This window comes from Pseudomonas sp. RIT-PI-q (assembly GCF_001297125.1).
In the GTDB taxonomy this organism is placed as follows: domain Bacteria; phylum Pseudomonadota; class Gammaproteobacteria; order Pseudomonadales; family Pseudomonadaceae; genus Aquipseudomonas.
This window is the reverse complement of the sequence record NZ_LHPC01000028.1, coordinates 454,035-511,705: the sequence shown is the minus strand read 5'-3', so window position 1 is coordinate 511,705 and position 57,671 is coordinate 454,035. Positions and strand designations below refer to the sequence as shown.

Annotated in this window: 43 protein-coding genes and 1 other RNA gene (2 of these 44 cut by a window edge); 16 read left to right on the top strand and 28 right to left on the bottom strand. The window is 60.3% G+C overall.

Translation table 11 applies throughout. From position 1 onward, the window contains the following. Positions 1 to 1,256, bottom strand: the 5' portion of a protein-coding gene (xdhA, locus tag AEQ67_RS14880) for a xanthine dehydrogenase small subunit (protein ID WP_059404583.1). Its footprint begins 199 nt before the window's first position; 1,256 of the gene's 1,455 nt are visible here — the first part of the coding sequence; its start codon is at positions 1,254 to 1,256; its stop codon lies beyond the left edge, outside the window. A gap of 266 nt (positions 1,257 to 1,522) precedes the next feature. On the opposite strand from xdhA, the gene AEQ67_RS14875 reads away from it, so the two are divergent. The 7 genes from AEQ67_RS14875 to AEQ67_RS14845 all read left to right on the top strand — a co-directional run bounded on the left by AEQ67_RS14875 (position 1,523) and on the right by AEQ67_RS14845 (position 12,927). Further along, positions 1,523 to 2,182, top strand: a complete 660-nt coding sequence (locus tag AEQ67_RS14875) for a GntR family transcriptional regulator (RefSeq protein ID WP_059404582.1) — start codon at positions 1,523 to 1,525, stop codon at positions 2,180 to 2,182. A gap of 2 nt (positions 2,183 to 2,184) precedes the next feature. Next, positions 2,185 to 5,673: a chromosome segregation protein SMC gene (gene smc / locus AEQ67_RS14870; RefSeq protein ID WP_059404581.1), complete on the top strand. Its 3,489-nt coding sequence runs from the start codon at positions 2,185 to 2,187 to the stop codon at positions 5,671 to 5,673. A 266-nt stretch (positions 5,674 to 5,939) separates the two neighbouring features. Continuing rightward, positions 5,940 to 6,794: a cell division protein ZipA gene (zipA, locus tag AEQ67_RS14865; RefSeq protein WP_059404580.1), complete on the top strand. Its 855-nt coding sequence runs from the start codon at positions 5,940 to 5,942 to the stop codon at positions 6,792 to 6,794. A gap of 174 nt (positions 6,795 to 6,968) precedes the next feature. After that, positions 6,969 to 9,326: an NAD-dependent DNA ligase LigA gene (gene ligA / locus AEQ67_RS14860; RefSeq protein ID WP_059404579.1), complete on the top strand. Its 2,358-nt coding sequence runs from the start codon at positions 6,969 to 6,971 to the stop codon at positions 9,324 to 9,326. Positions 9,327 to 9,480: 154 nt separating this feature from the next. Continuing rightward, on the top strand, positions 9,481 to 10,647 hold the full coding sequence (locus AEQ67_RS14855) for a zinc-binding metallopeptidase family protein (protein WP_059404578.1): 1,167 nt from the start codon (positions 9,481 to 9,483) through the stop codon (positions 10,645 to 10,647). Positions 10,648 to 10,876: 229 nt separating this feature from the next. Continuing rightward, positions 10,877 to 10,973, top strand: an RNA gene (ffs, locus tag AEQ67_RS14850) — signal recognition particle sRNA small type. A gap of 253 nt (positions 10,974 to 11,226) precedes the next feature. Further along, positions 11,227 to 12,927, top strand: a complete 1,701-nt coding sequence (locus AEQ67_RS14845) for a putative bifunctional diguanylate cyclase/phosphodiesterase (protein WP_059404577.1) — start codon at positions 11,227 to 11,229, stop codon at positions 12,925 to 12,927. A 137-nt stretch (positions 12,928 to 13,064) separates the two neighbouring features. Here AEQ67_RS14845 and AEQ67_RS14840 read toward each other — a convergent pair whose 3' ends face one another. Further along, positions 13,065 to 13,811: a substrate-binding periplasmic protein gene (locus tag AEQ67_RS14840; RefSeq protein ID WP_059404576.1), complete on the bottom strand. Its 747-nt coding sequence runs from the start codon at positions 13,809 to 13,811 to the stop codon at positions 13,065 to 13,067. Between the two features lie 144 nt (positions 13,812 to 13,955). On the opposite strand from AEQ67_RS14840, the gene dnaX reads away from it, so the two are divergent. The 5 genes from dnaX (at position 13,956) to AEQ67_RS14815 (ending at position 19,751) form a co-directional block, all read left to right on the top strand. Beyond that, positions 13,956 to 16,028, top strand: a complete 2,073-nt coding sequence (gene dnaX, locus AEQ67_RS14835; protein ID WP_059404575.1) for a DNA polymerase III subunit gamma/tau — start codon at positions 13,956 to 13,958, stop codon at positions 16,026 to 16,028. 67 nt (positions 16,029 to 16,095) lie between these two features. Continuing rightward, positions 16,096 to 16,434 carry a YbaB/EbfC family nucleoid-associated protein gene (locus AEQ67_RS14830; RefSeq protein WP_008028561.1) on the top strand — a complete coding sequence of 113 codons (339 nt, stop codon included), beginning with the start codon at positions 16,096 to 16,098 and terminating at the stop codon, positions 16,432 to 16,434. 263 nt (positions 16,435 to 16,697) lie between these two features. After that, positions 16,698 to 17,732: an NADP-dependent oxidoreductase gene (locus AEQ67_RS14825; RefSeq protein ID WP_059404574.1), complete on the top strand. Its 1,035-nt coding sequence runs from the start codon at positions 16,698 to 16,700 to the stop codon at positions 17,730 to 17,732. A 78-nt stretch (positions 17,733 to 17,810) separates the two neighbouring features. Further along, the gene (gene recR, locus AEQ67_RS14820) at positions 17,811 to 18,413 is read left to right on the top strand and encodes a recombination mediator RecR (RefSeq protein WP_033055661.1); all 603 of its coding nucleotides are present in this window, start codon (positions 17,811 to 17,813) and stop codon (positions 18,411 to 18,413) included. 189 nt (positions 18,414 to 18,602) lie between these two features. Then, positions 18,603 to 19,751: an acyl-CoA dehydrogenase family protein gene (locus AEQ67_RS14815; protein ID WP_059404573.1), complete on the top strand. Its 1,149-nt coding sequence runs from the start codon at positions 18,603 to 18,605 to the stop codon at positions 19,749 to 19,751. Between the two features lie 113 nt (positions 19,752 to 19,864). Here AEQ67_RS14815 and AEQ67_RS14810 read toward each other — a convergent pair whose 3' ends face one another. The 10 genes from AEQ67_RS14810 to AEQ67_RS14765 form a co-directional block, all read right to left on the bottom strand. Continuing rightward, a complete protein-coding gene (locus tag AEQ67_RS14810; protein ID WP_059404572.1) occupies positions 19,865 to 20,413 on the bottom strand; it encodes an adenine phosphoribosyltransferase in 549 nt (182 codons plus the stop codon). Between the two features lie 79 nt (positions 20,414 to 20,492). After that, on the bottom strand, positions 20,493 to 21,227 hold the full coding sequence (gene fnr, locus AEQ67_RS14805) for a fumarate/nitrate reduction transcriptional regulator Fnr (protein ID WP_059404571.1): 735 nt from the start codon (positions 21,225 to 21,227) through the stop codon (positions 20,493 to 20,495). Positions 21,228 to 21,356: 129 nt separating this feature from the next. Then, on the bottom strand, positions 21,357 to 22,739 hold the full coding sequence (gene hemN, locus AEQ67_RS14800; RefSeq protein WP_059404730.1) for an oxygen-independent coproporphyrinogen III oxidase: 1,383 nt from the start codon (positions 22,737 to 22,739) through the stop codon (positions 21,357 to 21,359). Between the two features lie 219 nt (positions 22,740 to 22,958). Next, positions 22,959 to 23,642 carry a sulfite exporter TauE/SafE family protein gene (locus tag AEQ67_RS14795; RefSeq protein WP_059404570.1) on the bottom strand — a complete coding sequence of 228 codons (684 nt, stop codon included), beginning with the start codon at positions 23,640 to 23,642 and terminating at the stop codon, positions 22,959 to 22,961. Then, the gene (gene ccoS, locus AEQ67_RS14790) at positions 23,635 to 23,853 is read right to left on the bottom strand and encodes a cbb3-type cytochrome oxidase assembly protein CcoS (RefSeq protein WP_059404569.1); all 219 of its coding nucleotides are present in this window, start codon (positions 23,851 to 23,853) and stop codon (positions 23,635 to 23,637) included. Before ccoS ends, AEQ67_RS14795 begins: the two co-directional genes overlap by 8 nt. Positions 23,854 to 23,875: 22 nt before the next feature. Next, entirely contained in the window at positions 23,876 to 26,326 is a 2,451-nt protein-coding gene (locus tag AEQ67_RS14785; RefSeq protein ID WP_059404568.1) for a heavy metal translocating P-type ATPase, read from the bottom strand. Between the two features lie 146 nt (positions 26,327 to 26,472). Beyond that, the gene (locus tag AEQ67_RS14780; RefSeq protein WP_059404567.1) at positions 26,473 to 27,012 is read right to left on the bottom strand and encodes a FixH family protein; all 540 of its coding nucleotides are present in this window, start codon (positions 27,010 to 27,012) and stop codon (positions 26,473 to 26,475) included. A gap of 11 nt (positions 27,013 to 27,023) precedes the next feature. Then, positions 27,024 to 28,439 (bottom strand): cytochrome c oxidase accessory protein CcoG, encoded by a 1,416-nt coding sequence (ccoG, locus tag AEQ67_RS14775; RefSeq protein WP_059404566.1) that lies wholly within the window; start codon positions 28,437 to 28,439, stop codon positions 27,024 to 27,026. Between the two features lie 206 nt (positions 28,440 to 28,645). Further along, positions 28,646 to 29,056 (bottom strand): type II toxin-antitoxin system VapC family toxin, encoded by a 411-nt coding sequence (locus AEQ67_RS14770; RefSeq protein ID WP_059404565.1) that lies wholly within the window; start codon positions 29,054 to 29,056, stop codon positions 28,646 to 28,648. Next, a complete protein-coding gene (locus AEQ67_RS14765) occupies positions 29,057 to 29,311 on the bottom strand; it encodes a type II toxin-antitoxin system Phd/YefM family antitoxin (RefSeq protein WP_059404729.1) in 255 nt (84 codons plus the stop codon). It abuts the gene before it with no gap. A 236-nt stretch (positions 29,312 to 29,547) separates the two neighbouring features. On the opposite strand from AEQ67_RS14765, the gene AEQ67_RS14760 reads away from it, so the two are divergent. Continuing rightward, entirely contained in the window at positions 29,548 to 30,570 is a 1,023-nt protein-coding gene (locus tag AEQ67_RS14760) for a metallophosphoesterase family protein (RefSeq protein WP_059404564.1), read from the top strand. 70 nt (positions 30,571 to 30,640) lie between these two features. Here AEQ67_RS14760 and ccoP (AEQ67_RS14755) read toward each other — a convergent pair whose 3' ends face one another. The 8 genes from ccoP (AEQ67_RS14755) to ccoN (AEQ67_RS14720) all read right to left on the bottom strand — a co-directional run bounded on the left by ccoP (AEQ67_RS14755) (position 30,641) and on the right by ccoN (AEQ67_RS14720) (position 37,548). Next, on the bottom strand, positions 30,641 to 31,624 hold the full coding sequence (gene ccoP / locus AEQ67_RS14755; protein WP_059404563.1) for a cytochrome-c oxidase, cbb3-type subunit III: 984 nt from the start codon (positions 31,622 to 31,624) through the stop codon (positions 30,641 to 30,643). Continuing rightward, positions 31,621 to 31,806 (bottom strand): CcoQ/FixQ family Cbb3-type cytochrome c oxidase assembly chaperone, encoded by a 186-nt coding sequence (locus AEQ67_RS14750; RefSeq protein ID WP_003175465.1) that lies wholly within the window; start codon positions 31,804 to 31,806, stop codon positions 31,621 to 31,623. Before AEQ67_RS14750 ends, ccoP (AEQ67_RS14755) begins: the two co-directional genes overlap by 4 nt. Positions 31,807 to 31,811: 5 nt before the next feature. After that, positions 31,812 to 32,420, bottom strand: a complete 609-nt coding sequence (gene ccoO, locus AEQ67_RS14745) for a cytochrome-c oxidase, cbb3-type subunit II (RefSeq protein WP_059404562.1) — start codon at positions 32,418 to 32,420, stop codon at positions 31,812 to 31,814. Then, entirely contained in the window at positions 32,420 to 33,862 is a 1,443-nt protein-coding gene (gene ccoN, locus AEQ67_RS14740; protein ID WP_059404561.1) for a cytochrome-c oxidase, cbb3-type subunit I, read from the bottom strand. The genes ccoO (AEQ67_RS14745) and ccoN (AEQ67_RS14740) overlap by 1 nt, the downstream gene beginning before the upstream one ends. Before the next feature lie 482 nt (positions 33,863 to 34,344). Next, positions 34,345 to 35,298: a cytochrome-c oxidase, cbb3-type subunit III gene (gene ccoP, locus AEQ67_RS14735; protein WP_059404560.1), complete on the bottom strand. Its 954-nt coding sequence runs from the start codon at positions 35,296 to 35,298 to the stop codon at positions 34,345 to 34,347. Further along, positions 35,295 to 35,501 carry a cbb3-type cytochrome oxidase subunit 3 gene (locus AEQ67_RS14730; protein ID WP_059404559.1) on the bottom strand — a complete coding sequence of 69 codons (207 nt, stop codon included), beginning with the start codon at positions 35,499 to 35,501 and terminating at the stop codon, positions 35,295 to 35,297. The genes ccoP (AEQ67_RS14735) and AEQ67_RS14730 overlap by 4 nt, the downstream gene beginning before the upstream one ends. Before the next feature lie 3 nt (positions 35,502 to 35,504). Next, positions 35,505 to 36,113: a cytochrome-c oxidase, cbb3-type subunit II gene (gene ccoO / locus AEQ67_RS14725; protein ID WP_059404558.1), complete on the bottom strand. Its 609-nt coding sequence runs from the start codon at positions 36,111 to 36,113 to the stop codon at positions 35,505 to 35,507. A 10-nt stretch (positions 36,114 to 36,123) separates the two neighbouring features. Next, positions 36,124 to 37,548 carry a cytochrome-c oxidase, cbb3-type subunit I gene (gene ccoN / locus AEQ67_RS14720; protein ID WP_059404557.1) on the bottom strand — a complete coding sequence of 475 codons (1,425 nt, stop codon included), beginning with the start codon at positions 37,546 to 37,548 and terminating at the stop codon, positions 36,124 to 36,126. A 111-nt stretch (positions 37,549 to 37,659) separates the two neighbouring features. On the opposite strand from ccoN (AEQ67_RS14720), the gene AEQ67_RS14715 reads away from it, so the two are divergent. Beyond that, on the top strand, positions 37,660 to 38,337 hold the full coding sequence (locus tag AEQ67_RS14715; protein WP_059404556.1) for an alpha/beta family hydrolase: 678 nt from the start codon (positions 37,660 to 37,662) through the stop codon (positions 38,335 to 38,337). Between the two features lie 243 nt (positions 38,338 to 38,580). On the opposite strand, the gene AEQ67_RS14710 is transcribed toward AEQ67_RS14715, so the two are convergent. Next, positions 38,581 to 40,146 carry a methyl-accepting chemotaxis protein gene (locus tag AEQ67_RS14710; protein ID WP_059404555.1) on the bottom strand — a complete coding sequence of 522 codons (1,566 nt, stop codon included), beginning with the start codon at positions 40,144 to 40,146 and terminating at the stop codon, positions 38,581 to 38,583. Positions 40,147 to 40,472: 326 nt separating this feature from the next. Here AEQ67_RS14710 and AEQ67_RS14705 point away from each other — a divergent pair, with 326 nt between their 5' ends. Further along, on the top strand, positions 40,473 to 48,026 hold the full coding sequence (locus AEQ67_RS14705; protein ID WP_059404554.1) for a type I polyketide synthase: 7,554 nt from the start codon (positions 40,473 to 40,475) through the stop codon (positions 48,024 to 48,026). A gap of 8 nt (positions 48,027 to 48,034) precedes the next feature. Next, a complete protein-coding gene (locus AEQ67_RS14700) occupies positions 48,035 to 49,384 on the top strand; it encodes an aminotransferase class I/II-fold pyridoxal phosphate-dependent enzyme (RefSeq protein ID WP_059404553.1) in 1,350 nt (449 codons plus the stop codon). 518 nt (positions 49,385 to 49,902) lie between these two features. On the opposite strand, the gene AEQ67_RS14695 is transcribed toward AEQ67_RS14700, so the two are convergent. The 7 genes from AEQ67_RS14695 to AEQ67_RS14665 all read right to left on the bottom strand — a co-directional run. Further along, on the bottom strand, positions 49,903 to 50,361 hold the full coding sequence (locus AEQ67_RS14695; RefSeq protein ID WP_059404552.1) for an REP-associated tyrosine transposase: 459 nt from the start codon (positions 50,359 to 50,361) through the stop codon (positions 49,903 to 49,905). Positions 50,362 to 51,016: 655 nt separating this feature from the next. Then, positions 51,017 to 52,477 (bottom strand): capsular polysaccharide export protein, LipB/KpsS family, encoded by a 1,461-nt coding sequence (locus tag AEQ67_RS14690; RefSeq protein ID WP_059404551.1) that lies wholly within the window; start codon positions 52,475 to 52,477, stop codon positions 51,017 to 51,019. Beyond that, positions 52,474 to 53,085, bottom strand: a complete 612-nt coding sequence (locus tag AEQ67_RS14685) for a GNAT family N-acetyltransferase (protein ID WP_059404550.1) — start codon at positions 53,083 to 53,085, stop codon at positions 52,474 to 52,476. The genes AEQ67_RS14690 and AEQ67_RS14685 overlap by 4 nt, the downstream gene beginning before the upstream one ends. Next, positions 53,078 to 54,628, bottom strand: coding sequence for an LTA synthase family protein (locus AEQ67_RS14680; protein WP_082377858.1), 1,551 nt, complete (start codon positions 54,626 to 54,628; stop codon positions 53,078 to 53,080). The genes AEQ67_RS14685 and AEQ67_RS14680 overlap by 8 nt, the downstream gene beginning before the upstream one ends. A gap of 4 nt (positions 54,629 to 54,632) precedes the next feature. Continuing rightward, positions 54,633 to 55,409: an SDR family NAD(P)-dependent oxidoreductase gene (locus AEQ67_RS14675; protein WP_059404549.1), complete on the bottom strand. Its 777-nt coding sequence runs from the start codon at positions 55,407 to 55,409 to the stop codon at positions 54,633 to 54,635. After that, a complete protein-coding gene (locus tag AEQ67_RS14670) occupies positions 55,406 to 56,728 on the bottom strand; it encodes a capsule biosynthesis protein (protein ID WP_082377851.1) in 1,323 nt (440 codons plus the stop codon). The genes AEQ67_RS14675 and AEQ67_RS14670 overlap by 4 nt, the downstream gene beginning before the upstream one ends. After that, positions 56,665 to 57,671: the end of a capsular polysaccharide biosynthesis protein gene (locus AEQ67_RS14665; protein WP_059404547.1), read on the bottom strand. It continues 1,021 nt past the right edge of the window; the window shows 1,007 of its 2,028 coding nt (coding positions 1,022-2,028); its start codon lies off the right edge, out of view; it ends in the stop codon at positions 56,665 to 56,667. Before AEQ67_RS14665 ends, AEQ67_RS14670 begins: the two co-directional genes overlap by 64 nt.

The window sequence follows — 57,671 nt, the reverse complement described above, 5'->3', positions numbered from 1 at the left end:
TCGCAGCTCTTGGCGCGTTTCGGGATGGCCGCCATGCCACCGAAGGCGACCCGGGCGTCTGCGATCACGCCGTTGTCGATGCGCAGATTGAACGCGGCGCAGACAGCGGAAATGTCATCGTCCAGGCGTTTGGAAACTTTGTAGGCACGGAACAGTTGTTCGGCGCTGGCACGCGGCACGATGATCTTTTCGATGAACTCGCTTTCCTGACGCGCGGTGACCCGGTAATCGATGAAGTAATCTTCCAGGGCCATCGTGCGGCGGGTCTCGCCCTTGCACAGGACGATCTGCGCGCCCAAGGCAATCAGCAGCGGTGGCGAGTCACCAATCGGCGAGGCGTTGCCGATGTTGCCGCCGAGGGTGCCCTGGTTGCGTATTTGCAGGGACGCGAAGCGTTGCAGCAGTTCGCCGAAGTCCGGGTATTCGGTTTTCAGCGCGTCGTAGCAATCGGAGAGGGCGGTGGCGGCGCCGATTTCCAGACGATCGTCGAAACGCTCGATACGCTTCATTTCAGCGACGTTGCCGACGTAGATCATCACCGGCAGGGTGCGGTGGAACTGCGTGACTTCCAGCGCCAGATCCGTACCGCCAGCCAGCAGCCGAGCCTGTGGATAAGCGTCATAGAGGTCGGCCAGATCGGCGACAGTCAGCGGCACCAGGCAGCGCTTGTCGCCACTGTTGAGTTCACCGATGTCAGTAGGCGCGATGGCTTTCAGGCGGGCGATGGTGCCGGCTTCACGGGCATCGAACTGGTCCGGTTGCTTGCCGCAGCAAGACTGCTCGGCAGCTTCCAGGATCGGACGATAGCCGGTGCAACGGCAGAGGTTGCCGGCCAGTGCTTCGTGGGCTTTGTGTGAGTCCGGTTGATCGCTGTTCTTTTGCAGCGCAAACAGCGACATCACGAAACCGGGGGTGCAAAAGCCGCACTGCGAACCGTGGCACTCGACCATGGCTTTCTGCACGCTGTGCAGTTGGCCCTGATGCTTGAGATCTTCGACGCTGATCAATTGTTTGCCGTGCAGCGACGAAACGAACGTCAGGCACGAGTTGAGGCTGCGATAGCGAATGTGTTCGCGGCCATCGTCATCCGTTTGCAGCTCGCCGACCACCACGGTGCAGGCGCCGCAGTCACCGCTGGCGCAGCCTTCTTTGGTGCCGGGTTTGCCCACATGGTCGCGCAGATAATTGAGCACGGTCAGGTTTGGGTCCAGGGCGTGCTCGCTACGGAGTTCCTGGTTAAGTAAAAACTGGATCACGGAAGGCCTCGCAGACTCATTATTGTTGTTAACCGACTTGAACCGAATTTATCAGGTCTGACTTTCCGGTCAATGATTTTCTGACTTAAAGGTCAGGAAATAGCGTTTTGTCGATAAACAACTCGTTCCTTCATTATTGACCCTCTCGGGATAGCCTGCTTTTTGCTTGAATCGTGCCAAAAACCGCCGAGTGGGCACTCCGCCATGGCGTATCAATTGCGCTACACTGCGCCGCTTGTGCAGATCGAAGAGTTTGAAGGACAACCATGACGTTCAAGGCGCCGGACAGCCTCGCCGAGCAAATCGCTCACCACCTCGCCGAACGTATCATTCGCGGCGAAATGAAGCCGGGAGAGCGCATCCAGGAACAGAAGGTCACGCTGGCCCTCAATGTCAGCCGCGGTTCGGTCCGTGAAGCCTTGCTGATTCTCGAGCGTCGGCACCTGATCGCGATCTTGCCGCGACGGGGCGCCCATGTGACCGAGCTCACCGCGCACAAAGTGCAGAGCCTGTGCACGCTGATGAGCGAGCTCTACATTTTGCTCGGCAACGCGGTGGCCAACGGCTGGCAAGTCCAGGCGGACCTGGCGCCGTTCGTGCAGATTCAGCAGCGCCTGACTGCCAGCTATGAGCGCCAGGACATCCGCACGTTCGTTGACGACAGCTTCAGCGTGATGCGCGCGGCGTACCCGTTCGCCAACAACCCGTACTTGCAGGAAACCGTCGAGAACCTGCAACCGGCCATGAGCCGTGCGTACTTCCTCGCCCTGGAACAGCGCAAGGCCTCGATGAGCGAGTTCCTGGAGTTGTTCGAACGCCTGCTCGCGGCCGTGATCGCCCGTGACTTTCCGCAGATCCGCGTGGTGCTGACGGCGTATGCCCAGCGCAGTTGCGATCTGGTGGTTTCCGCCCTGACGGACGCTTAAGCGTGCGGCTCAAGTGCATCAAGCTGGCGGGGTTCAAATCCTTCGTCGACCCGACCACGGTGAACTTCCCCAGTAACATGGCGGCCGTGGTCGGGCCCAACGGCTGCGGCAAGTCGAACATCATCGACGCCGTACGTTGGGTGATGGGCGAGAGTTCGGCGAAGAACTTGCGCGGCGAGTCGATGACCGACGTCATCTTCAACGGCTCGACCAGCCGTAAACCGGTGAGCCAGGCGAGCATCGAGCTGGTGTTCGATAACTCCGATGGCACGTTGGTCGGCGAATACGCGGCCTATGCGGAAATTTCCATTCGTCGCAAAGTAACCCGCGACAGCCAGAACAGTTACTTCCTCAACGGCACCAAATGCCGCCGTCGCGACATCACCGACATCTTCCTTGGCACCGGCCTCGGCCCGCGCAGCTACTCGATCATCGAGCAGGGGATGATCTCCAAGCTGATCGAAGCCAAGCCCGAAGACCTGCGCAACTTCATCGAAGAAGCGGCGGGCATCTCCAAGTACAAGGAGCGCCGGCGCGAGACCGAAAACCGCATCCGCCGCACCCACGAAAACCTCGCCCGCCTGACCGACCTGCGCGAAGAGCTGGAGCGTCAGCTCGAACGCTTGCACCGCCAGGCCGAGGCCGCGAAAAAGTATCAGGAATACAAGGGCGAAGAACGCCAGCTCAAGGCCCAACTGTCGGCCCTGCGCTGGCAGGCGTTGAACGAGCAGGTCGGCCAGCGCGAGGCGATCATCGGCAACCAGGAAATCACCTTTGAAGCGCTGGTGGCCGAGCAACGCAATGCCGATGCGAGCATCGAACGCTTTCGTGACGGGCACCACGACCTGTCCGAGCGCTTCAATCTGGTGCAGGCGCGCTTCTATTCGGTCGGCGGCGACATTGCCCGGGTCGAGCAGAGCATCCAGCACGGTCAGCAGCGCCTGCGTCAGTTGCAAGATGATTTGAAGGAAGCCGAGCGCGCGCGCCTGGAAACCGAGTCGCACTTGGGCCACGACCGCACGTTGCTGCTGACCCTCGGCGAAGAGCTGGACATGCTCACCCCTGAACAGGAAGTCACCAGTGCCGCCGCAGAAGAAGCGGCCGCCGCGCTGGAAGAATCCGAAACCACCATGCACGGCTGGCAGGAGCAGTGGGACACGTTCAACCTGCCCGCCGCCGAGCCGCGTCGCCAATCCGAAGTCCAGCAGGCGCGGATCCAGCAGCTGGAAACCAGCATGGAGCGTTTGGCTGATCGGCAGAAGCGTCTTGGCGAGGAACGCGCGCTGCTGTCGGCGGACCCGGAAGACGCGGCGATCATGGAGCTCAACGAGCAACTGGCCGCGTCCGAAGCAACGCTTGAAGATTTGCAGGCCAGCGAAGAAGCGCAGGTCGAACGTCTTGAGCAACTGCGTCAGGAATTGCAGCAAGCGCTGCAAAACCAGCAGCAGGCGCAGGGCGATTTGCAGCGGCTCAACGGTCGGCTGGCCTCGTTGGAAGCCTTGCAGCAAGCGGCGCTCGATCCCGGCACCGGCACCGCCGAATGGCTGCGTGAGCAAAACCTGGCCGACCGTCCGCGTCTGGCCGAAGGCCTGAAGGTCGAAGCTGGTTGGGAACTGGCGGTGGAAACCGTGCTCGGCGCCGACCTGCAAGCGGTGCTGGTGGAGGACTTCGGCGAGTTCGATCTGGCCGGGTTTGCCCAGGGCGATCTGCGCTTGCTCAGCCCGGCCAGCGATGGCGTGCGCATGCCCGGTAGCTTGCTCGACAAGGTCGAGGCGCAGATTGATCTGTCGCCGTGGCTGGGCCAGGTCAAACCGGTGGAGAGTCTCGAGCAGGCCTTGGCGCTACGCGGTCAGTTGAGCGTCGGCCAGAGCTTGATCAGCCGCGACGGCTACTGGGTCGGTCGACACTTTCTACGCGTGCGCCGGGCCAGCGAAGCGGAAAGCGGTGTGCTTGCCCGTGGTCAGGAAATCCAGCGTCTGGGCCTGGAACGCGAAGAGCGCGAGGCCACCGTCGAAACCCTGGAAACCAAACTTCAGACGCTCAGGGCGCAGCAGCGTCAGCAGGAAAACGGTCGCGAACATTTGCGCCGTCTGCTGCAAGACGAAGCGCGTCAGCAAGGTGAACTGAAAGCTCAATTGTCCGCCGGCAAAGCCAAGGCTGAGCAACTGACCTTGCGGCGTACCCGGCTGGACGAAGAACTCACCGAGTTGGCTGAACAGCGCGCGCTGGAGCACGAAAACATCGGCGAGGCACGCCTGCAATTGCAGGAAGCCCTCGACAGCATGGCGCTCGACACCGAGCAGCGCGAGTTGCTGCTGGCCCAGCGCGACAGCCTGCGCGAGCGTCTGGATCGCGTGCGTCAGGAAGCCCGGCAGCACAAGGATCACGCTCATCAGTTGGCGGTTCGCCTGGGCTCGCTCAAGGCGCAACATGACTCGACGCGTCAGGCACTGGAGCGTCTGGAAATGCAGTCCGAGCGCCTGACCGAGAAGCGCGAACAGCTCAGCCTCAATCTGGAGGAGGGCGAGGCACCGCTGGAAGAATTGCGCCTGAAGCTCGAAGAACTGCTCGACAAGCGCATGACCGTCGACGAGGAACTCAAGACGGCGCAGATCGCCCTGGAAGACGCTGACCGCGAATTGCGCGAAGCCGAAAAACGTCGCAATCAGGCCGAGCAGCAATCGCAGTTGATTCGCGGCCAGCTCGAAACCCAGCGCATGGAATGGCAAGCCCTGAACGTGCGCCGCAAGACCTTGCAGGATCAGTTGCTCGAGGACGGCTACGACCTCCACGGCGTACTGGCGACCCTGACCACCGAGGCCAACGAGAAAGAGGCCGAGGAAGAACTCGAACGCATCGCGGCGCGTATCCAGCGTCTCGGTGCGATCAACCTGGCGGCCATCGACGAATACCAGCAACAATCCGAGCGTAAACGTTATCTGGATGCGCAGAACGACGATCTGGTGGAAGCGCTGGATACCCTCGAGAACGTGATTCGCAAGATCGACAAGGAAACCCGAAACCGCTTCAAAGATACCTTTGATCAGATCAATGCCGGAATTCAGGCACTTTTCCCAAAAGTTTTCGGTGGAGGCAGCGCGTATTTGGAACTGACGGGCGAAGATCTACTCGATACAGGGGTGACGATCATGGCGCGGCCGCCAGGAAAGAAGAACAGCACCATCCATTTGCTCTCCGGTGGCGAGAAAGCCCTGACTGCCTTGGCCCTGGTTTTTGCCATCTTCAAGTTGAATCCGGCGCCGTTCTGCATGCTCGATGAAGTTGACGCGCCATTGGATGACGCTAACGTTGGACGCTACGCACGGCTGGTCAAAGAGATGTCGCAGACGGTGCAGTTCATCTACATCACCCACAACAAGATCGCCATGGAAATGGCCGATCAACTGATGGGGGTGACGATGCACGAACCGGGCTGCTCGCGACTTGTAGCAGTGGATGTCGAGGAGGCGATGGCGATGGTGGACGCCTGAGTCCTGGCCTTGTAGGACAATGTGCGAGAGGTAGGTGAGAAGTAAGGCGAATTATCGGCCGCTACTTGCTGGCCAATCGACATATTCGCTCAAGCCATTGTGACAGACGGTGTAAAGTTACCTTTGGTCGTGCTAGTTTAATGTCAATTTTTCGTATACGTGGGCAAAACGCCTGTCAGAACATAGAGTTGGCGCCACGTTTTAAAGCGGTTTACGAGTTGTAAACCCCTTATTTTTCAGCATTTTTTATAGAGGCACGGGATTACATGGAAATCGGTCTGCGCGAGTGGCTGATCGTCATCGGCATTATTGTCATTGCCGGTATTCTTTTCGATGGCTGGCGTCGCATGCGCGGCGGCAAGGGAAAACTGAAATTCCGTCTTGACCGAAGTTTGTCCAATCTGCCGGACGAGGACACCAGCGCCGAGCTGTTGGGCCCGCCCCGTGTCCTGGATACCCATAAAGAACCGCAGCTGGACGAGCATGATCTGCCGTCGGTGAGCATGCCTGCCCGTGAACCGCGTGAGTCGGGTTCCAAGCGCGGCAAGCGTGGCCATGGCGAGCCTTCCCAGGGCGACATGAACCTCAGCCTGGACCTTGACGGCGGCCCGAGCTTCAGCAGCCGTGACGACGATTTCCCGGATGACACCAAGTCCTCGCCTTCGGTCAGCGACAAGGAACAGCCGCAAGCCGAAGAAGTGCTGGTGATCAGCGTGATCTGCCGTGACGCTGCCGGCTTCAAAGGCCCGGCGCTGTTGCAGAATATTCTGGAAAGCGGTCTGCGCTTTGGCGAGATGGACATCTTCCACCGTCACGAAAGCATGGCTGGTAACGGTGGAGTCCTGTTCTCCATGGCCAATGCGGTCAAGCCGGGCGTCTTCGATCTGGACGACATCGACCACTTCAGCACGCCGGCAGTGAGCTTCTTCCTCGGCCTGCCAGGCCCGCGTCATCCCAAGCAAGCTTTCGACGTGATGGTGGCTGCGGCGCGCAAACTGTCCCAGGAGCTCAACGGCGAACTGAAAGACGACCAGCGCAGCGTGCTGACCGCCCAGACCATTGAGCACTACCGTCAGCGCATCGTCGAATTCGAACGTCGCGCCCTGACCCAGAAACGTTGACATTGAAACCGTGTGGAGGATCGTGCCGCGACGTCCACACCTTGTAGGAGCCAGGCTTGCCGGCGAAGACGATCTCACATACGCCTTCGCCGGCAAGCCTGGCTCCTACATGAATTTACGCCGCATCAACATTGAGCAGCCTCGGCTGCTCTTTTGCTTTATGAGAGAACACCCATGACCGCCGCCGAAAACCGCATTCTTGAACTGCGCGCTGAGCTGGATCAGCACAACTATCGCTACCATGTGCTGGACGAACCGAGCATTCCGGACGCCGAATACGATCGGTTGTTCCACGAGCTCAAGGCCCTTGAAGCGGCCAACCCCGAACTGATCACCAGTGACTCGCCGACCCAGCGCGTCGGCAGCGCGGCGCTGTCGGCGTTCACCCAGGTGCGCCACGAAGTGCCGATGCTCAGCCTCGGCAACGCCTTCGAAGAAACCGACATGCGCGAATTCGATCGCCGGGTGACTGAAGGCCTGGACCTGCCGGCCGGCGATCTGTTCGGTGGCGGTGCGGCGGTGGAATACAGCTGTGAACCGAAGCTCGATGGCCTGGCGGTCAGCCTGCTGTATCAGGACGGTGTATTGGTCCGCGGCGCGACGCGCGGCGACGGCACCACCGGCGAAGACATCAGCGTCAACGTGCGCACCGTGCGCAACATTCCGCTCAAGCTGCACGGCAGCGGTTGGCCGGCGACGCTTGAAGTGCGCGGCGAAGTGTTCATGTCCAAGGCCGGTTTCGAACGGCTCAACGCCACGCAACTGGAAGTCGGCGGCAAGACTTTTGCTAACCCGCGTAACGCGGCGGCGGGCAGCTTGCGCCAACTCGATTCGAAAATCACCGCCAACCGTCCACTGGAATTCTGCTGCTACGGCATCGGCCAGATTTCGGCGGACATTGCCGACACGCACATTGGCAATCTCAAGCAGTTGCAAGGCTGGGGCATGCCGATCAGCCACGAGCTGAAACTGGCCCATGGCATCGATGAATGCCTGGATTACTACCGCGACATCGGTGAGCGCCGCAATGCGCTGTCCTATGAAATCGACGGCGTGGTGTTCAAGGTCAACAGCATTGCATCCCAGCGTGAACTGGGCTTTCGCGCGCGCGAACCGCGCTGGGCCATCGCGCACAAATTTCCGGCCATGGAAGAACTCACCGAATTGCTCGACGTGGAATTCCAGGTCGGTCGCACCGGTGCCGTGACACCGGTGGCGCGCTTGAAACCGGTCAAGGTCGCCGGCGTCACCGTGGCCAACGCGACGTTGCACAACATGGACGAAGTGGCGCGCCTGGGCTTGATGATCGGCGATACCGTGATCATCCGCCGCGCCGGCGACGTGATTCCGCAAGTGGTGCAAGTGGTCACCGAGCGTCGCCCGGATAACGCGCGGCCGGTGCAGATTCCCGAAAAGTGCCCGGTCTGCGGCTCGCATGTCGAGCGCACGCAACTGGTCAAGCGCAGCAAGGGCCGCGAGACCGTCAGCGAAGGCGCGGTGTATCGCTGTGTCGGTCGACTGGCCTGTGGTGCGCAACTCAAGCAGGCGATCATTCACTTCGTCTCGCGCCGCGCCATGGATATTGAAGGGCTGGGCGACAAGAGCGTCGAGCAACTGGTCGATGAAGGCCTGGTGAGTTCGCCGGCCGATCTGTATGCCCTGAAGTTTGACGACATTGTCGATCTGGAAGGGTTTGCCGAACTGTCGAGCAGCAAGTTGCTCGGCGCCATCGAAGACAGCAAGAAGCCAAGCCTTGCGCGGTTCATCTACGCCCTCGGGATTCCCGATGTCGGCGAAGAGACGGCCAAGGTGCTGGCGCGCTCCCTCGGCTCGCTGGAGCGGGTTCAGCAGGCGTTGCCGCAAGTGCTCACGTACTTGCCGGATGTCGGCCTGGAAGTGGCTCACGAGATTCACAGTTTCTTTGAAGATGCGCATAACCAGCAGGTGATTGCCGATCTGCTCAAGCACGGTCTGCAGATTCAGGATCAAGGTGAGCTAGGCGCCGAGTTTGCCGCCAGCACCACGCTGGGCGGTTTCCTCGACAAGCTGCACATTCCGTCGGTCGGGCCGGGCGGGGCGCAGAAGCTGGCTGACAGGTTTGGTTCGCTGCAAGGGGTTTTCAGCGCGGACTGGCTGGACATGCGCCAGGCGTTGCCGGAGAAGCAGGCCACCTCGGTTCGCGAGTTTTTTGCGGTCGCCGAGAATCGCCAGATTGCCGAAGCCGCCGAAAAGCAGTTGCGTGATTTCGGCATGCATTGGCAGAGCGAGAAGAAAGTCGTCGAAGGCTTGCCGCTGGCCGGGCAGACCTGGGTGCTGACCGGTTCGCTGGAACTGATGAGTCGCGATGTGGCCAAGGACAAACTTGAAAGCCTCGGCGCCAAGGTGGCGGGTTCGGTGTCGGCCAAGACCCAATGCGTGGTCGCGGGACCGGGTGCTGGTTCCAAGTTGACCAAGGCCAATGAGCTGGGGTTGAAGGTTCTGGATGAAGAGGCGTTTGTCGAGTTTTTGGGTAAGCACGGTATTACGGTGTGATGCCATTCGCTGGCGAGCCAGCTCCTACAGGATCCACGCAACCCCTGTAGGAGCTGGCTTGCCAGCGAAAGCAATCCCGACCACCTCACAAAAAGCGGGAACGATCATGGCTCATGAATGATCTAGTCTTGGCAAGCCCCAGGGAGAGATCGCCATGTACCGCTTCTTCGAACAGCTCAGCTCGCGCATCGCCGCGCCCTTCATGGGCGAGAGTTCGCGCAACAGCAAGATCTGGCACTGCCGCTGCGGGCAGTCGCTGTTCTTTCGCAACAGCCAGTGCCTGGCCTGTTCGGCGGCGCTGGGTTATCAGCCGGAGCAGAGTCGTTTGTCTTCGCTGCAACCGGGACAGCAGGCGGACACCTGGTTGCTCGACGCTGATCCCGAGGCCGGCGTGTTCCGCCGTTGCGCCAACCTCGACTCCCCGGCGGCGTGCAATTGGTTGCTGCCCGCCAATGACCACGATGCGCTGTGCATCGCCTGTAGCCTGAATCGCACCATCCCCGACCTGTCGATAGCGGAAAACCCTGAACGCTGGCGCAAGGTCGAAACCGCCAAGCGGCGTCTGGTCGCACAGTTGGTCAGCCTGGGTTTGCAGGTGATCCCTAAAACCGTGGACGAAGAGACGGGCCTGGCCTTCGATGTCATCGGCGTCGACCTCGAAGGCAAAGCGCCGACCACCGGGCACGCCAATGGCCTGATCACCCTCGATATCAAAGAAGCCGACGACGCTCATCGCGAGCGAGTCCGGGTACAAATGCACGAGCCTTACCGCACGCTGCTCGGGCACTTTCGTCATGAAGTCGGGCATTACTATTGGGACAGATTGATCGCCAACAGCCACTGGCTGCAACCGTTTCGCGGTCTGTTCGGCGACGAACGTGCAAGCTACGCCGATGCCCTCGAGCTCCATTACCAGCAAGGTGCGCCGCTCGATTGGCAACAACAATACGTCAGCGCCTACGCCACCATGCATCCGTGGGAGGATTGGGCCGAAACCTGGGCTCATTACCTGCACATGATGGACGCGGTGGACACGGCGTTGGGGTTTGGCATGAGTGCCCGGGAAATGGATTTCGACTACCAGCCTTTCCCGTCCAGCACCCTTTACGACCCGCAGCATCCCGGTGGTGCGGCGTTCCTGTCGTTCGTCAATGCGTGGATCGAGTTGGCCGGCATGCTCAATGAACTGTCGCGCAGCATGGGGCAACCGGATTTCTATCCGTTCGTCCTGCCGCCGGCAGTGATCGCCAAATTGCACTTCATCCACCTGGTGATCCAGCAAGAGGGCGGCAAGGCCGATGAAGTGGTGCAAGACCTGTAGGAGCGAGCTCGCTCGCGAAAAACCCAAAGCCAACGCGTTAATCCAGACAGCAGGCGTTATCGTTAACGTCCATCGCGAGCGGGCTCGCTCCTACAGGGCGGTCATTTCTAGCCTAATGCATGTCCTTGAAGCAGCTCATGTTTTTTAATCCGCCCGAACGGTTGTAACTTCGTCTCAGATAGGTACAATGGCGCGGCTCGCCGTCAGGTGAGCGTCGTTATGGTGACCCCATCGGTCCCCCCGCAACGATTACCCGTGAACCTGGTCAGATCCGGAAGGAAGCAGCCACAGCGGGAACATTGTGTGCCGGGGTGTGGCTGGTGGGGTTGCCTCCATAACGTACCGCGAGACGCTCTCGCGTTATCTGCCAAATTCACATTTTTTTTGCTCTGCCAAGGGTCTTGCCCAGGGCGGTGTTTTGTCGTTTCCGATTTTTACAACGGTACGTGAAACGCAGGGTTCAGATGTTCGGTTGAGACGGATCAACCGTAGTCATCAAGTTTGCGGTAGCATCCGTGCGTTGGATCCAAGTTTTAAATGTTCATCAGTACCACCGCTAGTGACAGCGAGCTTTGACTCATGGATGAGAAATACCGCAGGGCTGTGGATGCCGCAGCGATTTTTTCCGAGACCGACCTGACGGGTCGGATCACCTACGTCAACGATCAATTCTGCGCCGTGTCCGGTTACCACCGTGACGAACTGCTCGGGCAGAACCATCGTCTCCTCAATTCCGGTCTGCACTCGGCTGATTTCTTCGCCGACATGTGGCGCTCTATCGCCCTGGGTAACATCTGGAAGGGCGAAATCTGTAATCGCGCCAAGGATGGCAGCCTGTATTGGGTCGACAGCACCATGGTGCCGGTGCTTGATGATGCCACCGGACAGGTCGACCGTTACCTGTCGATTCGTTTCGATGTCAGCGAAAAACGCCAGTTGCTGCATTCCCTGCAATGGCGGGTTGGGCATGACGTGCTGACCGGGTTGCCGAATCGCGCGTTCCTCTCGGATCTGCTGGATCAGGCGCTGGAGTTTTCCCGGCAGGAAAAAATCCCGATGGCGGTGTGCATGCTCGACCTCGACGGTTTCAAGGCCGTAAACGATGGCTACGGGCATGCCAGTGGTGATCTGTTGCTGGTAGAAGTGGCCAAGCGCTTGCGTGACATATTACGCGGCGAAGATGTGGTGGCCCGACTGGCCGGTGACGAGTTCGTACTGGTCCTGCGTTACGTGCATGACCTGTCGGAATTGCGCGCAGCGTTGAGCCGGGTACTGGAGGCGATCTCGGCGCCGTATTCGCTGCATGGCAAGCCCATCAATGTGTTTGCCAGTATCGGCGTGACGTTATTCCCCGACGATAACGAAGATGCCGAAATGCTCTTGCGTCACGCCGATCAGGCCATGTACGTGGCCAAGCAGAACGGGCGCAATCGTTTTCATGTGTTCGACGTGACCCGGGATCAAGAGGTCAAGGCCACTCACCAGACGGTTGAGCGAGTGCGTCAGGCGCTGGTCATGGGCGAACTGCGTTTGCATTTCCAGCCCAAGGTGAACATGCGCAGTGGCGAGGTCGTCGGTTTCGAGGCCTTGTTGCGCTGGGAACATCCGGAACACGGCATAGTGTCTGCCCGGGAGTTTTTGCCTCCGGTCGAAGAGACCGACTTGATCATCGATATCGGTGAATGGGTGATGGATCAGGTTTTGTCGCAGTTGCTCCGTTGGCAACAAGCGGGGAAGCACTGGCCGGTGAGCATCAATATCGCGGCGCGACATTTTCAGCGCGCGGATTTCGTCGAACGGCTCAGCCAGGTACTCGCCCGGCATGCTCAGGTCGCGCCGCAGATGCTTGATCTGGAAATCGTCGAGTCGGTGGCTGTCGAGAACATTCAGCATGTCAGCGTCTGTTTGCAGGCCTGTCAGGCGCTGGGGGTGCAGTTTTCCCTGGGGGACTTTGGCACCGGTTATTCGTCCCTGAGCCACCTCAAGCGGTTGCGAACCGAAACCATCAAAATCGATAAGTCCTTTGTCCGCGACATTCTCAATGATCGCGATGACCTGGCCCTTACCACCGCCGTGATTGGCCTGGCTCACGCGTTTGGCCGGCAGGTGATCGCCGAAGGGCTGGAAAGTCTCGAGCACGGTCAATTGCTGCTGCGCCTGGGCTGCGATGTTGCTCAAGGCTATTTCATCGCCCGGCCAATGCCGCCCGCCGAAGTGCCGGGCTGGGTCGAAGGTTTCGTCGCGCCAGCGCAATGGCAGGTGCTCGATCAAACCGGCTGACACGGCTTATGTAGCAGCTGCCGAAGGCTGCGTTCGGCTGCGAAGCAGTCGTCAATCCGTTGAGCGCGGTCCATCTGAAAAACCGCAGCGCCTGATTTTACGACTGCTGCGCAGCCGAACGCAGCCTTCGGCAGCTGCTACAGCGTTGCAGGGCTGCCGATATAGAGGCGGATAATGTCATCGATCTCCCCGGACATTTTCATTCGCAACAGGGTGCGCAGGATGCGCTGCACCGGCACCTTGGGGTCGTTGCGCACGTAGCAACCGACATTTTGTGTCTGCAACACGGCCACGCCTTGCAGTTGCCGGTCGGGCAACAGGCGCTGGTTGAACCAGTCCAGGGTCCACTGGTTGCTCACAGCGTAGTGATAGCGGCCGGCCAGTAGCTTTTCCAGCACCTGCTCCTGATTGCGCGCATCTTCGCGACGTAGCCGGTCGGCGTCGAACAGCGGTTGTAGCGTCGGGTAGCTGTAGCCGAGCACCGTGCCGATCGATTGTGGCGGCAGGTTGGCCGCAACCACGGCAGTCAACGGGGATTTGCGGCTGATCAATACGTCGGGCTGAGTCCACAGCGGAATGCTCCAGATGTAGTCGCCAGACTGATTCGGCAGCCAGGATTGAGCGGCATAGCAGCGGACATCGACCTCGCCGTGTTCCATGGCGTTTTGCACCCGCGCCCGAGGCAGCACATGAAATTCGGCCGGGACGCCGACCTGGGTCGCCAGGCTGACCATCACGTCGTACAGGATGCCCTGGATCGGCTTGCCACGTTCCAGCTGCACCATCGGCATCGCCCAACTGTCGGGCACCACGAAGCGCAACGGCGACTCAGCGGCCGTGCCGTTCAGGCTGATCAACAGCAATGCCCCCAAGGCCAGCCGCATAAATGCTCCGGTACTGATAAACCCCGAGCCGATAAAAGCCCCCCAACGACCATCTTAGCCAGATTAGACGAGCGCACCGGATGCAATTTTGGCGGTGCTCCGATAGCATTAGCCGCTTCTGTTCCTTAGTTGCGACGGTTTTCGATGAGTTATCAGGTTCTTGCACGTAAATGGCGTCCGCGCTCGTTCCGCGAAATGGTCGGCCAGACCCATGTGCTCAAGGCTCTGATCAATGCCTTGGACAGCCAGCGGCTGCACCACGCCTATCTGTTTACCGGCACTCGCGGGGTCGGCAAGACCACCATCGCGCGGATTATCGCCAAATGCCTGAACTGTGAGACAGGTATCACTTCGACGCCGTGCGGCGAGTGTTCGGTGTGCCGTGAAATCGATGAAGGCCGCTTCGTCGACCTGATCGAGATCGACGCCGCGAGCCGGACCAAGGTCGAAGACACCCGCGAACTGCTCGACAACGTGCAGTACGCCCCGAGCCGCGGGCGCTTCAAGGTCTACCTGATCGACGAAGTGCACATGCTCTCCAGCCATTCCTTCAATGCGCTGTTGAAAACCCTTGAAGAGCCGCCGCCCTACGTCAAGTTCATCCTGGCCACGACGGATCCGCAGAAACTTCCTGCGACGATTCTTTCGCGCTGCCTGCAGTTCTCCCTGAAGAACATGACCCCGGAGCGCGTGGTCGAGCATTTGACCCACGTGCTGAGTGTCGAGAACGTGCCGTTCGAAGACGACGCCCTGTGGTTGCTGGGCCGCGCCGCCGATGGTTCGATGCGCGACGCCATGAGCCTGACCGACCAGGCGATCGCCTTCGGTGAAGGCAAGGTCATGGCCGCTGACGTGCGGGCGATGCTCGGCACGCTCGATCATGGCCAGGTCTACGACGTACTGCATGCGCTGATCGAAGGCGATGCCAAGGCACTGCTCGAAGCCGTGCGCCATCTGTCCGAACAAGGCCCGGACTGGAACGGCGTGCTCTCGGAAATTCTCAACGTGCTGCATCGCGTTGCCATCGCCCAGGCCTTGCCTGAAGGCGTCGACAACGGCCATGGCGACCGTGATCGGGTGCTGGCACTGGCCCAGGCCTTGCCGGCCGAAGATGTGCAGTTCTATTACCAGATGGGCCTGATCGGGCGTCGCGACTTGCCGCTGGCGCCGGATCCCCGTGGCGGCTTCGAAATGGTCCTGCTGCGCATGCTCGCGTTCAGGCCGGCGGACACGGCGGATGCCCCGAGTCAGCCGCTAAAGACAGTGGGGATCAGCCAAGCCACAGTTGATTCCGCAAACTCCGTGGCTGCCGAGCGCGTTGTCGCGCCGGTAGTCGCTGCGGCAGTTGCATCCGTTGCTCCCGTTGTCGCCGCGCCGGTGGTGGCTCCAGTGCCTGAGCCGGTTGCTCCCGTCGTCGTGCCTGAGCCCGTCGTTGAGCCTGTAGCGGTCGAAGCCGTCGTCGATTTGCCCTGGAATGATCCGGTAGAACCCGAAGTCATCCAGCAGCCCGCCGTCGAACCGGTGCTGGAAACGGCCGGCGAACAACCCGATTTGCCACCGATGCCGTTGCCGACACCTGACAGCGTGGTCCCGGACGCTCCGGAGTGGGCCGCCGCGCCAATCCCTGAACCCTCCGTGGCCGACGTCGATGCCGCCACGCCGGGCATAGAGCCGGACGACGAGCCGCCGCTGGACGAGGACTACATCGAGCCGGACATGGATTCGGCCTACAGTTACCTTGACGAACTGGCGAGCGAGCACACCGCGGAGCCTGCGGCTGAACCCGAGCCTGAACCGGCGGCCATGCCGGCTACCGGTCTGGCCCTGCAATGGCTGGAACTGTTCCCGAAACTGCCGGTGTCCGGCATGACGGGCAGCATCGCCGCCAACTGCACGCTGATCGCCGTCGATGGCGACAACTGGCTGTTGCACCTGGACCCGGCCCACAGCGCCTTGTTCAATGCGACCCAGCAACGCCGTCTCAACGATGCGCTGAACCAGTATCACGGGCGTACGCTGAGCCTGAGCATGGAGCTGATCAAGCCCGAGCAGGAAACCCCGGCCCAGGCCGCTTCCCGCCGGCGGGTCGACCGTCAGCGCGAGGCCGAGGAGTCGATCCACGGTGATCCGTTCATCCAGCAAATGATGCAGCAGTTCGGTGCGGTGATCCGTAACGATACTATTGAACCTGTCGACGCTCTGGTCAGTCAGGGCTAATAACTGAAGGCGTTCGGCCGAAAGGGCCGGGCGCTGTTTTTATCCAAGTACTTTTGAGGTGATTACCATGATGAAAGGTGGCATGGCCGGCCTGATGAAGCAGGCGCAGCAGATGCAGGAAAAAATGGCCAAGATGCAGGAAGAACTGGCCAACGCCGAAGTCACCGGTAAAGCCGGTGGCGATATGGTCACCGTGGTGATGACCGGTCGCCACGACGTCAAGCGCGTGACCATCGACCCAAGCCTGGTCGAAGGCCTGAGCGAAGACGACAAAGAGATGCTGGAAGCTGTATTCGCCGCCGCCGTCAACGATGCCGTGCGCAAGATCGAAGCCAACAGCCAGGACAAAATGTCCGGCATGACCGCTGGCATGCAACTGCCACCGGGCATGAAACTGCCATTCTGATTCGCTAAAGCGCGTCGAATGGGCTACAAAAAAATGCCAGGCATTGCGCCTGGCATTTTTGTATCCGCCTTTTGGGAATGTGGTGTCTGTGAGGCCGCCTTCGCGGGCAAGCCTCGCTCCTACAAGGGCAGCGCAAAATCTGTAGGAGCGAGGCTTGCCCGCGAAGAAGTCGACGCGGTCCCGGACAGAAACATCGAACGCGCTACCCCAACAACGGTCTGCTCCCTATACCGCCCAATTCATCGATCAAAGGAGACGCTCACATGCCGCAAGCATTGACCCTCAACCAACGTATCGTCCTGGTGTCCCGCCCGGTAGGCGCGCCGACCCCGGAGAATTTTCGCCTGGAGCGGATCGCGCTGCCGGACCTGGCCGACGGCGAGGTGTTGCTCAAGACCCTTTACCTGTCGCTGGACCCTTACATGCGCGGGCGCATGAGTGACGCGCCGTCCTACGCTGCACCGGTAGAAATCGGCGAGGTAATGACCGGCGGCGCTGTCAGCCGGGTCGAGCGTTCGCTGAATCCGAAATTCCAGGAAGGTGATCTGGTGGTCGGTGCCACCGGTTGGCAGAGCCACAGTGTCAGTGACGGTCGCGCGCTGATTCCGATCCCGTCCGGATTACCGAGCCCTTCGATGGCGTTGGGCGTGCTGGGGATGCCGGGCATGACCGCCTACATGGGGCTGATGGACATTGGCCAGCCTAAATCTGGCGAAACCCTGGTGGTTGCCGCCGCGTCTGGCGCGGTGGGTTCTGTGGTCGGCCAAGTGGCGAAGATCAAGGGACTGCGCGTGGTTGGTGTCGCCGGTGGCGCCGACAAGTGCCGTTATGTGGTCGAAGAGCTGGGCTTCGATGCCTGCATCGACCACAAAAGCCCCAATTTCGCCGATGAACTGGCGCAGGCGTGCGCCCAGGGCATCGATATTTACTACGAAAACGTCGGCGGCAAGGTCTTCGACGCGGTGCTGCCGTTGCTCAATCCCAAGGCGCGGATTCCGCTCTGTGGCCTGATTGCTTCGTACAATGCCAGCGAAGCACCGACCGGGCCGGATCGCCTGCCGCAATTGCAGCGCACGTTGCTGACCAAGCGCGTACGCATCCAGGGTTTCATTGTGTTCGACGATTATGGTGACCGTCAGCCGGAATTCATCAGTGCGATGGCGCCGTGGGTGCGCGATGGCAAGGTGAAATTCCGCGAAGACGTGGTCGATGGCCTGGAAAATGCGCCCGAGGCGTTCATTGGTCTGCTGGAAGGACGCAACTTCGGCAAGCTGGTAGTGCGGGTCGCTCAGGACTGAGTAATTAACGCTGCAATTTGACGCTAAACAGAGGCGCGGGTATAAACCGCGTCTCGTTGTTTTGTCGGACTTTTCCCCATGAGCTTCAGCCCTTTGATTCGCCAACTGATCGACGCCCTGCGAATTCTGCCAGGTGTGGGTCAGAAAACTGCCCAACGCATGGCGTTGCAGTTGCTCGAACGTGATCGCAGTGGCGGCTCGCGCCTGGCACTGGCGCTGAGCCAGGCCATGGAAGGGGTCGGCCACTGCCGCTTGTGCCGCACGCTGACCGAAGACGATCTGTGCCCGCAATGCGCCGATACCCGTCGCGACGACACCTTGCTGTGCGTGGTGGAAGGCCCGATGGATGTTTATGCGGTGGAGCAGACCGGTTTCCGTGGTCGCTACTTCGTGCTCAAGGGCCATCTGTCGCCGCTCGACGGCCTCGGGCCGGAAGCCATCGGCATTCCGCAGCTATTGGCGCGGATCGAAGAGGCGGGCACGTTCACTGAAGTCATCCTGGCCACCAACCCGACCGTGGAAGGTGAGGCGACGGCGCATTACATCGCACAGTTGCTCAGCAATAAAGGCTTGATCGCCTCGCGTATCGCCCATGGCGTGCCGTTGGGCGGTGAGCTGGAATTGGTGGACGGCGGGACGTTGGCGCATTCGTTTGCCGGGCGTAAGCCGATCGCTTTGTAAGGGTGGTGTTTGGTCTAACGCCATCGCTAGCAGGCTAGCTCCCACATTGGATGAATGGTGTTCACAAATCCCCTGTGGGAGCTAGCCTGCTAGCGATGGACGCGCCTCGGTTTATCTGATTCACACAATCCTGTTGAAAACCAAGCAAGCGCTCGGTTAACTTCGCTGAACCTTCAGTGGAGTTCGCCGATGCCTGCCTTTCAGGAATACTTCGACCCCAGCCACCAATTGGTCCGCGACAGCGTCAGACGATTCGTCGAACGCGAGATATTGCCGGACATCGACCAATGGGAAGAAACCGAAAGCTTTCCCCGGGAGCTCTACCTCAAGGCCGGTGCCGCAGGGATTCTGGGGATCGGCTATCCCGAAGCCTTGGGCGGCAGTCACGAAGGCGACCTGTTTGCCAAGATAGCCGCCAGCGAAGAGCTGATGCGCTGTGGCTCCGGCGGTCTGGTGGCGGGGCTCGGTTCGTTGGACATCGGTTTGCCGCCGATCCTCAAGTGGGCCCGGCCGGAAGTCCGTGACCACGTAGTGCCTCAGGTGCTGGCCGGCGAGAAGATCAGCGCACTGGCCGTGACCGAGCCCAGCGGTGGTTCCGACGTCGCCAACCTGCAAACCCGCGCCGTGCGTGACGGCGATGTCTACCGGGTCAACGGCAGCAAAACCTTTATTACCAGCGGCGTCCGCGCGGATTTCTATACCGTCGCGGTGCGTACTGGTGCGCCGGGTTTCGGCGGCATCAGCCTGCTGCTGATCGAGAAGGGCACCCCCGGTTTCACCGTGGGCCGTCAGTTGAAGAAAATGGGCTGGTGGGCGTCGGACACGGCCGAATTGTTCTTCGACGATTGCCAAGTTCCTGTAGGAAACCTGATCGGCGCCGAGAACATGGGTTTCGCCTGCATCATGGGCAATTTCCAGAGCGAGCGTCTGGCCCTGGCGCTGATGGCCAACATGACCGCACAGCTGGCGCTGGAAGAGAGCTTGAAATGGGCGCGCGAGCGTGAAGCCTTTGGCAAACCTATCGGCAAGTTCCAGGTGCTCAAGCATCGCCTCGCCGAGATGGCCACGGCGCTGGAGGTATCACGGGAATTCACCTATCGCCAGGCAGCGAAAATGGCGGCGGGGCAGAGTGTGATCAAGGAGATTTCCATGGCCAAGAATTTTGCGACCGACACCGCGGATCGGATTACCACGGATGCGGTGCAGATTCTGGGCGGGTTGGGTTACATGCGTGAAAGTCTGGTGGAGCGGCTGTACCGGGATAACCGGATTCTGTCGATCGGCGGGGGAACGCGGGAAGTGATGAACGAGATCATCAGTAAGCAGATGGGGCTTTGAGTTTTTGTGGTGTTGCGGTTGACGCCTTCGCGGGCAAGCCTCGCTCCTACAGGTTTTGCGCTGTCCTTGTAGGAGCGAGGCTTGCCCGCGAAGGCGTCCTTGCAGACGCCGCCTTACTGCTCGCTCAACGCAAACTGCGTCAGGCAAAACGTCGGAATCCCCAGCGCTTCCAGCCGCTGCGACCCACCCAATTCCGGCAGATCAATGATCGCCGCCGCTTCATGAACCCGCGCACCCATCCGACGAATCAGGTTCGCCGCCGCAATCAACGTCCCGCCAGTGGCGATCAGATCATCGAACATCACCACCGAATCGCCCTCGCACAGGCTGTCGGCATGCACTTCGAGGAAGGCTTCGCCGTACTCGGTCGCATAACCCTCGGCCAGCACGTCGGCCGGCAGTTTGCCTTGCTTGCGGAACAGCACCAGCGGCTTGTTCAACTGATAGGCCAGCACCGAGCCGATCAGGAAGCCACGCGCGTCCATCGCACCGATGTGGGTGAAGTCGGCCTCGACGTAACGCTGGGCAAAACTGTCCATCACCACGCGCAGGGCCGTGGGCGACTGGAACAGCGGGGTGATGTCGCGAAAGATCACGCCCGGCTTGGGGAAGTCGATCACGGGGCGGATCAGGGATTTGATGTCGAAGGATTCGATGAGCATCGTCGAGGTGTCCTGGCAGGCTGCAAACGTCGCAGTATAACGGCGGCTGAACCGTTTCGCTCAGCCGCAAGCGTCATTGTCAGCCTTCGATTGAACCGCCGGCCAGGGCGCAGAGCTGGATCGGATCGAGGATGTGGATTTCCTTGCCTTCGGCGGCGATCAGTTCGTTTTGCTGGAAACGGGTGAACACCCGGGACACGGTTTCCACCGCCAGCCCCAGGTAATTGCCGATTTCGTTGCGCGACATGCTCAGGCGGAACTGGTTGGCCGAGAACCCCCGGGCGCGGAAGCGGGCTGACAGGTTGACCAGGAACGTGGCAATGCGCTCGTCGGCGGTTTTCTTCGACAGCAGCAACATCATTTGTTGATCGTCGCGAATCTCGCGGCTCATCACCCGCATCAACTGACGGCGCAGTTGCGGCAGTTGCAGGGCCAGTTCGTCGAGGCGATCGAACGGGATTTCGCACACCGAGGTGGTTTCCAGGGCTTGCGCCGAGACCGGGTGTTTTTCGGTGTCCATGCCCGACAGGCCGACCAGTTCACTCGGCAGGTGGAAACCGGTGAGCTGTTCTTCGCCGCCATCGCTGAGGCTGAAGGTCTTCAGGGCGCCAGAGCGTACTGCGTAAACGGAATCGAAGGTGTCGCCCTGGCGGAACAGGAATTCGCCTTTTTTCAACGGGCGGCCACGTTTAACGATTTCGTCCAGCGCTTCCATGTCTTCCAGATTCAGAGAAAGTGGCAAGCAGAGGGGGGCCAGGCTGCAATCCTTGCAATGGGCCTGGCTATGAGCGCGCAGTTTTACTGGCTCGGACATTTCTTCAATCCTTGTGGGAAAACACACATAAGCCGTAAGGGTAACCCACGGGAGGACATTCAGGCACGCGGCTATTTTGCCGCAGGGTCGTAAAGCCAGCATTTCGCCAACCGGCCAGTGAGGTGATGGCTAGATCACCCGTGAAAAGCGCTGGCGATTCTGCTGTTCAAGGTACGCATCGAACACCATGCACACCGAGCGGACCAACAAGCGCCCGGCGGGCAGCACGGTGATCCGTTCATTATCAAGTGTGATCAATCCATCGTCGGCCATGCTCTGCAACTGCGGCCAGAGATCGCCGAAGTAGCCTTGAAAGTCGATGTTGAAAGCCTGTTCGATCTGGGCGAATTCCAGGCTGAAATTGCAGATCAATTGCTGGATGACCGCGCGTCTCAGGCGATCATCGGCGTTGCACAGCAAACCACTGCTGGTGGCCAATTGTGCGGAGGCCAGGGTGTTCTGATACTGGTTCAGATCGCTGTTGTTCTGGCAGTACAGATCGCCGATCTGACTAATGGCCGACACGCCGAGGCCGATCAGGTCGCAATGACCGTGGGTGGTGTAGCCCTGGAAGTTGCGTTGCAGGGTCGATTCTTCCTGCGCAATCGCCAGCTCATCGTCCGGCAGCGCGAAGTGGTCCATGCCGATGTAGCGGTAACCGGCCGCGGTCAGCTGCTCGATGGTGCCCTGGAGCATTTCCAGTTTCTGCGCCGGCGTCGGCAGTTCTTCGCTGTTGATGCGCCGTTGCGGCATGAAACGTTCCGGAAGGTGCGCGTAGTTGAACACCGACAGCCGGTCCGGTTGCAGGTTGATGACTTCATCGATGGTGCGGGCGAAGTTCTCCGGTGTCTGCCTCGGCAGGCCATAGATCAGATCGATGTTGATCGAGCGAAATTGCAGGGTCCGGGCGGCGTCGATCACCGCGCGGGTTTCTTCCAGGCTTTGCAGGCGATTGACCGCCCGTTGCACTGCCGGGTCGAGGTCTTGCAGGCCGATGCTGACCCGGTTGAAGCCCAGTTCGCGGAGCAGGCCCATGGTCGACCAGTCGGCTTCGCGAGGATCGATTTCGATGCCGTAGTCGCCGGAGTCGTCATCGAGCAAGTTGAAGTGTTTGCGCAGGGTGGCCATCAGCTGGCGCAGTTCATCGTGGCTGAGAAAGGTCGGCGTGCCGCCACCGAAGTGCAGCTGCTCGACTTTCTGGGCCGGGTCGAGGTGGCAGGCGATCAACTGGATTTCCTGCTCCAGACGCTGCAAGTAGGGCAGGGCCCGGCCGCGATCCTTGGTAATCACCTTGTTGCAGGCGCAGTAGTAGCAAATGTTCGCGCAGAACGGCACGTGCACGTACAGCGATAACGGACGCAGGGCCTTGCGGCTCTCGCGCAGCGCATGGAACAGGTCGAAGGTGCCGACATGCCCGTCGAATTGCACGGCGGTCGGATATGAGGTGTAGCGCGGACCCGCCAGATCGTAACGGCGGATCAGATCGGTGTCCCAACGAATGGCGTCGAGCATCATGCGGGCATTCCCCCGGATAGGCTGGCAGTGTCAGCGAGTCTAGGGGGAGCGGCGTTGCGGCATCTTGATTTGCATCAACGGTCAGGATTTGTGTTGCTGGTGCGGGCTTCATCGCGGGCAAGCCCGCTCCCACAGGGTCTTTGTCTGGACCACAGCATTGAGGTAATCCTCAAATCCTGTGGGAGCGGGCTTGCCCGCGATGGGAGCACCGCCGAACTAGTGTCCCATCAACCAATGCTGATGCGGGCCCGGCAAAGTCCAGAGGCCGAACAGCATCACCAGCAAGCCGCCAGTCATGCGCACGCTGCGTTTGCGCAACAACGCCGTGACCCGCTCGGCGGCCAGGCCCGTGGCGAGCAACACCGGCCAGGTGCCCAGCCCGAACGCGAGCATCAGCAATGCGCTGTCCAGCGCATTGCCCTGGCTGGCCGACCACAGCAGCGTGCTGTAAACCAACCCGCACGGCAGCCAGCCCCAGAGCCCGCCCAACAACAGCGCGCGGGGGACGCTCGACACCGGCAGCAGTTTGTTGGCAATCGGCTGGATATGCCGCCACAAGCCGCGACCGAGGCTTTCGATGCGGGTCAGGCCGCTCCACCAACCAGCGAGGTAAAGGCCCATGGCGATCAGCAGCAATCCGGCGAGGATGCGCATAAACATCGCCGCCGGGCTGTTGGCCACCGCCCAACCCGCCAGGCCGATCAACAGGCCGGCAGTCGCGTAGCTGAGAATTCGCCCCAGGTTGTAAGCCAGCAGCAGGCGAAAGCGTCGGCTGCGTTGTTCCTTGGGAATGGCCAGGGTCAACGCGCCCATCAAGCCGCCGCACATGCCCAGGCAATGACCGCCACCGAGCAGGCCGAGGATCACCGCAGACACCAACAGGGGCGCCAGTTCAAGCATGGGGTGGTGCCTTGTCGTCCGGTTTGGCCGGATGGCCGCTGGCCTCATCGACCGCTGCCGTGTGGTTCGGGTCCTGATCGTCGAACAGGATGCTGTGGGCCGGGCCGTCGAGGTCGTCGTACTGACCGCTGTCGACTGCCCAGAAGAAAATGTAGATAGCGATGGCCACGATCAGCAGCGCGGCCGGGATCATCACGTAGAGAGCTGGCATCTGGACTCCATGCCCGCGCGGCTCAGGCCGGCAGCGGGCGGGTTTCGGGCGTGGCGTTGACGACCGGCGCGCTCGGCATGCGAGTCAGGCGCAGGGCGTTCAGTACCACGGTCAACGAACTGATGGACATGCCGACTGCGGCCCATACCGGAGTGATCCAGCCGAGGGCGGCGAACGGCAGCATGAGGCCATTGTACAGCGCGGCCCACAGCAGGTTCTCGATGATTACCCGGCGGGTACGCCGAGCGAGGCTGAAGGCCTGCACCAGCGCATCGAGACGGTTGGACAACAACACCGCGTCGGCACTGGTTTTCGCCAGGTCGGTGGCCGAGCCCATGGCGACGCTGATGTCGGCAGCGGCCAGCACCGGCACATCGTTGACCCCGTCACCGAGCATCAACACCTTGCGGCCTTCCTTGTGCAGCTGTTGCAGGACCTGCAATTTATCGTCAGGACGCAAACCGCCACGGGCCTCGTCGATGCCCAGTTCGGCGGCTACGCTGGCGACCATCGGCGAGGTGTCGCCGGACAGCAGCAACGTGCGCCAGCCGCGAGCCTTGCACGCTGCAAGCAGCGCCGGGGCGTCGGTGCGCAAGCGGTCATCGAGGACAAACCATGCCAAGGGACCCACATTGTCGCCGAGCAGCAGCCATTGGCCGGCTTCGTCCGGCATCAACGGCACGGCAGCACCGCTGAGGGCGCAGACAAAACGCGGTTGGCCGATGCGCAAACGTTGCGTCCCGACCACGCCTTCAAGCCCAAGCCCCGGCGTGCTGTGGACTTCTTCGGCGGCCAGTGGCGCCCGGCCAAATGCACGGGCGATCGGGTGTTCCGAACGGTTTTCCAGTGCGGCGGCCAGGCTCAGGCATTGATCACTGTCGAGGGCGCCGAGCGGGCGGATCGAGCGCAGCGCCAGGCGACCTTCGGTGAGGGTGCCGGTCTTGTCGAAAATCACCGTATCGATCTGGTTCAGGCCTTCCAGCACGTGGCCGCGGGTCAACAAAAGACCCAGTTTGTGCAGCGTGCCGGTCGCGGCGGTGAGGGCGGTCGGCGTGGCCAGGGACAAGGCGCACGGACAGGTCGCAACAAGCATCGCCAGCACAATCCAGAACGCCCGCGATGAATCCAGCTCCCACCAGATCAGGCCGATGACGGCGGCGGCGATCAGCGACAACAACAGGAACCATTGTGCGGCGCGGTCGGCGATTTCCGCCAGGCGCGGTTTTTCGGCCTGGGCGCGGTCCAGCAGGCGGACGATGGCGGACAGCCGGGTGTCCTGACCGAGGGCGAGGACTTCTACGGTCAACGCGCCTTCGACGTTCAGGGTGCCGGCGGTGACCGCATCGCCGAGCGTTCGTGGTTGTGGCAGGTACTCGCCGGTCAGCAGGGACTCGTCGATGCTTGATTGACCGTCGAGAATCTTGCCGTCAGCCGGGAGGATCGCGCCGGGGTGCACCAGCACTTGATCGCCGACACGCAGTTCGCTCAGCAGGATTCGCTCGCTCTGGCCGTCGGCACTCAGGCGCAAACACGAGGCGGGCAATAGATTCACAAGTTGTGCAGTGGCGGCGGCGGTGCGTTCCCGGGCGCGACGTTCCAGATAACGCCCGGCCAGCAGGAACAGCGCGAACATGCCGACGGCATCGAAATACAGTTCACCGACACCGGTGAGCGAGGTCCAGATGCCGGCGATGTAAGCACTGCCGATGGCCAGCGATACCGACACGTCCATGGTCAGGTGGCGGGTGCGCAGGTCGCGCATCGCCCCTTTGAAGAATGGCGCGCAGCTGTAGAACACAATCGGGGTGGTGAGGAACAGCGCAACCCAGCGCAGGATGGTGTGCAGCTCGGGGCTAAGGTCGATATTGAATTCCGGCCAGGTGGCCATGGTCGCCATCATCGCCTGGAACCACAGCAGCCCGGCGACGCCGAGTTGGCGCAGGGCCAGGCGGTTTTCACTGGCCAGTTGTTCGCTGGCGCGATCGGCTTGATAAGGGTGGGCGGCGTAACCGATGTGGCGCAATTCGCTGAGCACTTGGCTCAACGGCAGTTGCGCGTCGGCCCAGCGCACGTGCAAACGATGGTTGGACAGGTTCAGCCGTGCTTCGGCCACTGCCGGCAAGCCGCGCAGGTGTTTCTCGATCAGCCAGCCGCAAGCGGCGCAACTGATGCCTTCCATCAACAGGGTGGTTTCGGCGAGGTCGCCTTCGTGGCGGACGAAGGGCGCCTGCACGTCGGCGCGATCGTACAACGCCAGTTCATCCACCAACTGCACCGGCAAGGCTTCGGGGTTGGCCGATGATTCGCTGCGATGCTGGTAATAGCTTTCCAGGCCACCGGCGACAATCGCCTCGGCCACGGCCTGACAACCCGGGCAGCAGAACTCGCGGGTTTCCCCGAGGACGGCAGCGGTGAAGCGGCTGCCGACCGGGACGGGCAGGGCGCAGTGGTAGCAGGGGATTGGGGTGGTCATGGGGTTTTCACAGGGTGTTGTCCGATGATCGTTCCCACGCTCTGCGTGGGAATGCCTCCCCGGACGCTCCGCGTCCGCTTCGGCTGGGACGCAGAGCGTCCCTGGCTGCGTTCCCACGCAGAGCGTGGGAACGATCAGGGTGAGGCTTACTTTTTCAGGTCTTCCGCGCCTTGCAGCGGTTCATCACCGAGCAGCAAATCCTTTTCGTGGCTGACCGTTTCCTCTTCGAACATGCGCCAGGTCTTGTCGTCCTGCACACCCAGCAATTCGACAAAGCGGCGACCGTCGACCTTGTCGCTCAACTGGCCAATGTAGCGGCCTTCTTCGGTTTCACTGCGGGCCAGGGTGATCTTGCGATCCTTCTCCGGCTGCGTTGGCGAGATCAGGTTCAGCTCCAGGGTTTTGGGCTGGCTGTTGCCGTTCAGGCGCAGGTCGACTTCGCCGGTCACGTCATCCAGATGCACGCTGGCGCGCAGCAACAGGGTTTGCGCCAACAGTTCACGGTCGAGGGAGCGGTTGATGCCTTTGCCGGCCTCGTAATAATTGTCGTTGACCAGGTTGTCCGGGTTGTTCACCGCGATGGTCACCATGGACAGGGTCAAGGTCACCGAGCAGGCCAGGATGGCGATGATGATCCACGGCCAAAGGTGCTTGTACCAGGGACTTGCGGCGTTTGCTGCGGGCATGATGACTTCTCTCAACGAATTTGTGGGCCGATGAATCGGCTCTTGGCTTCAACGTGGATGCTGGCGTCATCGGCGTCCTTGAGGATGAATTTCACCTCGTTGGTGCTCGATGGCAGTTGTTCCGGTGCACTGGACAACTCGACCGGCTGGCTGAAAATCTCCCCGGCGGCGACTTTGATTTCGCGCTTGCCTTGCAGCTTGAGGTCCGGCAGGCCAGTGGCTTCCAGCACATAGGTGTGGTCGCGCTGATCCTTGTTCATGATCTTCAGGCTGTAGACGTTTTCGATCCGGCCTTCGGCGTTTTCGCGGTACAGCACGCGGTCCTTGCTGACGTCGAAACCGACCAGCGAACGCATGAAGAACGCGGTCACCAGCAACGCGATCATCGCCAGCAGCACCGTGGCATAGCCAATCAGGCGCGGGCGCAGTTTATTGGTTTTTTGCCCGGACAGGTTGTGCTCGGTGGTGTAACTGATCAGGCCGCGCGGATAGTCCATTTTGTCCATGATGCTGTCGCAGGCATCGATGCACGCGGCGCAACCGATGCACTCGACTTGCAGGCCGTCACGGATATCGATACCGGTCGGGCACACCTGGACGCACATGGTGCAGTCGATGCAATCGCCCAAGCCCAGAGCCTTGTAGTCGACGCCTTTTTTACGCGGGCCGCGGGACTCGCCACGACGCGGGTCGTAGGAAACGATCAGGGTGTCTTTGTCGAACATCACGCTCTGGAACCGCGCGTACGGGCACATGTAAATGCACACTTGCTCACGCAACCAGCCGGCATTGCCGTAGGTGGCGAGGGTGAAGAAACCGACCCAGAAATACGACCAGCCATCCGCTTCGCCGGTGAAGAAATCGAGGGTCAATTCGCGGATCGGCGAGAAGTAACCGACGAAGGTCATGCCGGTGACGAAGCCGATCAACAGCCACATCGCATGCTTGCTGAACTTGCGCAGGAATTTGTTGGCGCTCATCGGCGCCTTGTCGAGCTTGATGCGCTGGTTGCGGTCGCCTTCGGTGACCTTCTCGCACCACATGAAAATCCAGGTCCAGACGCTTTGCGGGCAGGTATAACCGCACCAGACCCGACCGGCGTACACCGTAATGAAGAACAGGCCGAAGGCGCTGACGATCAGGATGCCCGAGAGCAAGATGAAATCCTGGGGCCAGAAGGTCGCGCCAAAGATAAAGAATTTACGCTCCGGCAGGTTCCACCAGACGGCCTGGTGGCCACCCCAGTTCAGCCAGACCGTACCGAAATACAGCAGAAACAGCCCGGCACCGCCGATCATCCGCAGGTTGCGGAACAGGCCGGTGAAGGCGCGGGTGTAGATCTTTTCTCGAGAGGCGTAGAGGTCGACGCTGTTGTTCGCGTTCTTGGCGGGCGGGGTAACGTCGTGTACCGGAATCTGATTGCTCATCATTGCATCCCACGGCAGTGGAAAAATGCCTCGGTCAGTACATGCCGACCGCGGTCAAAAAGAGGTGTTGCAGTGGCCCAATGATACGCCTGTAGCTCTAGCTCAAGGGTGCGACCTTTGGTCACGTTGGTGGAAATCAACTGACGGTGTAATGACTTGAATCAATTGACTTGTGAATTATGGATGGTTTTGTGGGGGTGACGAACTCATTCGTCCCATGGATTGATCAAGGCAACACCACTGGATTGAAAATCGCTGACGTTGCGGGTGACCACTGTGAGTCCATGAACGAGCGCAGTCGCAGCGATCAGGGCGTCACTTTCATTGGCACGGTCCGGAACATGCAAACTGGCACAGCGTAGGGCTACGGCGGCATCTATCGGCAGGATTCTGGCATCGAAAGCCGGTATGACGTGGCGCTTGAGCCAAGTGCGCAATACCTTTCCCTGGACGGGATCACGACGTTCCATACGTAGCACCCCGGTCTCCAGTTCCTTCAAGGTAATGGCCGAGATAAACATGCGTGGCGCGATGATGCTCTTGGCCCAGGCGACGACGTTCGCGTCAGCCTGGGGTTTGCGCAATTCAGAAATCACATTGGTGTCGAGTAGAAACATTCAGGACAGATCCACGGGGCGATGAGTAATGACGGCGCGCTCGGTTTCGAACTCGATGTCTGCCGCTTCTGGCATTACCAACAGGTCGACGATGTCGGCATTGATGCCGGTCAGTTTTTGGTAGTCCTCTATGCTTAGCAGCACATGCGCCGGCTTGCCTCGGTCGGTGATGAAAACCGGCCCTTGACGCGTGGCTTTTTTGGCACCACTTGTGTCCTGATTGAATTCTCGACTGGAAATGGTGGTGATGGCCATCATCGTCGGCCCTCCTGTATCAACAATGTAGAAACGTTACTACCAGGCTGTGTGTCTCGCAACCACCAGGCGCAAGAGTTCGACCACCGGTCGTTGTTGGCATGGGGTAACGTTCTGGAAACAACACCTATTAATATAGAACTTCCAAGCCTTTGTTTTTTTTTGTCGATGGCATAAGTTGTAAGCGCACCTGTTTTGTGTGCGTTATTTTTTAACTTCAATAGAAAAGGATTTCTATGTTTCTTGATATAAAGATCAAGGTGCTGTCAGGCGCATTGTTGTGTATCGCAGTGGGTAATGTTTATTCGGCACAAGATGATTACCTTCCAAGGCATTTGATATTTACTTCGGACCCACAATACCCATGGACTGAAAGTTCCGATCACGGGTGGGATGAGTCAACGTCGGAAAAAGAAAAGCGCTCACAGTGGCTGATTGAGACCCAGTATTCCGATGTGGCGAATTTCAGGAGCAACTTCAGTGTTGATCCTGCAAGGGTTCCGGTCATGATCAATGGCGACATGACCGCCTTTGGGCATGGCGGCCAGCGCTCAATGGTCAACGCCTTGCTTACAAAAGCATTGGGTGAGCATTACGACTACGGACTGGGTAATCATGATTACGAAAACAATGTGGATGATTGCAGCTTTCCAGAAAATAACTGCGCCGCCGACAGCATCGTGGCGTTGAAGGAGAAGTATTGGGGCAACGTTGACAGTATGGATCTGGCTGCGCGAACCGAGGATGGAGCCAAGGTTTATTATGGCAGCCTTGCCTACTCCAAAGTGGTGGGCGATGTTCATCTGATTCAACTACACAATGAACCCACTTACACCGTTAACTTTTCTTCGGGGTTCCCATTGAACAGGGTCAGGTTCGAGATTTCAGATGCGCTGGATTGGTTGGAGCGCGATCTGCAACGTGCGCGCAGTCAAGACAAGATCATTATTCTCAACCTGCACAAGCCTGATCAATGGAAGGGCAGCAGCGAGCAGGTAGCCCGTTTCAAAACCATGATCGAACGGTACAAGGTGAGCGCCGTGTTCGCCGGGCATCTGCACACGGAGCCAGGCCTCTATACCGGCTGGAACCGCCGCGACTACTTCGGTGAAGTGCCGGTGTTTCTCAGCGGCGGTGCGTCCAGCCAGACCTACCTGATCGCCGATATCGCCCCGGATCGCCAGACGCTGAAGGTGCACCAGGTCAATGGCAACAACTGGCCGAGTCGTCAGCTGATCGCCACCGTGGCCGTTCGATAACCGCTGTTTCCCGATCAAAAAAAAGCCCCGTCAGATGACGGGGCATTTTTTATTGCAGCAAGCGTTTGCCTTACTGGGCGTCCGGCGCCGGAGCCTTCTCACCGTGAGACAGGCTGTAGACGTAAGCGGCCAGCAGGTGAACCTTGTCGTTACCTTGCAGCTGTTCTTGTGCAGGCATCTGGCCCTGACGGCCGTAACGGATGGTCTGCTGCAGTTGAGCGAAGCTCGAACCGTAGATGAACGCTGCAGGGTGGGTCAGGTTAGGTGCGCCCATGGCTGGCGTCCCTTTGCCTTCCGGACCGTGGCCCACCGCGCAGTTGGCGGCGAACAGTTTCTGGCCGGCAACCGGGTCGGCCTTGGTGCCTTCCGGCAGCTTGCGGCCATCGAGGTTGGTCAGCACGACCGCGGCAACGTCAGCAACACCTTGCTCGCCGATCACTTCAGCCCAGGCCGGCATCACGGCGTGACGACCGCCCATGATGGTGGTCTTGATGGTTTCTGCCTCACCGCCCCAGCGCCAGTCGGCGTCGGTCAGGTTCGGGAAGCCATAAGCACCCTTGGCGTCGGAACCGTGGCAAACCGAGCAGTTGGAGGCGAACAGACGGCCACCCATCTTCAGGGCTTGCGGGTCCTTGGCCACTTCTTCGATCGGCATGGAAGCAAATTTGGCGAAGATCGGGCCGAACTTGGCGTCCGATTTGGCCATTTCCTTTTCCCACTCGTGAACGCCGGTCCAGCCGCTCTGGCCGTTGGCGAACGCAGTCTGCTTCTCGTTATCCAGGTAGTTGTAACCCGGCAGCAGGCCTTTCCAGTTGCCCAGGCCCGGGTACAGCACCAGGTAGCCCAGGGCGAAGATGATGGTGCCCACGAACAGCATGAACCACCATTTCGGCAGTGGGTTGTCGTACTCCTCGATCCCGTCGAAGGAGTGGCCAACCGTTTCTTCGGTGGCTTCGCTGCGCTGGCCCTTGCGGGTGGACAGCAGCAGCCAGGTCAGGGCGAAGATGGTGCCGAGACTGAGGACTGTGACGTACAGACTCCAGAACGTAGTCATTCTTTGTTACTCCTAGAAGCTTGCTCGACGTGCTTGATGGCTTCGGGATCATCCGCGAAAGGCAGCAAGGTCGCGTCTTCAAACTCCGACTTGCGCTTGGGGCTGAACACCCACAACGCCAGACCGATAAAGGCCACCATCACAACAACGGTGCCCAGGCCACGAATCATCCCGATATCCATCTAAATCACCGTTTGCTTTTGATGATGGTGCCCAGGCCTTGCAGATAGGCCACCAGCGCGTCCATTTCGGTTTTGCCCTTCACAGCATCCTTGGCGCCGGCGATGTCTTCGTCGGTGTAAGGGACGCCGAGCGTGCGCAAGACTTCCATTTTCTTGGCGGTGTCTTTGCCGTCGAGCTTGTTTTCCACGAGGAACGGGTAGGCCGGCATTTTCGACTCAGGCACCACGTTGCGCGGGTTGTACAAGTGCGCACGCTGCCAGTCATCGGAGTAACGACCGCCGACACGGGCCAGGTCCGGACCGGTACGCTTGGAACCCCACAGGAACGGGTGGTCCCAGACGCTTTCACCGGCGACCGAGTAATGGCCGTAGCGTTCGGTTTCAGCACGGAACGGGCGGATCATCTGCGAGTGGCAGCTGACACAACCGTTGGCGATGAAAATGTCACGGCCTTCAAGTTCCAGCGCCGGGCGCGGCTTCATGCCCTCGACCGGCTTGTTGGTGACGTCCTGGAAAAACAGCGGAACGATCTGGGTCAGGCCGCCGATGCTGACGGCGATAACCATGAAGAAGGCCAGCAGGCCAATGTTCTTCTCGACTGCTTCATGCTTCATCAGTGAGCTCCAACTACAGCAATCTGAGCGGCGGCTTCGGCTTCAGCCGGGTTCGAGGCACGTACGGTACGCCATACGTTGTAGGCCATGAACAGCATGCCGCTGGCAAAGAACGCACCGCCCAGGGCGCGAACGATGAAACCAGGGTGGCTGGCTTGCAGTGCTTCGACGAAGGAGTAGGTGAGGGTGCCGTCGTCGTTGATTGCACGCCACATCAGGCCCTGGGTGATGCCGTTGACCCACATCGAAGCGATGTAGAGCACGGTGCCGATGGTTGCGAGCCAGAAGTGCGTGTTGATCAGGCCGATGCTGTGCATCTGCGCACGACCGAACAGTTTCGGGATCATGTGGTAGATGGCGCCGATCGAGATCATCGCTACCCAACCGAGGGCACCGGCGTGTACGTGGCCGATGGTCCAGTCGGTGTAGTGCGACAGCGAATTGACGGTCTTGATGGCCATCATCGGGCCTTCGAAGGTCGACATGCCGTAGAACGCCAAAGACACGACCAGGAAGCGCAGGATCGGGTCGGTGCGCAACTTATGCCAGGCGCCCGACAGGGTCATCATGCCGTTGATCATGCCGCCCCAGCTCGGTGCGAGCAGGATGATCGACATCGCCATGCCCAGCGACTGGGCCCAGTCCGGCAAAGCGGTGTAGTGCAAGTGGTGCGGACCGGCCCAGATGTACAGGGTGATTAGCGCCCAGAAGTGCACGATCGACAGACGATAGGAGTAGATCGGACGCTCGGCCTGCTTCGGAACGAAGTAGTACATCATCCCCAGGAAGCCGGTGGTCAGGAAGAAACCGACCGCGTTGTGGCCGTACCACCACTGGATCATCGCGTCAGTCGCACCGGCGTAGGCCGAGTAGGACTTGAAGAAGCTGACCGGCAGGGACGCGTGGTTGACGATGTGCAACATCGCCGTCACGACGATGAAGGCACCGTAGAACCAGTTACCCACATAGATGTGCTTGGTCTTGCGCTTGGTGATAGTGCCGAAGAACACCAGACCGTAGGTTACCCAGACGATGGCCAGCAGAATAGCCAGGGGCCATTCCAGTTCCGCGTATTCCTTGGTCGTGGTGTAACCCAACGGCAAGGTAATGATCGCGCCGACGATCACCGCTTGCCATCCCCAGAAGGTGAAGGCAGCGAGGCTGTCGGAAATCAGTCGCGTTTGGCAGGTTCGCTGCACGACGTAATAAGAAGTGGCAAACAGTGCACAACCACCGAAGGCGAAAATCACCAGGTTGGTGTGCAACGGGCGTAAGCGTCCAAAAGTCGTCCACGGCAGACCGAAGTTCAATTCCGGCCATACGAGCTGTGAGGCGATGAAGACACCAAGCCCCATGCCAAGGATCCCCCAGACCACCGTCATGATGGCGAACTGGCGGACTACCTTATAGTTATAAGCAGTCGGACTGATTGCTGTGCTCATTCTAAGGTTCCACGGTTTGGGTGTTTTATTAGGAGTAAAAATCGGCCGCAAGTATGGAGAAAGCGGGGGGTCATTGCAACGCGCCATGACCTGGGTCAATGCTTTCAAAAGCTGATTCTGCGGCCTTTCCATGCGCCGCGTAAGGACAAAATTGCCCGTGGGCAAAATGTCGCAGCGGACGAAAAAGGTGAGGGGGTCAGGTCAGTTGTAACGGGGTGTGTTCAAACACAACGATCGGCTGACCGACGGCAATTGGCACGACAGCCGGTATCTACCAGCCTTTGCGGCCTGTCATCGAGCAGATTCGTTGAACACATCGCGTCGGGTCGACCTGGAACCGGCTCATGCCAGTCCGCATCGGAGCAAGCTTAGACCCGAATCTGGTGAACCGAAAGGCGGACTAACGGAGGGTGCGACAATGGGTCGCAAAGGGGCAGGGAACTGCCGCAGTCCGAAGAATGCGGCAGCAGAGCGGTCGAGATTTATTCGCCTTTGCCTTCAGCCTGCAAACGCTCTGTATTCAGCCCGTGTGACAGGCTGTACACATAAGCGGCCAGCAATTGCACTTTATCGTTGCCGAGCAGTTCATTCTGCGCCGGCATATGGCCCTGGCGACCATGACGAATCGTCTGTTGCAGTTGCGCCAGGCTTGTACCGTAAATGAATCCGGCCGGGTGCGTCAGGTTCGGCGCGCCCATGGCTTCAGTGCCCTGGCCGTTTGCCCCATGACAGGCTACGCAGGTGGTGCTGAACAGTTGCTGTCCGGCTTTCAGGTCGGCGCCGCTGTCATCCGGTAGCGGCAGGCCGGCCAGGTCATGACGCACATAAGCGGCGACATTCTTCACGCCCGCGTCACCGAGGATTTCACCCCAGGCCGGCATGGCGGCCATGCGACCGCCCATGATCGTGGTTTTGATCATCTCGGCATCACCGCCCCAGCGCCAGTTAGTGTCGGCAAGATTAGGGAAGCCAAAAGCACCCTTGGCATCCGAGCCGTGGCACACCGAGCAGTTGGAAGCAAACAGGCGACCACCCATTTTCAGCGCTTGTGGGTCCTTGGCCACTTCTTCCAGGGGCATGGCGGCGAATTTGGCGAAGATCGGTCCGAACCTGGCGTCTGCCTTGTCCATTTCCTTTTCCCACTCGTGGACGCCAGTCCAGCCGTCCTCATAGCCCGGCAAGACACCTTTCCAGTTGCCCAGGCCCGGATAAAGCACCAGATAACCCACGGCAAACACCAGCGTGCCGGCGAAGAGCATGAACCACCACTGCGGCAACGGGTTGTCGTACTCCTCGATGCCGTCGAAGCTGTGGCCCATGGTCTGGTCGACGCTGCCTTTGGTTTCGCCCTTGCGGGTGCCGATCAGCAACCAGGTCAGGCCGATCAGGCTGCCGATGGTCAGTACGCAAATCCACGTACTCCAGAAGGTGGTCATGGCCGGGTACTCCTTGTTGTTGCAGGTTCTTGGGGGGTGGCGTTGCCGGGTTGCGGCTCATCGGCGAATGGCAGCAAGCGCGCTTCGGCGAATTCCGGGCTGCGCTTGCTGCTGAACACCCACAACGCGAGGCCGACGAAGGCCACAAACACCACGACCGTGCCCAGGCCGCGGATCATTCCACTGCTCATTTCAACGACCATGGCTCACCTCTTGCTCTTGATGGCTGTGCCGAGCACTTGCAGGTAGGCCACCAGCGCGTCCATTTCGGTCTTGCCCTTGAGCGAGGCGACGGCGCCTGTGATGTCGTCGTCGGTGTACGGCACGCCGAGGGTGCGCATGGCCTTGATCTTGGTTTCGGTGTGGCTGCTGTCGAGTTGATTGGCCACCAGCCATGGGTAGCCGGGCATTTTCGATTCCGGCACGACGTTGCGTGGGTTGTACAAATGCGCGCGGTGCCAGTCTTCGGAGTAGCGACCGCCAACCCGTGCCAGGTCCGGACCGGTGCGTTTCGAGCCCCACAGGAACGGGTGATCCCAGACGCTTTCACCGGCCACCGAGTAGTGGCCGTAGCGTTCGGTCTCGGCGCGGAACGGCCGGATCATCTGCGAGTGGCAACCGACGCAGCCTTCGCGGATGTAAATGTCGCGACCTTCCAGTTGCAGCGCGGTGTAGGGCTTCATGCCTTCCACCGGTTTGTTGGTCACGTCCTGAAAGAACAACGGGACGATCTGGGTCAGACCGCCGATGCTCACGGCCAATACCATCAACAGCATCAGCAGGCCGACGTTTTTCTCGATTGTTTCGTGTTTCATGGCGGTCTCCTCAGGCGATCTGCGCAGCAGCGGCGACTTCGGCAGGCTGCGAGGCCCGCACGGTGCGCCAGGTGTTGTAGGCCATCAGCAACATGCCGCTGAAGAAGATCGCACCGCCGACCAGCCGCACGACGAAGCCTGGGTGGCTGGCCACCAGGGTTTCGACGAAGGAGTAGGTCAGCGTGCCGTCGTCGTTGATCGCGCGCCACATGAGGCCCTGGGCGATGCCGTTGACCCACATCGAGGCGATGTAGAGCACGGTGCCGATGGTCGCGAGCCAGAAGTGCGCGTTGATCAGGCCGATGCTGTGCATCTGCGTGCGGCCGAAGATTTTCGGGATCATGTGATACAGCGCGCCGATCGAAATCATCGCCACCCAGCCGAGAGCGCCAGCGTGAACGTGGCCGATGGTCCAGTCGGTGTAGTGGGAGAGGGCGTTGACCGTCTTGATGGCCATCATCGGCCCTTCGAAGGTCGACATGCCGTAGAACGCCAGCGAGACCACGAGGAAGCGCAGGATCGGGTCGCTGCGCAACTTATGCCAGGCGCCCGAGAGCGTCATCATCCCGTTGATCATCCCGCCCCAGCTTGGCGCCAGCAGGATCAGCGACATCACCATGCCCAGCGACTGTGCCCAGTCCGGCAGCGCGGTGTAGTGCAAGTGGTGCGGACCGGCCCAGATGTACAGGGTGATCAGCGCCCAGAAGTGCACGATCGACAAACGATAGGAATACACCGGACGCTCGGCCTGTTTCGGCACGAAGTAGTACATCATCCCGAGGAAACCGGCGGTGAGGAAAAAGCCGACGGCGTTATGGCCGTACCACCACTGGACCATGGCATCGGTCGCACCGGCGTACACCGAGTAAGACTTGGTGAAACTCACCGGCAACTCAAGGTTGTTGACGATGTGCAGAATCGCCACGGTGATGATGAACGCACCGAAGAACCAGTTGCCGACATAGATGTGCCTGGTCTTGCGCTGCATGATCGTGCCGAAGAACACGATGGCGTAGGCAACCCAGACGATGGTGATCAGGATGTCGATCGGCCATTCCAGTTCGGCGTATTCCTTGGAGCTGGTGTAGCCCAGCGGCAGGCTGATGGCCGCCAGCAGGATCACCACTTGCCAGCCCCAGAAGCAGAACGCGGCGATTTTCGGCGCGAACAGTTGTGTCTGGCAGGTGCGTTGCACCGAATAGAACGAACTGGCGAACAGGGCGCAACCGCCGAAGGCGAAGATCACGGCGTTGGTGTGCAACGGGCGCAAACGGCCGAAACTGGTCCACGGCAAATTGAAGTTGAGTTCGGGCCAGACCAATTGGGCCGCGAGAAAAACCCCGAGCCCCATGCCAACGATGCCCCACACCACCGTCATAATGGCGAATTGGCGGACCACCTTGTAGTTGTAGGCGGTACTGATAGAAGTGTTCATGGTTCCCCATCCACGGTTCAGCCGAAGTGAAGGCCTGTCTTTGCGAGTAAGCCGCAAGGCAATGACGCTTCCTTCGCCTGGAGTTATAGGCAGACTAAAAGCGAGGCAAGCATGGACAAAGAGCACAAGGCCAGTATTGACGGGGATCAATGGGCGCGGTGTGTGCAGGAACATGGATGGTTGTGGAATGCCGCTGAAGCGCCGGCATCGGCGACGCTGATTCTCGCCCATGGCGCCGGAGCCCCAATGGACAGCGCCTGGATGACCGACATGGCTGAACGCCTTGCTGCTCAAGGCATCAATGTGCTGCGCTTCGAGTTTCCCTACATGGCGCAACGGCGTATCGATGGGGGTAAACGTCCACCGAACCCGGCGCCGAAACTGCTGGAATGCTGGCGTGAGGTGTATGCCGTGGTGCGACGCCATGTCGCTGGGCGTCTGGCGATTGGCGGCAAGTCCATGGGCGGGCGGATGGCCAGTCTTCTGGCCGATGAACTGCAAGCCGATGCGTTGGTGTGCCTCGGGTATCCGTTTTATGCGGTCGGTAAACCTGAGAAACCTCGGGTCGAGCATTTGGCCGGGTTGAAGACACGGGCGCTGATTGTTCAAGGCGAGCGGGATGCGCTGGGGAATCGCGAGGCGGTTGAAGGCTATGCCTTATCGCCGAGCATTGAGGTGTTCTGGTTGGTGGCGGGGGATCATGATTTGAAGCCGTTGAAGGCTTCCGGGTTTACTCATGAGCAGCATTTGGCGGCTGCGGCGGGGAAGGTTGCTGCATTTCTTCAGTGAAATTTACAGTGCCGGTCAGGGCCTCTTCGCGGGCAAGCCTCGCTCCTACAGGTTATCGGCGTGCGCATGATCGACGCATGACCTGTAGGAGCGAGGCTTGCCCGCGAAGGCAATCGGTCGGGCGTTGCATTGCTTCAGTGAACGGTGTGCTGGGAATCAGGCCTCTTCGCTGGCAAGCCAGCTCCTACAGAGGATTACGGTCTCTTGTAGGAGCTGGCTTGCCAGCGAAGGCGGCCTGAAGGCTTACCGGTTAAACCGTTGCACCAACGAATACTGGGTATTCGCCGTCTTGGTCAGTTCTTCACTCAACAGCGCCGAGTGTTGTGCCTGTTCCGAGGTCTGGTCCGCCAGTTGCGAGATGTTGCTGATGTTGCGGCTGATTTCTTCAGCCACCGAGCTTTGCTCTTCCGTCGCCGCGGCGATCTGCGTGGTCATGTCGGTGATGTGAGCCACCGCTTCGCTGATCCCGATCAGCGCCTGGTCAGCTTCCAGTACCCGTGCCACACCTTCTTCCGCCTGGCGATGCCCGGCTTCCATGGTTTGCACCGCGGTGCTGGCGGTTTGCTGGAGTTTGGCGATCAGGGCGTGGATCTGCCCGGTGGATTCGCTGGTGCGTTGCGCCAGTTGCCGAACTTCGTCAGCCACTACCGCAAACCCACGACCCATCTCACCGGCGCGGGCCGCTTCGATGGCCGCGTTCAAGGCCAGCAGGTTGGTCTGGTCGGCGATGCCTTTGATCACATCGACTACGCCGCCGATTTCGTCGCTGTCCTTGGCCAGTTGGGTCACGGTCAGACCGGTTTCACCCACCACCACCGAAAGACGCTGGATGGCTTCGCGGGTTTCCCCTGCGATGTCGCGGCCGCGACCGGTCAGGCGATTGGCTTCCTGAGTGGCATCCGCCGTGCGCTGCACGTGGCTGGCAACTTCTTGAGTGGTGGCGGCCATTTGATTGACGGCGGTGGCCACTTGCTCGGTTTCGACACGCTGGCGTTCCAGCCCGTTGGAGCTGTTGTGGGCCAGGGTGTCGGACTGTTTCGCCTGGTCGCTCAAGTGCTCGGCGGTGTCTTGCAGGCGGGTCAGGCAGGTTTTCCGGCGAGCTTCCTGGCTGAGGATCGACATCTCCAGACGCGCCTGAGCGCCACGGCGGTCGGTGTACATCTGTGCGATCAGCGGATCAGAGGTGGTTTGCCCGGCCAGCACCAGCAGACGCTTGAGGCCGCGCTGTTGCCAGCTCAAACCCAGCAAGCCCAACGGCACCGACAGACCGGCGGCCAGGGCAAAGCCCCACTGGGACGTCAGCGTGGCACCGATCATGAAGCTCAATTGGCTGACCAGAATGAACGGCAGCCAGTCCTGCAGCACCGGCAGCCATTTGTCTGATGAAGGAATCGCCGATTTGCCTTGGTTGATGCGTTGGTAAAGCGCTTCGGCGCGGCGGATCTGTTCGGCAGTGGGTTTGACCCGCACCGATTCGTAGCCAATCACTTGATTGCCATCGAAAACCGGCGTGACGTAGGCGTTGACCCAATAGTGGTCACCGCTCTTGCAGCGATTCTTGACGATGCCCATCCACGGCAAGCCTTGCTTCAGCGTGCCCCACATGTGCGCGAACACAGCCGCCGGGACGTCAGGGTGACGCACCAGGTTATGTGGCGCACGGATCAGTTCCTCTCGCGAGTACCCACTGATTTCAACGAACGCGTCGTTGCAATAAGTGATCACGCCCTTGGCATCGGTGGTGGAGATCAACCGTTGCTGAGCCGGGAAGGTCCGTTCGCGTTGTGTGGTGGGCTGGTTGTTACGCATGGCTTGTTCAATCCGCAAAGGCTTTCAAGAGTTGTCGGCTGTGTCGCGGATTTGTTGAAGATTTTTTTCCGAAACCAGACGTGCGTCCCAAATTCGCGGCGTGGATTAAATGGATCCATCTGCCCGGCGGTCGAGCTTTTCCGGTTTCCCTCAAGGGGTTCGGCGCGTATGATTCGCCGCTATTTTGCGTAGGGCGTTATCTTTGGTCAGGTAGGAAAAGTACATAACACTCAGGGTGTCGTCGGTTTTCCAGCATTTACATTAATGGAATTTGATTGTTGTTCGGCCCTTGGCAAAAGGGCCGGGTATAAAAAGGGCTAGTAGCAATGCGTAAGAAAGTTGCAATCATAGGGACGTCGTTCCGTTTTCCAGGCTCTACTTCTGCAACTTTTTGGCCGCAGCTGCTGGACAGGCAGAGCTTTATTACCCAAGCGGATTTTTCCCGCTGGTCCAAAGACGAGTTCCTGCACCCGGACAAGGCAAACCCCGCAACGTCCTACACGTTTGCTGCCGGTTCCCTGGGCGATATTTCTACTTTCGATGCTGGGTTCTTCAATATTTCCCCACGTGAAGCGGCGGTCATGGACCCTCAGCAGCGCCTGTTGCTGGAGCTTGGCTGGGAAGTGTTCGAGAACGCCGGGGTCAAACCGTCGAGCCTGCGTGGCAGCGATTGTGGTGTTTACCTGGGGATCGCCAGTGTCGACTACGGCTATCGCCTCGCGCATGACATGTCGACGATTGATGCGGGCACCGCTACCGGTAATACCTTCAGTATCGCGGCCAACCGGTTATCTTTTTTTTATGACCTTCAAGGTCCGAGCATGGCCATCGACACGGCGTGCTCTTCGTCCCTGATTGCTTTTCACCAGGCGTGCCAGGCCATTCAGAACGGCGATATCGAACAGGCGATTACCGGTGGCGTCAGCCTGCATCTTCACCCGTTCGGCTTCCTGATTTTCGCCAAGGCTTCAATGCTGTCGCGCACCGGCCAATGCCACGTGTTCGATGAGTCTGCCGATGGCTATGTCCGGTCTGAAGGCGCGGGGTTGTTCTACCTGAAGGATTACGACAAGGCGATTGAAGACGGTAATCAAATCCTCGCCGTCGTTGCCGGCAGTGCGGCCAATACCGATGGGCGAAAGTCGAGCCTGACCGTCCCGAGCGCGGACGCGCAGATTGACCTGATGAAGCAGGCCTACGACCGTGCCGGCATCAGTGCTACAGACATTGATTACCTGGAGGCGCACGGTACAGGCACGCCCGTCGGCGATCCTATCGAGAGCCGGGCAATCGGTGAAGCGCTGGGCCAGCAGCGCCCGGCGGATCAGCCACTGCTGATCGGTTCGATCAAAAGCAACATCGGGCACCTTGAGGCCGCCTCGGGTGTTGCCGGCTTGATGAAAGCGCTGTACTGCGTGATCGAACGCCAGGTGCCGGCCACTATCGGCATCAAGAACCTCAATCCAGACATTCCGTTCGCTGACCTCAACCTCAGTGTGGTCACCGAAACCCGGGCGCTCAAACCCAATGGAAAACTGGTGGTTGGGGTCAACTCCTTCGGTTTTGGCGGAGCCAATGCCCACGTCATCCTGGAAAGTCCGCCACACGCGCCGCAGGCTCCGAGCCAGAAAGGGCAGGCAGTACCGCTGATTGTCACTGCCAAGGACAGCGCAGCCCTGGCGGCCCAGTCCGAACAACTCGCGCATTGCTTGTCCGGGACGGATGCGGCCAACCTTTACGACGTGGCCTACCAGTCGATCTTCCGCCGCGAGTTGCACCCGCACCGGGTCGTGGTGTTCGGTGCAGAGGCCCAGCGCAGCGCACAGGCGCTTCTGGATTTCGCCACGGAACCGGGCGTTCCGGCATTGTCGACGGTGCTGGAAAGCGGCCGTGGCCTGGATCAGGCAAAAGGGCCGGTGTTTGTCTTCTCCGGTAATGGATCGCAGTGGCAGGGCATGGGCCAGTCGTTACTGGCCGACCCGGTGTTCCATTCGGCGGTTGCCGAGGTGGACGCGATTTTCCAACCGCTGTCCGGCTATTCGTTGATCGCCGAACTCGCGGGCGAGCAGGGCGATGACCGTTATCAGCTGACTGAGTTTGCGCAACCGGCGCTCTTTGCCTTGCAAGTGGGTGTCACCCGCATGCTGGCCAAAAAAGGCGTCGTGCCGGTGGCCGTGATTGGCCACAGCGTGGGTGAAGTCGCAGCCGCCTGGGCATGCGGTGCGCTGACGCTGAACGACGCCACTCGCGTGATCTACCACCGCAGTCGCCTGCAAGGTTTGACCAAGGGCAGCGGCAAGATGGCAGCGGTAGGTTTGTCGGGCGCAGACACGGCGAGCGTGATGCAAACGCTCGGCCTGGACAACGAGCTGGTGGTCGCTGGCGAGAACAGTTTCAAAGGCGCAACCGTCGCCGGTCCGGTGCACGCACTGGAGATTCTGGAGCAGGCGCTGACCGAGCGTCAGGTGTTCGTCCGTCGCCTGGGTCTCGATTATGCGTTCCACTCGCCGGCCATGGAGGTGATTGCCGATCAGATCATCGACGTATTGAGCGATGTCGTCCCGGGGCCTGCCCGTATTCCAATGTATTCGACCGTCGCCGGTGACGTACTGGCCGGCGAACATCTGGACGCCGAATACTGGTGGAAAAACATTCGTTATCCGGTGCTGTTCCAGTCTGCGAGCGAGGCGCTCGCCAGGCAGGGCTACAACGTATTCGTTGAGGTCGGCCCGCACCCGATCCTGCGTGCCTATGTGGCCGATGCGCTGGCCAGCCAGGAACTCGAAGGTGTTGTTATCCCCACGCTGCTGCGTGGTGAAGAAAGCCCGCAGTTGATTGATCGCACGCTGGCGAAAGTGCTGATTGCCGGCGTCGACATCGACCTGCAATGCCTGTTTCCTCACACCGGGCGCTTCGTGCAACTGCCCAATTACGCCTGGCAACGCGAACGTCACTGGCACGCCGACACGCCCGAATCTTCTGGCAACCTGCGTCGTGAACGCGTCCATCCGCTGCTGGGTTACCCGCTGCCCGAGCATGAGTTCACCTGGGACAATCGCCTCGATACGCAACTGTTCCCGTCACTGGGCGACCACAAGGTGGGCGACTCGGTGTTGTTCCCGGGGGCAGGTTTCACCGAAGTCGTGCTGGCGGCTGCTTTGCAGTATCAACCCGGTGAGTTTGTAGAAATCGAAGAGCTGGAAATTCACAGCCCGCTCTTGCTCCATTCGGATTTCAGCAAAAAAGTCCGGGTGATGATCGACAGCACCGACGGCGGCGTTTCCATTGTTTCACGTAGCACCGCCCAGGCTGAGCCGTGGGTGCAGCATGTGGTTGCCAGGCTTCCTGGTGAAGCGCGCGGCGGGCTGCTGAGCGGTAGCGCTCCGGTTTTGCCCACGCGTGATCCCGACTTCACCTCGGCTCAACACTTGGCACTGACCCATGCAGTCGGCCTCAATTATGGCCCGGCCTATCAAGCGGTCGAGGCAGGCTGGATTGACGGCAACCAGGTATTGGCGCGGTTGACTGTCCCGGCTCCGATCGAGGCAGAACTCGCCAGCCTGAATGTGCACCCGGCGCTGCTGGACAGTGCTTTCCAGTTGATCACTCAATTGCTGAGCCAGGATGCCGATCGCCGTAAAGGCCTGGCCTTCATCCCGGTCAAACTGGGGCGTATCACCTTCGCCACCGGCAGTCTGCCGCCTTGCCTGGCCCAGGTGACCCTGGTGCGGCGCTCGGAACATTCCCTGCTGGCGGACTTCACGCTGTACGACGTACAGGGCCGCGCGGTCATCTGCATCAAGGACGCCCGTTTCCGTGGTGTGCGCCTGCACAAGGATCGCAGTGGCGACATCAAGCTGGTGGACTTTGTCGGGGTAGCCAAGCCCTATCCTGCCAATCAACGCGCAGTGCCATTGGCGGCTTCACGGCTGGAGACGCAACTGCGCCAGCACCTTTGCGCTATCGCGGATGATCCGGCGCTGACCCGTTATGCCGATGAAATCGACCCGTTGCTGGACGGCCTGTGTGGCAGTTTCCTGCTGGAAGCCATCGAGAAACTGGGCGGTGAGCTGACACTGCAACAACGCTCCGCCTGGGAGGCGGGCGGTTATCTTGACCATCTGCTTGAGCAAGCGGTGGAAGATGGCAGCGTGATCGCGGTCGACGAGGGCCGCTGGCAGCTTGCCGATCAGGGCGAGCGGGCGAGTGCGCAAGACATCTGGCAAGAACTGTTCAGCGGTTATCCCGAGCACTTCCAGATTATTCATTCGGTCGGCCGGATCGGCATGCACCTGCTGGAGTTGATCAACGGCAAGATGAGCCTTGCGCAACTGCTGCCGCGTGAAACCACACCCGCCGTATTGACTCGCATGGTCCTCGGTGCCTCCGGTCACCATGCATTGCTGGGCGGACTGCGAGAACACATCAGCCAACGGTTGAGTGTTCTGCCTGACGGGCAACGCTTGCGTATTCTCGAACTCGGCTTCGAGGGTGCACCTCTGGCGGCAGACCTGTGTGTCGGCCTGGATTTCGACCGGGTCGATTACCAATACGCTGCGCAAAACATCGAAACGGTGTCGATGCTCCAGGCTGACTTCGCGGATCTGCAGATACTGAGTCTGGACGCGTTGGAAAAAGTCGCTCGGCTGCCAGCGAACAGCTTCGATCTGGTCCTCGTCGCCACCGACCTGGCTGCGCTGGATGCTATCAGTCAAGGCTTGCTGCAGGGTGCTGCCAGGTTGTGTGCCCACGGTGAAGTATTGCTGCTGGCACAACACCCTGCGCGTTGGGCCGATTTCACCTTCGGTGCCGAGCCTTCCTGGTGGCTGGCCCGGCCGGGGCAAGCGGCGCTGTCGGTGCAACAGACTCCAGGCTTCTGGCAACAGGAACTGCGGCGTCATGGCCTGACAGTGTCCGAGCCTCTGGAATTTATTCCGGGCTCGGCGTCCGGCAGCTATCTGTTGGTAGCGGCCGAAGCGGGTGCGAAGACCCTCTTGGCGGCCCCTGAACATCCGCGTCAACGCTGGTTGCTGATAGCCGACGAGCAAGGTCCTGAAGCACCGTTTGCCCAGGCACTGGCCTCGCTGTTGAGTGAGCAGGGACAAGAGGTCGCGCTGCTTGCACCTGACTCGGCATCGGTGCTGGCACAACAACTACGTGAATGTGCGCCTCAACACATTGTGATGCTGGCCGGGCTGTTCGCGCCCCGAGGGCTGGATGCACAGGCTGACCGCTGCATGCTCGCCGCAGGCATCACGCAAGCCTGTGAGTTGGCCGGCGTCGCAGCGGATTGCTGGCTGCTGACCAGCGGCGCCGCTGTTCATTTATTACCGCAAGGCGCCCGCCTCGAAACGACGGTGCAAGGCATCGCCGATGCGGCCTTGTGGGGCTTCGGTCGGACCTTGGCTAACGAAGCGGTCGGCTGTCGTGTGCGGCTGCTCGATCTGGCGATTGGCGCCGGTGTCGAGGCGCTGGTGCCGGCATTGCTCAATGCTGATGAAGAAACCGAGCTGGTGGTCAGCGCGGCTGGCGATCGTTATGTCGCAAGGTTGCGGGTCCAGCCCGATGAGTTGCCTCCTCATGTGCCGCTGGATGCGCCGACGCAGGTCAGGCTCGGCTTCGACTTGCCGGGACAGTTGCGCAATTTGCGCTGGGAAGCACGGGCGCCGCTCGTTCCGGCTGACGATGAACTGGACATCGAAGTTCAGGCCACCGGGCTGAATTTCCGCGATGTCATGTACGCATTGGGTCTGCTGTCGGATGAAGCGATCGAAAATGGTTTCTCAGGGCCGACGCTGGGCTTCGAATTTGCCGGTGTTGTGCGCGGTAAAGGGGCATTGATCGGCGGTGATTTCCAGCCGGGCGATCGGGTCGTCGGCTTCGGTCCGTCGAGCTTCGCCAATCGCCTGGTGACCAACGCCAACGCGGTGGCGCGCATTCCTGACGGCATGTCCTTCGAAGCGGCAGCGACCATTCCAAGTACCTTCTTCACCGTGTATTACGCGCTGCATCACCTGGCGCGGCTTGAACCGGGAGAGAAAATCCTGATTCACGGCGCTGCGGGTGGCGTCGGTATTGCCGCGATCCAGATTGCAAAATGGTGCGGCGCCGAGATCTACGCCACGGCGGGCAGCGACGAGAAGCGCGATTTCCTGCGTCTGATGGGCGTCGAGCATATTTTCGACTCGCGTTCCCTGGCGTTCGCCGATGACATCCTGGCCGTTACCGATGGGCGCGGCGTCGACGTGGTACTCAATTCCCTGGCGGGCGAGGCGATCAATCGCAACCTGCGGGTGCTCAAGCCGTTTGGTCGTTTCCTCGAACTGGGCAAGCGCGACTTTTACCAGAACACCAAGATCGGTCTGCGGCCGTTCCGCAACAACATCAGCTACTTTGGCATCGACGCCGACCAGCTCATGAGCGAACGCCCGCAGCTGACCCGTCGGCTGTTTGGCGAAATGATGGAGTTGTTCCGCGACGGCATTTTGAGCCCGTTGCCCTATCGCGCCTTCGATGCCAACGAAGTCGTCGAAGCCTTCCGCTACATGCAGCAGGCCAGACAGATCGGCAAGATCGTCGTGACGTATCGCACGCCGATCCAGAATGTTGTCAGCGCACCGGTGGTGCATCCGCAGGTGCTGACATTGGCCGCCAACGCCACCTACCTGGTCACCGGCGGGCTTAGCGGTTTTGGCCTGCGCAGTGCGCAATGGCTGGTGGAAAAAGGTGCCCGTCACCTGGTGCTGCTCGGCCGTCGTGGTGCCGCGACTGAAGAAGCTCAACCTTTGCTGACACTCTGGCGTGAGCAGGGCATCGAGGTCCAGGCGCTGGTCTGCGATATCACCGACGCAGCGCAGCTGTCGTCGGTCATGGCGCGCATTGAATCCAGCGCCTGGCCATTACGTGGCGTGGTGCATGCGGCAACGGTGTTCGATGACGGTTTGATCCGCAATCTGACCCGCGAGCAACTGCAGCGCGTGCTGGAGCCCAAGGCCAAGGGCGCGCAATACCTGCATGAATTGACGGCCCACTTGCCGTTGGATTTCTTCGTGCTGTTCTCCTCGGCCACGACCTTGTTCGGCAACCCGGGGCAGGCCAACTACGTCGCCGCCAACCATTGGCTCGAAGCACTGGCGCGTCATCGCCTGGCGCTGGGGCTGCCGGCGACCAGCGTACTGTGGGGGGCCATCGATGATGCGGGTTTCCTGGCCCGCAACCAGGACATCAAAGACGCCCTGCAAAGTCGTATGGGCGGCGCTGCTTTGCAGTCGCATGCGGCATTGCAGATGCTTGAACGCTTGCTGTTGCAGCGGCGTTCGGGGCTGGGCGTGCTTGAGCTGGACTGGAAAGCGCTGTCGCGATTCCTGCCGGCCGCCGACTCGCCGAAGTTCAACGAGCTGGCGAGGTTGCACGGTGGTGAGCAGGACGAAGAAAGCGATGTCGACGATATCCAGCGACTGCTGGCCGAAATGGACGACGCCGAGCTGATCGAACTGTTCGGTGAAATGCTCAAGCAGGAAATCAGCGAAATCCTGCGTTTGCCAACCAGCAAACTGGACGTCACGCGACCGCTCCAGGAGTTGGGTCTGGACTCGCTCATGAGTGTCGAGCTGGTGGTAGCGGTCGAGGAGCGATTTGGTGTTCGTTTGCCGGTCATGGAGCTGAGTGAAGCGTCAAGCATCGGCAAGATCACTGTGCGAATCCTTGAACTCCTGCGCGGCAATCAGGACAGCGATGTGCCGCCGGTTGCCGGCAATAATCTGCAGTCTCTGGCGAGCGATACGCTCTCCCGTCACGGGGTCGAGATTTCCCGCGACGCCCTCGAGATGAGCGATGGGCTTGGCACCCAGGTTTCAAAACCTTCACGTTTGATTAATTGATCCGAACCATGACCCATAAAACTACGTCCGGGCTTGCCACTTCGATGAAGGACAAGCTGATCCAGCAAGCCCTGGAGCGTCGCCTGCGCAAAACCGGCGAGGGTGCTCCCAGCCCTTCGCTGGACAGCATCAAAGGCACCCAGCGCGAGGATTTCGGGCAGTTTTGCCGATTCGATCAGCACCCTGGCTACCAGCATTTGCGCATCATGCTCGACGGGGCCGCGCGCTTTGGCCTGGCGAATCCGTTTTTCAAGTTGCACGAAGGTTTGGCGGGCGCCGAAACCGTCATGGGCGGTAGTCGCTTCGTGAACTTCGCGAGCTACAACTACCTGGGCTATTCAGGGCACCCGCTGGTTGCTGAAGCCGCCAAGGCGGCCATCGATCGTTATGGGACTTCGGTTTCGGCCAGCCGTCCGGTGTCGGGTGATCGTCCGATCCATCGCGAGCTGGAGCAGGAACTGGCCCGACTCTACGAGGTGGACGACGCTATTACCTTCGTCAGCGGCCACGCGACTAACGTGACCACCATCGGTTATCTGTTCGGTCCGCGGGATTTGATCCTGCATGACGAACTGATCCATAACAGCGTTCTCCAGGGCATCCAGTTGTCCGGTGCCCGGCGCCTCAGCTTTGCCCATAACGATTGGGAGGCGGTTGACCGGGTGCTGAGCGATCAGCGTCAGCATTTCGAGCGCGTGCTGGTGGTGCTCGAAGGCATCTACAGCATGGATGGCGATTTCCCGGATCTGCCACGCTTCGTCGAACTGCGAAAGAAACATCAGGTGTTGCTGATGGTCGATGAGGCGCATTCGCTGGGCGTCATGGGACAGACCGGCAAGGGCATCCGCGAGCATTTCGGTCTGGCCGGCAGTGACGTGGATATCTGGATGGGCACCTTGAGCAAAAGCCTGGCCAGTTGCGGTGGTTACATAGCGGGTGAGTCGGCGCTGGTTGAACACCTGAAGTTCCTGGCGCCGGGCTTTCTCTACAGCGTTGGAATGCCGGCATCTGTGGCGGCGGCCGCGTTGACGGCTTTGCGTTGCCTGCCTGAGGATGGCGAGCGCGTCGCCACCTTGCAGGCGCGGGGCCGGCAATTCCTTGAGTTGGCCAGGGAAGCGGGCCTGGACACCGGCACCAGCACCGGCCTGGCGGTGGTGCCGATCATCACCGGCAGTTCGCTCAAGGCTGCCCAGCTGTCCAGCGCGTTGTCGCGACGTGGTATCAACGCGCAGCCGATTCTGCATCCGGCAGTGCCCGAGAAATCGGCTCGTGTGCGCTTTTTCGTGTCATGCCTGCACACCTCGGAACAAATTGCCGAAACCGTCGCGATTGTTGCTCATGAACTGGAAAAACTGTAAGCCGAGCAGCCGAAAGATCGATGCAATATTCGAAGCCGCCTTCGCCGGCAAGCCGGCTCCTACAGGTTTCGTTCACTGAATGATGTGTGAACGCGCTTGTGTAGGAGCTGGCTTGCCAGCGAAGACGGCCTCAAGCCTTGCAGCGCCAATCAAAACGTCTTCGCCGGCAAGCCGGCTCCTACAGGTTGGGCGTCGTCCACAAAATGTTGGTGTGCACGCGTTTTTGTAGGAGCTGGCTTGCCAGCGAAGACGGCCTTAAGCCTTGCAGCGCCAATGAAAACGCCTTCGCCGGCAAGCCGGCTCCTACAGGGTTGGCGTCACCCACAAAATGATATGTGCACGCGTTTTTGTAGGAGCTGGCTTGCCAGCGAAGACGGCCTTAAGCCTTGCAGCGCCAATGAAAACGCCTTCGCCGGCAAGCCGGCTCCTACAGGGTTGGCGTCACCCACAAAATGATATGTGCACGCGTTTTTGTAGGAGCTGGCTTGCCAGCGAAGGCGGCCTCAAGCAGCCGGCATTTACAACCAAATGGCGTCCCACAAAGGGTAGTCATGCACACGCCTGACCAGGTCTGCACGCAATGGGTTGGCGACGATGTAACGGGCCACCGACAACAGGTTTTCTTCGCTGCGGATGGCGCGATCGTGGAAGCCTTTTTGCCAAAATTTACCCGAGCGACCCAAGTAGGCATTGATCTCTCTCGCGCTGCGAGATTTCGTTGCAAGCATCAACTGCGGCAACGTGCTGTCCTGGAGTTCGACCAGCCAGTGAAAGTGGTCGGGCATCACCACCCAGGCCAGGGAGTCCGCCCATCCTTCTGTGCTGGCCAGGCGAAATTGATCCACCACCAAGCGTCCCACTCGCCAATCGCTGAACGCCGGTTCACGCAGGTGGGTTACGGCGGTGAGCAGGTAGATTTGTCCGGACTGGGAATAACGGCCGGCGCGCAGTTGGTTGGCGTGGGAGCGAGTAGGCAATCCTTTGCCCTCCTGTATAGATCGAAAAGGGAAAGGCTAGCGCGAGGATGATTTACCGTCGTAAAAGTTTGGATCCGGATATGTATTGACCGCCGCCTTCGCTGAACGATGTCTGCACGCAAATTCGTAGGAGCTGGCTTGCCAGCGAAGGCGGCCTCAAGCCCTTGCAGCGCCATTGAAAACGCCTTCGCCGGCAAGCCGGCTCCTACAGGTTGGGTGTCGTCCACAATATGATGGTGTGCAGGCGTTTTTGTAGGAACTGGCTTGCCAGCGAAGACGGCCTCAAGCCTTGCACTGCAAATGAAAACGCCTTCGCCGGCAAGCCGGCTCCTACAGGGTTGGCGTCACCCTAAAATGATATGTGCACGCGTTATTGTAGGAGCTGGCTTGCCAGCGAAGGCGGCCTCAAGCCTTGCAGCGCCAATCAAAACGCCTTCGCCGGCAAGCCGGCTCCTACAGGTTGGGTGTCGTCCACAATATGATGGTGTGCACGAAAATTTGTAGGAGCTGGCTTGCCAGCGAAGGCGGCCTCAAGCCTTGCAGCGCCATTGAAAACGCCTTCGCCGGCAAGCCGGCTCCTACAGAGTTGGCGTCACCCACAAAATGATGGTGTGCACGCGTTTTTGTAGGAGCTGGCTTGCCAGCGAAGACGGCCTCAAGCCTTGCAGCGCGAGAGCATACCTTTGAGATAGCGGCAGAGCTGCCGATAGCGCGGGTTGCTGTCGAGCAGGCCCGGATGGGGTTGTGCCCGGTGTTCCATTGCCTGCTGTGGGCTGCAGGGCATGCCTCGGACTTGCACCAGGTGCTGTTCATCGCCGTCGTTGCGCTTGAGGATCAAGCTGGCTGTTGCGCTGCCCGGGCTGATGCGCCACAGCGGTATGTTCTGCGCTGCGGCACGTGACGAGAGATCGTGTGGTTCATGGGCACTCCACACCAACACCTTGCCGTTTTCGCTCGCCACTGTCGTCATCAGGTCGGCGTTATTGCGAGTGAACTTTACGCGGCCCCAACGGCTGTCGAGCAAGCGGCGGATTGCCGGTTGCCGGCGCCGGGGCGCGCCAAGCACGGTCAACACGCCCGCGAACCGGCTGTCCTGCTCTTTCTGTCGGGCCAGTTGCCGGGCGACAGTCAGCACGTCGCAGCGCCGGTCGGTCAACGGGTCGACATAGCGGCAGTAGCGAATATAGGCGGCGGCAACCAGTTGCTCCAGTGTTGGCCGGGCCTGGCGCCGGGGGATCGGCAAGCGATCGTCGGTCAGTCCCCAGCCAGCATAGAACGGCAGCCCGAAACACGTCACCGGTACGCCCTGAATCAGCGCTTCGAGCCCGGCCTGGCTAGTGGCGATATACACTCGCGCGGCCCGTCGTGCCAACGAGGCCCAGGACACATGACGACTTTCCAGCGTCACCCCGCGCGCAGTCGCGGCCTCAAGCAAACAGCTTTTCTTGTGCCCGCTCAGGCAGTCTGGATGAATCCGCACACGCACATCGGCGCCGGGGTTTTCCGCCAGCGCGGTATCGAGCATGCGAATGAAATCTGCTTCACACAAACCACCGCCAGGAATGGAAAAGTCGCCGTAAGTCTGATCCACCACCAGAACCAGCGGCACCTTGCGCCCCAGTGAGTCGTCATCGCCGAGATCGGGTGCATTGTTGTACTTGCCGATGCCGCTGCTGCGCATCAGTGCAATGAGTTGCGCTGCCGTCGCGAGTTCCTGCGGGGTCAGTCGTTGAGGTTGCTGGAGGATGTTTTCCAGCAGCGAAGGACGATCCGCCAGGTAGTGAATGCCGATCGGGTCGACCACCATCGACATCGGCGTATCGCCCTCGACCCCGAGGGACGAGGAGCGTAGAAAGCCGTCCTCAAGGGCGATGTAGGGAATGTCCCAGCGCTTGCACAGTACCCGCGCGTGATCCGACGAACGCTTGTAGCCAATCCCTGAAATCGCCTTCAGCCCTTTGGGCTTTGTCGCGCCACGACGCCAAAGCCAAGACGGCTTGCCTTCCGGGTCGAGAAATTCGGTCAGGTGAAACACCCGCCACATCACCCACTGGGACATGATGCCGATCCAGCCAGGGCCTTCGACCAGCGACTGATTCATATCGTCGCGCTTCATGATTGGGGCTTCAGTGAGCGGCGCATGTTCATCACCGCAGGGAAGGGCAACAACCGGCTGAGCCAATTCACGGGTGTGGTGCGCACCCGGACGAAACCTTGCCGGGTGTAGAGCTGTTGGGCGCTCTGATTTTTCACCTGAACCTCAAGCTCAACGCTGTCGTAACCCGCTTGACGGGCCTGCCCGAATGTCTCTGTCAGCAGCGCGGTGGCCACGCCCTGATGGCGTGCCGGTTTAATCACACGCAAGCCATGCAGATAGAACCCGTAATACCACTCGCGGCATTCGGCAATGACAAACAGCAGATAGCGCACGCCGCCGCGAAGCCGGCCGAACTCATCCCGGAAGGGGCCGAAACCTGGCGAGAACGGTCCACGTCGATGGTGCTTGAACGCGGCATAACCGAGCGCGGTGGAGCCGCGATAGGCAATCAGGATCCGGTCCCAATTGACCGCCCGGGCCAGCAGCCGATAGCGGCGGGCTTCATCGCCGAGGATCAAGGCCAGCGAACCCCGCCCCGAAGCGATCAGCCGCGCAATCGCCTCGTCGCGCGCCGGCAAACGGGAACCGAGGACGATCCGCAGCGGCTCGCCGGCCCTCTCAATCATGGAGGGCGGTCTGAGCCTGGCTCAGCGGTTTGGCGACAGCCTTGGCGCGACTCAACTGATCGACGAACGTCCTGGCCAAGTGCTCGACCGCCAGTGGCGTGGCCGCACGGCTGCCAGGCACCTTGTTGGACCAGATGAAGTAGTCGGTATCGCCATCCGGCGCGCCAAGTGCGGTGTACACCTGGGGCAGAATCGGCACGTGGTCGCCAAAAAAGCACAGCCCGGGCGGGGTCGGCCGCGACATCAGGCACTCGCGCAATTGGCCGAGCATCCGGTCGGCATTGCTGACGTGCCGCAGGTACGGCGCCAGATCACGCAGGCCATCCAGCAGCGGGCGGTTGAACCAGGTCGGCAATTGCGCGGCATCGACGGTTTCCAGGTGCAGCGGGCCGTGGTTTTCCATGGTCACGGCGTGGATGTACAACGGCTGAGTGCGGTGGCTGTCGTTGAGCAGTTCAGTGATCTTGTCGGCCACCGCGCAATCGCCAATGAACGGCCCGGCTTTTTGCGAATCGTTGAAGCTACGCAGGTCGATGAATTCATCAAAACCCAGCGCTGGCAGCACCTGGTCGCGACCGTAGAAACTGCCGTCGTACGGGTGAATGCACACCGTGCGGTAGCCCTTGCGTTTCATTTCGGCGGCAATGCTCGGCAACCCTTGGCGCGCCAGGTGACGATAAGGATTGAAGCGATGAACGCCCAATCTGTCGCCGGCAATACCGGTCAGAAAAGCAAATTCGGTACGCACGGTATTGGCGCCCCAGGCCGCGACTTGCAGACGACCGTGGGCCAGCGCTTCGCCGCGCAATACGTCGTAGTGACTCAATACCTGCTTGTGGATGCCCGGCCACAACCGGCGAACATCGAAAAACGACTCGCTCTGTACAGACACCAGATCCGGCAGTGCCGTGCCCCTCGGGGTGGACGCCAGATGCGGATTGACGGCGAACGGTGAGTGCAACTGGTCGATGGCGACCTTGCGCCGTGCCGCGCAAAAATAGGTCCACAAACTGGCGGCCAGACCCCAGCGGGTCAAATCCAGGCTGGCATCGTAAGTCGGTTGCAGGGGCTTGATGCCGCCGAGGATCAGTAACAGCACGGCGCTCGCCAGTGTGGCGAGGCCTACGGGTAATGCTTGCGCGGCGGCAGGTTCGAAATACAGTCCGCACGCCAGATAAGCGATAAACGCCAAGGCCAGCACGATGGTCTTGCCGATGCCGAAGAAGGGCAGGTACAGGCGCGGAAAACGCACGGCGTCGCTGAAGTATTCAAAGTCTGCGCACACGAACGGTTCACGCAGCGAGTGATATTTTGCGTTGCTCACCATCACGATCAGCAGCCACAGGGCGAGCGCGTTCACTGCGCTGAAATAAGGGCGCCCGGTAACCGTGTACAGCGCAGCCACCGCGAACAGCCACACGCCGGCATGCAGCAGCCAGCTACGCAGTGGGCGACGCAATGTCGGGCGGGGAATCAGCAGCGCTTCGAGAAGGCAGGTCAGGACAAAACCGCCAGCGATGACCCAGGTAAAAGGACCGTTCAAGAAATCAGGCACCGTAGTCCAGCCATCGCAAAATTACAGACGACATCCGTGGGGGAATCACGCCCAGGGCCCAGCATCCGAGGTTCAAGGGGAAGGGGAAACTGATTCGTGCCTGGTTGGCCGCCAGGCCGCGACGGATCCGCTGCGCGGCTTTGTCCGGGTTCCACAGCAGCGGTTTCGGCCCTGGCATTTCGAAGCACATTTTCGATTCGACGTAACCCGGCATGATCACGTTGATCCGCACACCGTCGGCGGCGACGAGGTCGCGCATGGCTTCGCCGTAGGCCTTCATCGCCGCTTTGCTGGCGCTGTAGCTGGGCGTGGCAGGCAGCCCGCGCCAACCGGCGAGGGAGCTGAACAGCGCGATCTGGCCATGCTTTCGAACGCGCATGGCCGGCAACGCCGCCTGCACGGTAGCGATGGCCGCCATGACGTTCACTTCGATCACAGCCTGGGACAGTGCCCAGACTTCATCTTCCGAGTTCGGGCCCGCAGCAGTATTGAGCCCGGCACCAACGATGATCAGGTCCGGTTGCTCGGTTTCGCTGATGTGAGTGATCCATTCGCGCACAGCAGCCAGGTCCTGGACATCAAGCGCGTGGAGGATGACCCGGGCGCCGGCAGCGCGGCACTGCTCGGCCATTTCTTCCAGGCGCTCGGTGCGCCGGCCTTGCAGAATCAGGGTCACGCCTGGCGCGGCATAGGCCGGAGCCAATGCACCGCCGATGCCACCCGTGGCGCCGGTAATAAGGATGCAACGTGGATTTTTGTGCAGCGTCATAAGTACCGTTCAATCTTGGAGGTTTTGGCCATCAGCACTTCCAGCGAATTGTTCACGGCCATGTCGATGCCACAGCGCGTATAAAAGCCGCCGTTGACTTGGGTGGTGTGAATCACTGTGCTGCGAAAGCGCTGGAACAGCGTGGCGTCAGGTGGTTCCGGCGTGTGCCAGAAATCGTCGAGGCTGCCTTGGTGGGTCAGGCCTTTGAGGTCGTAGATCGGATTGCTCAGGGCGATGGTCGGCACGTTGTGCATCAACGAGGAACCGCCCACGGTGCTATTCACCGTAATGACCCCGGCCACATGGGACAGCAGCGTCGGCATATGACCGCTTTCGAGGAAGTCGACTCGATCGGCAATACCGAATTTGCCGGCAATCCGCAGGGTGATGCGATGGTAATTGACGAGGCCGGGTGTCAGCGGATGGTTCTTGACCACCAGTCGCGCATCACTGGGCGCGTGCCGGGCAAACGAGGCCAGCACATGTTTGAGCACGTCCTTCATGGTGTTGAATTGCGAGTGGTCGCGGATCTGTGCGTCGCTGTCCAGTTGCAGGGGCAGCAGGAACGTGGGGTGACGGTTGCGTGCCACTTCACTGATGACCGATGAATCACGTCCCTTGGCGCTCGCCAGGCGAATACCCTGGCGAATGTAGCCGGCATATTCGACCGCTGCGTTGTAAGGCGCATGGGTCTTATAGTGCGGGAAGCAGATTTTGTTCAGTGCACCACCGACGTGATACATCACATCGTGAAAGGCCCGGGAGGCGAAGGACAGCTTGAACGAGTCACCATTGTGGTAACGCGGAATGTACTTGCCGACTTCCCGATACCATTCCGGGTCCCGTGGCAGCAACGAATGGTTGTTCACCCCGTCACGTTCCAGCGTGACCCAGTAAGGCCGGAAATACCCTTCTTCGAAAACATGCACCCGCACGCCCAGGCGTTTCGCCAGGGCGATGGCCGGCACATGCACCGGGCGACGGTCGCCGAACAGCACCAGATCGGTGATGCCGTCAGCCTTGAAGCATTGGTAGTAGAAGTCCTCGAGCTGCTCAGGCTGGGCCGAATAAAAGACACGCGCGCCCGCGCCATACAGGGTATCGCCCATATTGAAACTGACGGATTTGACCCATTGCCCTTCGGCACGCAGGGCTTGAGCCAAACGAGCGAAAAAGGGCGAGCTGACACCTTGCAGGAACAAAAAGGAGTTGCGCGGCTTGGTCGACACGGAGCGTCTTGCAGCACCAGCGGGGTTCAACTGATCTTTTTCGATGTTCTCCAAGCGGTAGGGAGCAAACGTTGAATCACTTCTTGCCATCTTGGCTTCCTTCCTTGAGCTGGTACTTCATGCCAGTGCTGCAGCTCCAATAGAGTTCGTTCAGGTGTCGTAAATTTTTGCGTGATGCGGCTTACATAAATCGGGTAATTAATCAGGGTGCCGGCCACCAGTTCGTCGAGACTCAAGCGTCTGGTGCGACGTGCCTGGACGTCAGGGTGCATGCCCTCATCCGTGGTCAAACCCCATCCGGCATAAAACGGCTGGCCATAGGTGGTCACCGGTATCCCGCGCAGCAATGCTTCGAAGCCAGACTGGGAGGTCAGTACATGGACCTCATCCACTTCCTGCAGCAACTGGTGAAAGGGCACGTCGCCCACCACCTGATTGCACCAATCGGCGGTCAATTCTTCGTCTTCGCCGCGCTTGCGTGTACCGGCCACGACTTCCGGATGCGGTTTGTAGAGCAGCCATGCCTGCGGATGGCGCTCGCGCACTGCACGCAGCAGATCGAGGTTGCGGCGGATGCGGTGAGCGCCGTACCGAATCGAGGCATCAGACTCAACCTGGCCCGGCACCAGAATCACCTTGCTCACGCCGGCGGGCCGCTTCCACTGTGTGCCGGGGAGGTTGTATTTGGTGACGCCGGCCGCGCAGATCGCTTCACGCAAGGCACTTGCCCGATGGCGCAGGGCAGGGCTGCATGGATCGTTCTGCAAGTTGTATTCCAGACGCGAAGGGCGTGTGGCGTCGTAGTAAATGCCCAGGTCGTCGAAGACCCAGGACAGTGGGCGCACTTTCTTCGCGCCGAGGCCGACCGAGCGAATAAATCCGTCTTCGACTCGGCCGATATGGCTATGACTGTTGTTCATGGCTAAGGCGGAATCATGTGCGCAGCCCCAGCTAACAATCGAGTCGGTTGCGTCGGCATGATGATCGGCAAAGCGGATGGATGAGCCATTAAAAAAGTCCGCCACCAGCGGCC

What these genes read in the sequence shown, in the direction of transcription:
- AEQ67_RS14875 (WP_059404582.1), top strand. Translation starts at nt 1,523, where the DNA reads ATGACGTTCAAGGCGCCGGACAGCCTCGCCGAGCAAATCGCTCACCAC.
- zipA (WP_059404580.1), top strand. Translation starts at nt 5,940, where the DNA reads ATGGAAATCGGTCTGCGCGAGTGGCTGATCGTCATCGGCATTATTGTC.
- ligA (WP_059404579.1), top strand. Translation starts at nt 6,969, where the DNA reads ATGACCGCCGCCGAAAACCGCATTCTTGAACTGCGCGCTGAGCTGGAT.
- AEQ67_RS14855 (WP_059404578.1), top strand. Translation starts at nt 9,481, where the DNA reads ATGTACCGCTTCTTCGAACAGCTCAGCTCGCGCATCGCCGCGCCCTTC.
- AEQ67_RS14845 (WP_059404577.1), top strand. Translation starts at nt 11,227, where the DNA reads ATGGATGAGAAATACCGCAGGGCTGTGGATGCCGCAGCGATTTTTTCC.
- AEQ67_RS14840 (WP_059404576.1), bottom strand. Translation starts at nt 13,811, where the DNA reads ATGCGGCTGGCCTTGGGGGCATTGCTGTTGATCAGCCTGAACGGCACG.
- dnaX (WP_059404575.1), top strand. Translation starts at nt 13,956, where the DNA reads ATGAGTTATCAGGTTCTTGCACGTAAATGGCGTCCGCGCTCGTTCCGC.
- AEQ67_RS14830 (WP_008028561.1), top strand. Translation starts at nt 16,096, where the DNA reads ATGATGAAAGGTGGCATGGCCGGCCTGATGAAGCAGGCGCAGCAGATG.
- AEQ67_RS14825 (WP_059404574.1), top strand. Translation starts at nt 16,698, where the DNA reads ATGCCGCAAGCATTGACCCTCAACCAACGTATCGTCCTGGTGTCCCGC.
- recR (WP_033055661.1), top strand. Translation starts at nt 17,811, where the DNA reads ATGAGCTTCAGCCCTTTGATTCGCCAACTGATCGACGCCCTGCGAATT.
- AEQ67_RS14815 (WP_059404573.1), top strand. Translation starts at nt 18,603, where the DNA reads ATGCCTGCCTTTCAGGAATACTTCGACCCCAGCCACCAATTGGTCCGC.
- AEQ67_RS14810 (WP_059404572.1), bottom strand. Translation starts at nt 20,413, where the DNA reads ATGCTCATCGAATCCTTCGACATCAAATCCCTGATCCGCCCCGTGATC.
- fnr (WP_059404571.1), bottom strand. Translation starts at nt 21,227, where the DNA reads ATGTCCGAGCCAGTAAAACTGCGCGCTCATAGCCAGGCCCATTGCAAG.
- hemN (WP_059404730.1), bottom strand. Translation starts at nt 22,739, where the DNA reads ATGCTCGACGCCATTCGTTGGGACACCGATCTGATCCGCCGTTACGAT.
- AEQ67_RS14795 (WP_059404570.1), bottom strand. Translation starts at nt 23,642, where the DNA reads ATGCTTGAACTGGCGCCCCTGTTGGTGTCTGCGGTGATCCTCGGCCTG.
- ccoS (WP_059404569.1), bottom strand. Translation starts at nt 23,853, where the DNA reads ATGCCAGCTCTCTACGTGATGATCCCGGCCGCGCTGCTGATCGTGGCC.
- AEQ67_RS14785 (WP_059404568.1), bottom strand. Translation starts at nt 26,326, where the DNA reads ATGACCACCCCAATCCCCTGCTACCACTGCGCCCTGCCCGTCCCGGTC.
- AEQ67_RS14780 (WP_059404567.1), bottom strand. Translation starts at nt 27,012, where the DNA reads ATGCCCGCAGCAAACGCCGCAAGTCCCTGGTACAAGCACCTTTGGCCG.
- ccoG (WP_059404566.1), bottom strand. Translation starts at nt 28,439, where the DNA reads ATGAGCAATCAGATTCCGGTACACGACGTTACCCCGCCCGCCAAGAAC.
- AEQ67_RS14770 (WP_059404565.1), bottom strand. Translation starts at nt 29,056, where the DNA reads ATGTTTCTACTCGACACCAATGTGATTTCTGAATTGCGCAAACCCCAG.
- AEQ67_RS14765 (WP_059404729.1), bottom strand. Translation starts at nt 29,311, where the DNA reads ATGGCCATCACCACCATTTCCAGTCGAGAATTCAATCAGGACACAAGT.
- AEQ67_RS14760 (WP_059404564.1), top strand. Translation starts at nt 29,548, where the DNA reads ATGTTTCTTGATATAAAGATCAAGGTGCTGTCAGGCGCATTGTTGTGT.
- ccoP (WP_059404563.1), bottom strand. Translation starts at nt 31,624, where the DNA reads ATGACTACGTTCTGGAGTCTGTACGTCACAGTCCTCAGTCTCGGCACC.
- AEQ67_RS14750 (WP_003175465.1), bottom strand. Translation starts at nt 31,806, where the DNA reads ATGGATATCGGGATGATTCGTGGCCTGGGCACCGTTGTTGTGATGGTG.
- ccoO (WP_059404562.1), bottom strand. Translation starts at nt 32,420, where the DNA reads ATGAAGCATGAAGCAGTCGAGAAGAACATTGGCCTGCTGGCCTTCTTC.
- ccoN (WP_059404561.1), bottom strand. Translation starts at nt 33,862, where the DNA reads ATGAGCACAGCAATCAGTCCGACTGCTTATAACTATAAGGTAGTCCGC.
- ccoP (WP_059404560.1), bottom strand. Translation starts at nt 35,298, where the DNA reads ATGACCACCTTCTGGAGTACGTGGATTTGCGTACTGACCATCGGCAGC.
- AEQ67_RS14730 (WP_059404559.1), bottom strand. Translation starts at nt 35,501, where the DNA reads ATGGTCGTTGAAATGAGCAGTGGAATGATCCGCGGCCTGGGCACGGTC.
- ccoO (WP_059404558.1), bottom strand. Translation starts at nt 36,113, where the DNA reads ATGAAACACGAAACAATCGAGAAAAACGTCGGCCTGCTGATGCTGTTG.
- ccoN (WP_059404557.1), bottom strand. Translation starts at nt 37,548, where the DNA reads ATGAACACTTCTATCAGTACCGCCTACAACTACAAGGTGGTCCGCCAA.
- AEQ67_RS14715 (WP_059404556.1), top strand. Translation starts at nt 37,660, where the DNA reads ATGGACAAAGAGCACAAGGCCAGTATTGACGGGGATCAATGGGCGCGG.
- AEQ67_RS14710 (WP_059404555.1), bottom strand. Translation starts at nt 40,146, where the DNA reads ATGCGTAACAACCAGCCCACCACACAACGCGAACGGACCTTCCCGGCT.
- AEQ67_RS14705 (WP_059404554.1), top strand. Translation starts at nt 40,473, where the DNA reads ATGCGTAAGAAAGTTGCAATCATAGGGACGTCGTTCCGTTTTCCAGGC.
- AEQ67_RS14700 (WP_059404553.1), top strand. Translation starts at nt 48,035, where the DNA reads ATGACCCATAAAACTACGTCCGGGCTTGCCACTTCGATGAAGGACAAG.
- AEQ67_RS14690 (WP_059404551.1), bottom strand. Translation starts at nt 52,477, where the DNA reads ATGAAGCGCGACGATATGAATCAGTCGCTGGTCGAAGGCCCTGGCTGG.
- AEQ67_RS14685 (WP_059404550.1), bottom strand. Translation starts at nt 53,085, where the DNA reads ATGATTGAGAGGGCCGGCGAGCCGCTGCGGATCGTCCTCGGTTCCCGT.
- AEQ67_RS14675 (WP_059404549.1), bottom strand. Translation starts at nt 55,409, where the DNA reads ATGACGCTGCACAAAAATCCACGTTGCATCCTTATTACCGGCGCCACG.
- AEQ67_RS14670 (WP_082377851.1), bottom strand. Translation starts at nt 56,728, where the DNA reads ATGGCAAGAAGTGATTCAACGTTTGCTCCCTACCGCTTGGAGAACATC.